This is a genomic window from Phenylobacterium deserti (assembly GCF_003254705.1).
Taxonomy (GTDB): Bacteria; Pseudomonadota; Alphaproteobacteria; order Caulobacterales; family Caulobacteraceae; genus Phenylobacterium; species Phenylobacterium deserti.
This window is the reverse complement of sequence record NZ_QFYR01000002.1, coordinates 554,197-599,835: the sequence shown is the minus strand read 5'-3', so window position 1 is coordinate 599,835 and position 45,639 is coordinate 554,197. Positions and strand designations below refer to the sequence as shown.

Annotated in this window: 44 protein-coding genes (1 of these 44 only partly in view); 17 read left to right on the top strand and 27 right to left on the bottom strand. The window is 68.4% G+C overall.

What is annotated here, in order from left to right; genetic code table 11:
• Positions 1 to 519: 519 nt before the first annotated feature.
• A complete protein-coding gene (locus DJ018_RS12520) occupies positions 520 to 804 on the bottom strand; it encodes a hypothetical protein (protein ID WP_111515278.1) in 285 nt (94 codons plus the stop codon).
• Between the two features lie 110 nt (positions 805 to 914).
• Here DJ018_RS12520 and DJ018_RS12515 point away from each other — a divergent pair, with 110 nt between their 5' ends.
• Positions 915 to 1,790 (top strand): aldo/keto reductase, encoded by an 876-nt coding sequence (locus DJ018_RS12515; protein WP_111515277.1) that lies wholly within the window; start codon positions 915 to 917, stop codon positions 1,788 to 1,790.
• Here DJ018_RS12515 and DJ018_RS12510 read toward each other — a convergent pair.
• Positions 1,787 to 1,981 (bottom strand): hypothetical protein, encoded by a 195-nt coding sequence (locus DJ018_RS12510; protein WP_111515276.1) that lies wholly within the window; start codon positions 1,979 to 1,981, stop codon positions 1,787 to 1,789. The two genes, DJ018_RS12515 and DJ018_RS12510, sit on opposite strands and share 4 nt — an antisense overlap.
• 129 nt (positions 1,982 to 2,110) lie before the next feature.
• On the bottom strand, positions 2,111 to 2,851 hold the full coding sequence (locus DJ018_RS12505) for a DUF2243 domain-containing protein (protein WP_240609534.1): 741 nt from the start codon (positions 2,849 to 2,851) through the stop codon (positions 2,111 to 2,113).
• A gap of 128 nt (positions 2,852 to 2,979) precedes the next feature.
• On the opposite strand from DJ018_RS12505, the gene DJ018_RS12500 reads away from it, so the two are divergent.
• Together DJ018_RS12500 and mazG are read left to right on the top strand one after the other, a co-directional pair.
• Positions 2,980 to 3,468: a hypothetical protein gene (locus DJ018_RS12500; RefSeq protein WP_111515274.1), complete on the top strand. Its 489-nt coding sequence runs from the start codon at positions 2,980 to 2,982 to the stop codon at positions 3,466 to 3,468.
• Between the two features lie 98 nt (positions 3,469 to 3,566).
• Positions 3,567 to 4,391, top strand: coding sequence for a nucleoside triphosphate pyrophosphohydrolase (gene mazG, locus DJ018_RS12495; RefSeq protein ID WP_111515273.1), 825 nt, complete (start codon positions 3,567 to 3,569; stop codon positions 4,389 to 4,391).
• Between the two features lie 48 nt (positions 4,392 to 4,439).
• Here the strand turns inward: mazG and hflX are convergent, their stop codons facing one another.
• The 8 genes from hflX to dusB form a co-directional block, all read right to left on the bottom strand.
• Positions 4,440 to 5,768 (bottom strand): GTPase HflX, encoded by a 1,329-nt coding sequence (gene hflX / locus DJ018_RS12490; protein WP_111515272.1) that lies wholly within the window; start codon positions 5,766 to 5,768, stop codon positions 4,440 to 4,442.
• Positions 5,765 to 6,010 (bottom strand): RNA chaperone Hfq, encoded by a 246-nt coding sequence (gene hfq / locus DJ018_RS12485; RefSeq protein WP_111515271.1) that lies wholly within the window; start codon positions 6,008 to 6,010, stop codon positions 5,765 to 5,767. The genes hflX and hfq overlap by 4 nt, the downstream gene beginning before the upstream one ends.
• Positions 6,011 to 6,111: 101 nt before the next feature.
• Positions 6,112 to 6,975, bottom strand: a complete 864-nt coding sequence (locus DJ018_RS12480) for a D-amino-acid transaminase (RefSeq protein ID WP_111515270.1) — start codon at positions 6,973 to 6,975, stop codon at positions 6,112 to 6,114.
• Complete coding sequence (gene ntrX, locus DJ018_RS12475; protein ID WP_111515269.1) at positions 6,975 to 8,366, bottom strand: nitrogen assimilation response regulator NtrX; 1,392 nt, start codon at positions 8,364 to 8,366, stop codon at positions 6,975 to 6,977. Before ntrX ends, DJ018_RS12480 begins: the two co-directional genes overlap by 1 nt.
• An 8-nt stretch (positions 8,367 to 8,374) precedes the next feature.
• Positions 8,375 to 10,579, bottom strand: a complete 2,205-nt coding sequence (locus tag DJ018_RS12470) for a sensor histidine kinase NtrY-like (protein ID WP_111515268.1) — start codon at positions 10,577 to 10,579, stop codon at positions 8,375 to 8,377.
• Positions 10,580 to 10,681: 102 nt separating this feature from the next.
• Positions 10,682 to 12,103: a nitrogen regulation protein NR(I) gene (ntrC, locus tag DJ018_RS12465; protein WP_111515267.1), complete on the bottom strand. Its 1,422-nt coding sequence runs from the start codon at positions 12,101 to 12,103 to the stop codon at positions 10,682 to 10,684.
• Entirely contained in the window at positions 12,100 to 13,212 is a 1,113-nt protein-coding gene (locus DJ018_RS12460) for a two-component system sensor histidine kinase NtrB (RefSeq protein WP_111515266.1), read from the bottom strand. The genes ntrC and DJ018_RS12460 overlap by 4 nt, the downstream gene beginning before the upstream one ends.
• Complete coding sequence (dusB, locus tag DJ018_RS12455) at positions 13,209 to 14,216, bottom strand: tRNA dihydrouridine synthase DusB (protein WP_111515265.1); 1,008 nt, start codon at positions 14,214 to 14,216, stop codon at positions 13,209 to 13,211. Before dusB ends, DJ018_RS12460 begins: the two co-directional genes overlap by 4 nt.
• A gap of 91 nt (positions 14,217 to 14,307) precedes the next feature.
• On the opposite strand from dusB, the gene DJ018_RS12450 reads away from it, so the two are divergent.
• Positions 14,308 to 15,453 carry a bifunctional 2-C-methyl-D-erythritol 4-phosphate cytidylyltransferase/2-C-methyl-D-erythritol 2,4-cyclodiphosphate synthase gene (locus tag DJ018_RS12450; protein WP_111515264.1) on the top strand — a complete coding sequence of 382 codons (1,146 nt, stop codon included), beginning with the start codon at positions 14,308 to 14,310 and terminating at the stop codon, positions 15,451 to 15,453.
• A 4-nt stretch (positions 15,454 to 15,457) separates the two neighbouring features.
• On the opposite strand, the gene DJ018_RS12445 is transcribed toward DJ018_RS12450, so the two are convergent.
• Positions 15,458 to 17,719: a fused MFS/spermidine synthase gene (locus tag DJ018_RS12445; RefSeq protein WP_111515263.1), complete on the bottom strand. Its 2,262-nt coding sequence runs from the start codon at positions 17,717 to 17,719 to the stop codon at positions 15,458 to 15,460.
• A gap of 82 nt (positions 17,720 to 17,801) precedes the next feature.
• Here DJ018_RS12445 and DJ018_RS12440 point away from each other — a divergent pair, with 82 nt between their 5' ends.
• On the top strand, positions 17,802 to 18,293 hold the full coding sequence (locus DJ018_RS12440) for a CinA family protein (protein ID WP_111515262.1): 492 nt from the start codon (positions 17,802 to 17,804) through the stop codon (positions 18,291 to 18,293).
• Here the strand turns inward: DJ018_RS12440 and DJ018_RS12435 are convergent.
• Together DJ018_RS12435 and lipA are read right to left on the bottom strand one after the other, a co-directional pair.
• Positions 18,290 to 18,787: a type II toxin-antitoxin system RatA family toxin gene (locus tag DJ018_RS12435; protein ID WP_111515261.1), complete on the bottom strand. Its 498-nt coding sequence runs from the start codon at positions 18,785 to 18,787 to the stop codon at positions 18,290 to 18,292. The two genes, DJ018_RS12440 and DJ018_RS12435, sit on opposite strands and share 4 nt — an antisense overlap.
• A gap of 12 nt (positions 18,788 to 18,799) precedes the next feature.
• Entirely contained in the window at positions 18,800 to 19,762 is a 963-nt protein-coding gene (gene lipA, locus DJ018_RS12430; RefSeq protein ID WP_111515260.1) for a lipoyl synthase, read from the bottom strand.
• A 126-nt stretch (positions 19,763 to 19,888) separates the two neighbouring features.
• On the opposite strand from lipA, the gene DJ018_RS12425 reads away from it, so the two are divergent.
• From DJ018_RS12425 to DJ018_RS12410, 4 genes are all read left to right on the top strand, one after another.
• Positions 19,889 to 20,758: an SIMPL domain-containing protein gene (locus DJ018_RS12425; RefSeq protein WP_111515259.1), complete on the top strand. Its 870-nt coding sequence runs from the start codon at positions 19,889 to 19,891 to the stop codon at positions 20,756 to 20,758.
• A gap of 116 nt (positions 20,759 to 20,874) precedes the next feature.
• A complete protein-coding gene (locus tag DJ018_RS12420) occupies positions 20,875 to 22,431 on the top strand; it encodes an AMP-binding protein (RefSeq protein WP_111515258.1) in 1,557 nt (518 codons plus the stop codon).
• 96 nt (positions 22,432 to 22,527) lie between these two features.
• A complete protein-coding gene (locus DJ018_RS12415; RefSeq protein WP_165842906.1) occupies positions 22,528 to 25,017 on the top strand; it encodes a PAS domain-containing protein in 2,490 nt (829 codons plus the stop codon).
• Between the two features lie 73 nt (positions 25,018 to 25,090).
• On the top strand, positions 25,091 to 26,422 hold the full coding sequence (locus DJ018_RS12410) for a TonB family protein (protein WP_111515256.1): 1,332 nt from the start codon (positions 25,091 to 25,093) through the stop codon (positions 26,420 to 26,422).
• Positions 26,423 to 26,485: 63 nt separating this feature from the next.
• On the opposite strand, the gene lpdA is transcribed toward DJ018_RS12410, so the two are convergent.
• From lpdA to secG, 10 genes are all read right to left on the bottom strand, one after another.
• Positions 26,486 to 27,886, bottom strand: coding sequence for a dihydrolipoyl dehydrogenase (lpdA, locus tag DJ018_RS12405; RefSeq protein ID WP_111515255.1), 1,401 nt, complete (start codon positions 27,884 to 27,886; stop codon positions 26,486 to 26,488).
• Positions 27,887 to 27,896: 10 nt separating this feature from the next.
• Entirely contained in the window at positions 27,897 to 29,261 is a 1,365-nt protein-coding gene (locus DJ018_RS12400) for a pyruvate dehydrogenase complex dihydrolipoamide acetyltransferase (protein WP_111515254.1), read from the bottom strand.
• A gap of 185 nt (positions 29,262 to 29,446) precedes the next feature.
• Positions 29,447 to 30,877 carry a pyruvate dehydrogenase complex E1 component subunit beta gene (locus tag DJ018_RS12395; protein WP_111515253.1) on the bottom strand — a complete coding sequence of 477 codons (1,431 nt, stop codon included), beginning with the start codon at positions 30,875 to 30,877 and terminating at the stop codon, positions 29,447 to 29,449.
• Entirely contained in the window at positions 30,874 to 31,890 is a 1,017-nt protein-coding gene (gene pdhA, locus DJ018_RS12390; protein ID WP_111515312.1) for a pyruvate dehydrogenase (acetyl-transferring) E1 component subunit alpha, read from the bottom strand. Before pdhA ends, DJ018_RS12395 begins: the two co-directional genes overlap by 4 nt.
• 75 nt (positions 31,891 to 31,965) lie before the next feature.
• Positions 31,966 to 32,262 (bottom strand): FtsB family cell division protein, encoded by a 297-nt coding sequence (locus DJ018_RS12385; RefSeq protein ID WP_111515252.1) that lies wholly within the window; start codon positions 32,260 to 32,262, stop codon positions 31,966 to 31,968.
• Positions 32,263 to 32,336: 74 nt separating this feature from the next.
• A complete protein-coding gene (gene eno / locus DJ018_RS12380) occupies positions 32,337 to 33,617 on the bottom strand; it encodes a phosphopyruvate hydratase (protein ID WP_111515251.1) in 1,281 nt (426 codons plus the stop codon).
• 202 nt (positions 33,618 to 33,819) lie between these two features.
• Positions 33,820 to 34,002 carry a 50S ribosomal protein L32 gene (gene rpmF / locus DJ018_RS12375; RefSeq protein WP_111515250.1) on the bottom strand — a complete coding sequence of 61 codons (183 nt, stop codon included), beginning with the start codon at positions 34,000 to 34,002 and terminating at the stop codon, positions 33,820 to 33,822.
• A 90-nt stretch (positions 34,003 to 34,092) separates the two neighbouring features.
• The gene (locus tag DJ018_RS12370) at positions 34,093 to 34,431 is read right to left on the bottom strand and encodes an MmcQ/YjbR family DNA-binding protein (RefSeq protein WP_111515249.1); all 339 of its coding nucleotides are present in this window, start codon (positions 34,429 to 34,431) and stop codon (positions 34,093 to 34,095) included.
• A gap of 40 nt (positions 34,432 to 34,471) precedes the next feature.
• Positions 34,472 to 36,109, bottom strand: a complete 1,638-nt coding sequence (locus DJ018_RS12365) for a CTP synthase (protein ID WP_111515248.1) — start codon at positions 36,107 to 36,109, stop codon at positions 34,472 to 34,474.
• Between the two features lie 63 nt (positions 36,110 to 36,172).
• Positions 36,173 to 36,634, bottom strand: a complete 462-nt coding sequence (gene secG, locus DJ018_RS12360) for a preprotein translocase subunit SecG (RefSeq protein WP_111515247.1) — start codon at positions 36,632 to 36,634, stop codon at positions 36,173 to 36,175.
• Between the two features lie 116 nt (positions 36,635 to 36,750).
• Between secG and DJ018_RS12355 the strand changes: the two genes are divergently transcribed.
• Positions 36,751 to 37,290 carry a GNAT family N-acetyltransferase gene (locus DJ018_RS12355; protein ID WP_111515246.1) on the top strand — a complete coding sequence of 180 codons (540 nt, stop codon included), beginning with the start codon at positions 36,751 to 36,753 and terminating at the stop codon, positions 37,288 to 37,290.
• Positions 37,291 to 37,349: 59 nt separating this feature from the next.
• Here DJ018_RS12355 and tpiA read toward each other — a convergent pair whose 3' ends face one another.
• Positions 37,350 to 38,093: a triose-phosphate isomerase gene (tpiA, locus tag DJ018_RS12350; protein WP_111515245.1), complete on the bottom strand. Its 744-nt coding sequence runs from the start codon at positions 38,091 to 38,093 to the stop codon at positions 37,350 to 37,352.
• Positions 38,094 to 38,230: 137 nt separating this feature from the next.
• On the opposite strand from tpiA, the gene DJ018_RS12345 reads away from it, so the two are divergent.
• The gene (locus tag DJ018_RS12345; protein ID WP_111515244.1) at positions 38,231 to 40,153 is read left to right on the top strand and encodes a peptidylprolyl isomerase; all 1,923 of its coding nucleotides are present in this window, start codon (positions 38,231 to 38,233) and stop codon (positions 40,151 to 40,153) included.
• Positions 40,150 to 41,682, top strand: coding sequence for an anthranilate synthase component I (gene trpE / locus DJ018_RS12340; RefSeq protein WP_111515243.1), 1,533 nt, complete (start codon positions 40,150 to 40,152; stop codon positions 41,680 to 41,682). Before DJ018_RS12345 ends, trpE begins: the two co-directional genes overlap by 4 nt.
• On the opposite strand, the gene DJ018_RS12335 is transcribed toward trpE, so the two are convergent.
• Positions 41,683 to 41,886 (bottom strand): hypothetical protein, encoded by a 204-nt coding sequence (locus tag DJ018_RS12335; protein ID WP_133254281.1) that lies wholly within the window; start codon positions 41,884 to 41,886, stop codon positions 41,683 to 41,685. It abuts the gene before it with no gap.
• A gap of 76 nt (positions 41,887 to 41,962) precedes the next feature.
• Between DJ018_RS12335 and DJ018_RS12330 the strand changes: the two genes are divergently transcribed.
• The 5 genes from DJ018_RS12330 (at position 41,963) to DJ018_RS12310 (ending at position 45,586) form a co-directional block, all read left to right on the top strand.
• Positions 41,963 to 42,553: an anthranilate synthase component II gene (locus DJ018_RS12330; RefSeq protein ID WP_111515241.1), complete on the top strand. Its 591-nt coding sequence runs from the start codon at positions 41,963 to 41,965 to the stop codon at positions 42,551 to 42,553.
• A 7-nt stretch (positions 42,554 to 42,560) separates the two neighbouring features.
• The gene (gene trpD, locus DJ018_RS12325) at positions 42,561 to 43,586 is read left to right on the top strand and encodes an anthranilate phosphoribosyltransferase (RefSeq protein ID WP_111515240.1); all 1,026 of its coding nucleotides are present in this window, start codon (positions 42,561 to 42,563) and stop codon (positions 43,584 to 43,586) included.
• Positions 43,583 to 44,374 carry an indole-3-glycerol phosphate synthase TrpC gene (gene trpC, locus DJ018_RS12320; RefSeq protein WP_111515239.1) on the top strand — a complete coding sequence of 264 codons (792 nt, stop codon included), beginning with the start codon at positions 43,583 to 43,585 and terminating at the stop codon, positions 44,372 to 44,374. Before trpD ends, trpC begins: the two co-directional genes overlap by 4 nt.
• Positions 44,375 to 44,523: 149 nt before the next feature.
• Positions 44,524 to 45,213, top strand: coding sequence for a transcriptional repressor LexA (gene lexA, locus DJ018_RS12315; RefSeq protein WP_111515238.1), 690 nt, complete (start codon positions 44,524 to 44,526; stop codon positions 45,211 to 45,213).
• Between the two features lie 67 nt (positions 45,214 to 45,280).
• Positions 45,281 to 45,586: a hypothetical protein gene (locus DJ018_RS12310; RefSeq protein WP_111515237.1), complete on the top strand. Its 306-nt coding sequence runs from the start codon at positions 45,281 to 45,283 to the stop codon at positions 45,584 to 45,586.
• Here DJ018_RS12310 and DJ018_RS12305 read toward each other — a convergent pair.
• On the bottom strand, positions 45,583 to 45,639 hold the 3' end of the coding sequence (locus DJ018_RS12305) for a ComEC/Rec2 family competence protein (protein ID WP_240609533.1). Its footprint extends 2,016 nt past the window's final position; only the last 57 of its 2,073 coding nucleotides appear in the window; the start codon falls outside the window, past its right edge; its stop codon occupies positions 45,583 to 45,585. The two genes, DJ018_RS12310 and DJ018_RS12305, sit on opposite strands and share 4 nt — an antisense overlap.

Below are 45,639 nucleotides of genomic sequence, written 5' to 3'. Positions count from 1 at the left end.
CAGACAGCCATATTCATGGTGTCTTCAAGAGACCGCATTCAGTCAGCGTCGAGATAGACCTTAAAGCCTATCGCCAGAACGCCACCGCCTGCGCTTCTCTTTCCATTCCAACGATGTCAAAGACCCAGGTCGGGGAAAACCGACCCCGCTCAATCAGAGCGCCTTGTTTGGTATGCGCTTGATATAAGGACCGAAATCCGAACTTCAAGCACCGACCGGATCACCGGCCTGCTCTGCGAGAGCCCCGCTGCGAACCCAAAGGGCCGTGTCGCGGGCCGCGGCTTATATGCGATTCTAGATCCGAACCGCAAGACCGCCTGGCCGAAATCTTCGGCCGCTCCGTAGAGCCAGATCGAGGTGGAGGTCGAAACCTCTGCCTCTCTCCGCCGCCGCCGAACCGCGTCTCCGCTGCCCGCCGGCGAGGGAGCGGTGTGTACTCATGGCCCTTTGGCGGGTCAAGCCCGCTGTCGCAAGTTTCTCACATATCTGGGTTCGGAGCGCCGCCGAACGGCGCGGACCTCAGGCGCTTGGGGAGCGGTCCGGCACGACAGCCGATCTCTCCTCGCCGCCGTCGGCGCCGGCGACACGGCCAGGTTCGGCCAGGTCGACCTCGATCAGCTTGCCTGCGGCTGCTTCCAACCGGACTTCAGCGGGTTGGCCGGTGTGGATCAGGTCGTGGGCGAGACGGACGGCGTCATGCACCGCTTCGTCGGCATGACCGTAGGGCCGCACGTCATCGCCGTCGCGCTGCAGGATCCAAGCGCCGTTGCGGACGCGGATCTCGAGCTGAACGGGCTGGGCCATGGGTTACCTCCGGTGAACTGACCCACTGAACCCCCGACAGCGCATCCAGTTGCAGCCAAAGCCTGCCTTCAGTGGTTTCCGCCGGGCTTCCCGTGATCTGGAGAACCACCATGCCACTGCCCCACGCCGCTCCGTCTGGCCGGTTCACCATTGGCGGCGACATGAACGTGACCCGGCTTGGCTTCGGGGCGATGCGCGTGACGGGGCCCGGAGTTTGGGGGCCGCCACCCGATCGTGACGAGGCGCTCCGGGTATTGAGGCGCCTGCCTGAGCTGGGCGTGGACTTCATCGACACGGCGGACAGCTATGGGCCGTACATCTCGGAGGAGCTGATCGCCGAGGCGCTGCATCCCTATGGCGATCTTGTTGTGGCGACCAAGGGCGGGCTGACGCGAAGCGGGCCGAACGTTTGGCCGCCGCTGGGCCGACCCGAATACCTGCGGCAGTGCGTGCTGATGAGCTTGCGGCGGCTGAAACTCGAGCGGTTCGATCTTTGGCAACTGCATCGGATCGACCCGAAGGTTCCGCGGGAGGAGCAGTTCGATGCGATCGCGCAGATGCGGAAGGAGGGGCTGATCCGTCACGTTGGACTGAGTGAGGTTGGTGTCGACGATATACAGACCGCCCAGAGGTACTTCCCTGTGGCGACGGTGCAAAATCGATACAATCTGGTGGACCGGCAGAGCGAGGCGGTGCTGGACTGGTGCGAGGCCAATGGGGTGGGGTTCATCCCCTGGTATCCGCTGGCGGCGGGCGACTTGGCGCGGCCGGGGTCGGTGCTGGACGAGATCGCGCAGCGGACGGGCGCGAGCGCGAGCCAGGTAGCGTTGGCGTGGGTGCTGAAGCGCAGCCCGGTGATGCTGCCGATCCCGGGGACCGGGAAGGTCAAGCACCTGGAAGAGAACGTCGCGGCCGCCAGCCTCGAACTGACGGACGAGGACTTCCGGGCGCTGGACGCCCAGGGTCGGAGGGCCGGCGGCGGCTAGCTGGCGAAGCTGCGCTTCTCAGTGAAGATGCAGCGGCCGTTTTCGTGGAGCTCGATGCCCGTGTGCTCGCGCGCGCTGAGGAGTTCGCGGCGGGCGATCTCGCGCGCCCGCTCCTCATCGGCGGCGAGGATGAAGGACAGCGTCGGGACCCCGTAACGTTGATCCGTGGTGAAGCAGGTGAACGTGCGCATGTACCCTCCCGTGACGGACTGAGGGTCGCCGAACGGAAGGTTACGAGCATTAAGATTCGATTAGGAATCTGGTCTTTCGGAACTTTTTTCTTTTTACGGTTTCGTGACTTAGCTTCACTTTAGGCAAGTTCAGGCGCGCACCTGGCTGAAGCAGCCGGCCGGCAGGCCCGACCCGCTGACCAGGATCGCGCCTTGGCCATAGAGACGCCAGGGCGCCGCGGCGCGGTGAACAACCACCAGCTCGCCCGTGGGATCGGTCCAGACGATGCGGCCGGCGGCGCCCGCACTGGCCATGACCTGGGCGTCCGGCGTTCCGGGCCGGAACAGGACAGCCGTGTAGGGCGTCGACGGCTGCAGAGCCCAGAGGCCGGAAAGGGTCACCAACAAGGCGGCCGCGACCTGGGGCGATGATCCCCTGCCCTCGCCGCCTCGCCCACGCCGACGCAGGGCCAAGGCCGCCAGAAGCGGGAGCAGTCCGAAGACCGTCAGCCAGCCGAGGTCCCACATCAAGGGATCGGGCCGATCAACCCGCACCCTGTGGATGCCGAGCACCCAGTGGAACAGCACCGCGTCTACTGCCTGCCAAAGCGCGAAGCCGAACAGCATGCCGACCAGAAGGCGTCGGCCGCTCAAGGTCCGGCCGCCCGGCCGGAACAGGCCCCAGAGCCCCACGACCGCGAGCACGTACATCAGGATGTGGAAGTATCCGTCGGCCGCCATCTGAACCCGCAGGTCGCCGCCGACCAGACTGAGCAGATGATGCCACTGCAGCACCTGGTGCAGCAGGATGCCGTCGAAAAAGCCGCCGAACGCAAAGCCGACCAACCATCCAGCCCAGCCGCCGCCGCGGCCCGTGCGATCCATAACCATGGGCGCCCTCCTGCGCCGCCACAACAACGCCCCTATGTCATTGTTCCCCCGCCACATTCCGCACTTGTGAAGTGACAACCGCCACCCCACATATTAAGTTATAACTGTACACCCCCGAGGAACCCCAAATGCGTACGTTCGCATTCGCCGCCGCCGCGCTCCTCCTGAGCGGAACGGCGGCCATGGCAGCGCCCGCCGCAGTGACCGTCACCATCGGTCCTGAGCTGCAGAAGAAGGCGGAAAAGACCTATGGCGTGCGGGATGTCGGCGAAGTGGCCGAACGCCTGCGCACCCAAGTGGAGAAGAAGGTGGCGGGCAACCCGTCGTTCGAAGGCGCGCGGGTTGATCTGGTTCTGGTGGACGCGCTCCCGAGCAAGCCCACCATGAAGCAGCTGAACGACCGGCCTGGCCTTTCGTACTTCCACAGCATCAGCGCCGGCGGCGCCACGATCGAAGGCCAGGTCACCCGGGCCGACGGTTCGGTGCAGCCGGTCCGCTACAAGGATTATGAGAACCTGCGCTGGGCGCGCACTTATTCCACCTGGGGCGATGCCGATCGCACGATCGACTATTTCGCCTACCGGCTGGGACAGGGCGCGCAGCTCGCCAGCCGCTAAACGGCGGAGCAGCTAAGCCGCTCGCGGCACTTGCGTCCAAAGACGGCGCGCGGTCTGATCGCCGCGCGCCGTTTCGCTATGCGCTTCCAAGGAAAAACATGACCTCGCCTGCCCCGCCGAGCGATCTGCGGCCAATCGATCGTCTTCTCGCCATCATGGCCCGCCTGCGGGATCCCAACGGCGGCTGCCCATGGGATATCGAGCAGACCTTCGCCACCATCGCCCCTTACACGGTGGAGGAAGCGTACGAGGTGGCCGACGCCATCGAGCGGGGCGACCTGTCGGACCTGAAGGAAGAACTGGGAGACCTGCTGCTGCAGGTCGTGTTCCACGCGCGCATGGCGGAGGAACAGGGCGCCTTCGCCTTCGACGACGTGGCGCGCGCGATCAACGACAAGATGATCCGCCGACACCCGCACGTGTTCAGCGACGAGACTTACGAGAACCTCAACGCGCAAAAGGAAGGCTGGGAAGCGCTGAAAGCCGCCGAGCGCGCCAAGAAGGGCCGGGCCGCCAGCCTGCTGGATGACGTGCCTGTGGGGCTGCCTGCGCTGACGCGGGCCGTGAAGCTGTCCAAGCGCGCGGCGCGCGTCGGCTTCGTATGGCCCACCGTGCAGGACGTGATGAGCAAGGTGCACGAGGAGATCGCCGAACTGGAGGCGGAGATCGCCGCGGGCGACCTGGACAAGGCGCGGCAGGAGATGGGCGACGTGTTGTTCGTGGTCGCGAACCTGGCCCGAACGCTGGACGTCGATCCCGAAGACAGCCTGCGTTTCACCAACGCCAAGTTCGTCCGGCGCTTCCGGTACATCGAACAGAAGCTCGCCGAGCGCGGCAAGACGCCGGAAGATTCGGATCTCGCGGAAATGGACGCGCTTTGGGACGAGGCGCGCGCCGCCGACAAGGCCAGCGACGCAGCGTAAGCGTCCAACGCCCGGCCGCCGACGAAGCCGGCGACCGGGTTGATGGGCTTAGTGGGGCCGGATCTCAGCCGCCGGGAACAGTTGTTCGAACTGTCCCAGGGCCTGGGGCGAGAGGCTGACCGCGACCCGCACGGCGCCGTCCTCGGCGGTTTCCCGCTCGATGACCCGACCGTTGCGGTAGAGCCAGGCCACCGCCGCGCCGTCGCCGGGCGGGGCGAAAACGTCCACGGGGGGCGCTTCGTCCACAAGCGATCCGACGGTCGAAAGCAGACGATCGCAACCGTCGCCGGTCACCGCCGAGAGCGGGATGGCCGACGGATGGGCCCGGCGGGCGTCACCCTCGATCCGGGCACGATCGTCCTCCGACAGGAGGTCGACCTTGTTCCAGACCTCGATGATCCGGCGCTCGTCCATGTCGACGTCGAGCCGTTCGAGAACCTGCCGGACGTCGGCGGCCTGGGCGTCGCTTTCCTCGCTGGCGATGTCGCGAACGTGGAGGACCACATCGGCTTCCCGCACTTCTTCCAGCGTGGCGCGGAACGCCTCGACCAGTTCGTGAGGAAGGTCGGAGATGAAGCCCACCGTGTCCGACAGGATCGCCGGCCGGCCGTCAGGCAGGTTCAGCATCCGCAAGGTCGGATCGAGGGTCGCGAACAGCATGTCCTCGGCCACCACTTCCGCCTGGGTGAGGCGGTTGAAGAGCGTGGACTTGCCGGCGTTCGTGTAGCCGACCAGAGCCACCGTCGGATACGGCACGCGTTTGCGGGCCGACCTCTGGAGGTCGCGGGTGCGGCGCACCTCGGCCAGGTCGCGCTTGAGCTTAGCGATCTTCTCGGCGAGCAGCCGGCGGTCGGTTTCGATCTGGGTTTCACCCGGACCGCCCATGACGCCGAAGCCGCCGCGCTGCCGTTCAAGGTGGGTCCAGGTGCGGACCAGCCGCGACTTCTCGTAGGAGAGACGCGCCAGTTCGACCTGCAGCCGGCCCTCGCGGGTCCGCGCCCGGCGGGCGAAGATCTCGAGGATCAGGCCTGTCCGGTCGATGACCTTGGCTTCCCAGGCCTTCTCGAGGTTCCGCTGCTGAACGGGGCTGAGGGCGTCGTCGACGACGACCACGTCGGCCTCGATGCCTTGAACGAGGTGGCCGATCTCTTCGACCTTGCCCTTGCCGAACAGGGTGGCGGGCGTGAGCTTGCGCAGAGGCGCAATCAGGCTCTCGCGCACCTCGAGGTCGAGGGCGAGCGCCAGGCCGACAGCCTCTTCGAGCCGCGCCTCGGCGTCACGCGCCGTGCCGCGGCCCTCACGATCGGGGTGGATGACGATGGCGCCCTGAATGGGCGCCTGACGATCAACGAACTTGGTGGTTTTGGAAGTACTCAATCGATCTCATCTTCGGCCGGCTCGTACAGCTGGACGGGCTGAGCCGGCATGATGGTGGAAATGGCGTGCTTGTAGACAAGCTGCGACTGTCCGTCCCTGCGGAGCAGAACGCAGAAGTTGTCGAACCAGCTCACGACGCCCTGCAGCTTGACCCCGTTCACCAGGAAGATGGTGAGCGGCGTCTTCGACTTGCGCACGCTGTTGAGAAAGGTGTCTTGAAGGTTCTGTTTCTTGTCGCTCATCGGCTTTCCGCCTCTTTTTATGATCGGACGGCCAAGCGCCGCCCACACACGCAAGTCACGCTAGAACGACAATTGGCAGCGGCGCAATCGCGCTCGCAGTCTTAGATCGCCGTCTCTTTCGCCCGGTCTATATAGAGACGCCGAAGGCGCATCGCCACGGGTCCCGGAACACCGTTTGCAATCGGCTTTCCATCGACGCTGACCACCGGCAGGACGAGGCTGCCCGCGCCGGTGATGAAGGCCTCTCGCGCGGCCAGGGCGTCGTCCGGCGTGAAGGGGCGCTCGTCCACGTCCAGGCCCTCGCCGCGAATCACCTCCAGCAGGGTGTTGCGGGTGACGCCGCGCAGGATGTTGGCGTTGGTGTCGCGGGTGCGCAGCCGCCCGTCGCGATCGACGATCCAGGCGTTGGACGATGCGCCTTCGGTGACGAAGCCCAGGTCGTCCACGAACCACGCTTCGACCGCGCCGGCTTCGCGCGCCTTCTGCTTGGCCAGGGCGTTGGGAAGCAGGTTCACCGTCTTGATGTCACAGCGTCCCCAGCGGTTTTCGGGCGTCGTGACGACCCCGACGCCAGCAGCCGCGCGTGCGTCGGCCGCAGCCCGGTCGGTGCGGTTCACGGTGATCACCACAGACGGAGGCACCGGCGGATTGGGAAAGGCGTGGTCGCGCTTGGCTACGCCGCGGGTGACCTGGAGATAGGCCAAGCCTTCCGTCACCCGGTTGCGCCGCACGGCCTCCCGCAGCACCAGCGTCAGGGCGCGCCGGCTCATGGGCATCGCGATGCGCAGTTCAGACAGGCTGCGCTCCAGCCGGGCGAAATGCCCCTCCGCGTCGGCGAGCTTGCCGCTGAAGATCGCCCAGACTTCGTAGACGCCGTCGCCCAGCTGGTAGCCGCGGTCTTCGATGTGGACGCTCGCCTGGCCGTGCGGAACGAAGCGGCCGTTCACATAGGCGATGCGTCCCATCAGCCGACTTCTTCCTCGACGGTGCGTCCGCCCGACAGGCCGAGGGACTTCAGCTTGCGGTGCAGCGCCGAGCGCTCCATGCCGATGAAGGCGGCCGTGCGGGAGATGTTGCCGGAGAAGCGGAGCATCTGGGCATTCAGGTACTCGCGCTCGAACACTTCCCGCGCCTCGCGCAGCGGCAAGGCGATGATCCGCTCGGCCCCGAGGCTCGACGCGTGCTCGGCGACCGCGGCTTCGGCGGGCAACATTTCGGCGGTGATCGGATCGCCCGGTGCGCCTGAGGCCAGGATCAGCATCCGTTCCACGTTGTTGCGCAGCTGCCGAAGGTTGCCCGGCCAAGCGCGCACCTGCAGGGCCGCCAGGGCGTCGTCGGCCAGCGTCCGACGGGCCATGCCCGTGGCGTCGCAGATCCGCTCGATGAAGTACTCGACCAGCTCCGGGATGTCCTCCCGCCGTTCGGAAAGTCCCGGAACGTTGACCGGCACGACGTTCAGGCGGTGGAACAGGTCCTCCCGAAACCGGCCGCCGGCGATTTCCGCCCGCAGGTCGCGCGAGGTGGAGGAGACCACGCGCACGTCCACCTGGACGTCCTGGTCGCCGCCCACGCGGCGGAAGCGCTGTTCCACCAGCACCCGCAGGATGCGCCCCTGGGTTTCGCGCGGCATGTCGGCCACTTCGTCGAGGTAGAGAGTGCCGGTGTGGGCCCGTTCGAAGACGCCGATCTTGGCGGGGCGGCCGCCCTCGCCTTCCTCGCCGAAGAGTTCGATGTCCATGCGCTCGGGCGTCATGCCGGCGGCGCTGATGGGCACGAACTCGGAGCGGGCGCGGGCGCTGGCGTCGTGAATCAGGCGGGCCACCGTCTCCTTGCCCGAGCCGGCGGGACCGGAGATCAGCACACGGCTGTTGGCGCCCGCCAGCTTGGTGATCATCTGGCGCAGCTGCTGGGCGGCCACCGAGCGGCCGACCAATCCCTCGGGCGTGATGGCCTGGGCGCGCAGGCGGCGATTCTCGCGACGAAGGCTGGCGGCTTCCAGGGCGCGTTCGGCCACCAGCAGAAGGCGGTCGGACTTGAACGGCTTCTCCAGGAAGTCATAGGCGCCGCGCTTGATGGCGCTGACGGCGGTTTCGATGTTGCCGTGACCGGAGATCATGATCACCGGCAGGTCGGGGTCCAGTTGCTTGACGAGATCGAGCAGCTCCAGCCCGTCCATGCCGCCGCCGCTCATCCAGATGTCGAGGATCAGCAGGGCCGGCTTGCGGGCCCGGACCGCGGCCAGAGCCGATTCCGAGTCGTTGGCGGTGCGGACCGCGTAACCCTCGTCCGAGAGGATGCCAGCCACCAGCTCCCGGATATCGGCCTCGTCGTCGACCACCAGAACGTCAGACGCCATCTTCCACCTCAAGCCATCATCTTCTGGGCGGGCCCGGATGGCCGCACCCGCGCGCTGGCGGGAAGTCGCAGGACGGCCAGCGCACCTTGGCCATTCCTCGCGTCGGCGAGTTCGAGCTCGCCGCCATGGTCTTCCATGATCCGTTTGACGATCGCGAGCCCCAGGCCCGTGCCCTTCTCGCGCGTCGTCACATAGGGCTCGGTCAGCCGGTCACGATCCTTGGCCGGCAGGCCCACGCCGTTGTCTTCCACCTCGAACGCCACGCCGGATTCGTCGCTCACCAGACGCGCCACGATGCGGCCGTCAGGGCGCGGCGCGGCGGAGCGGCGGGATTCGATCGCTTCGGCGGCGTTCTTCAGGAGGTTGGTGAGCGCCTGCGCCAGCATCCGTCCGTCAGCGAGCAGGGTCAGATCCTCGGGCTCCTCCAGCACCACCTCAAGCTCGGGGCTGGCCACCCGTTGGGCGAACACCGCGGCGCGCAGGAGCTCGGCGGCGTCCTGCTCGCTGAACTTGGGCGCCGGCATGCGGGCGAAAGCGGAGAACTCGTCAACCATCCGGCCGATGTCGCCCACCTGGCGCACGATGGTGTCGGTGCAGCGGTCGAAGACCTCCAGTTCGGAGGGCGGCACATCCTTGCGGTACTTCTTGCGCAGACGCTCGGCCGACAGCTGGATGGGGGTCAGCGGGTTCTTGATTTCGTGAGCGATGCGGCGGGCGACGTCGCGCCAGGCGGCGTTGCGCTGAGCCGTCACCAGGCGGGTGATGTCGTCGAAGGTGAGGACCATGCCGTCGTCTGCGCCGCTGGCGCGGACGCGGAGGCGCCGGCTTTCGCGGCCGCGGATGACGTCGATTTCGGTTTCGCGTTCGTCGCCGTTCAGCAGGGGCGCGAACTCCGGCGCCACTTCATGCAGGCGGCGGCCGCGGCCGTGGTCGCCGGGCAGCGCCAGCAGGATGGCGGCCTGGCGGTTGGCGGCGGAGATGCGCCCTTCTCCATCGAGCCCGATCACGCCGGCGCTGACGCCCGCCAGCACGGTTTCGATGAACTGGCGGCGGCTTTCCGCTTCCTCCCCGGCTCGTCTCAGGGCTTCCTGCTGAACCTGAAGATCGTGCGTCATGCTGTTGAAAGCACGAGACAAGACGGCGATTTCTTCCGGATCGCTCTCGGCGTCAACGCGGGCCGACAGGTCCCCGCCGGCGACGCGGCCGGCAGCCTGCACCAGTCGGCTCACCGGGCTGGAGATGGCGTTGGCGGCGGCCATGCCCAGCCACACCGCGCCGATCAGCACCAGCAGGGCGGTTTCGGCATAGCTGAGGGCGAAGATGGTCTGGATGCGCTCGCGGCTGCGGGCGGCGTCACGGTAGCCCGCCAGCGCGCTGTCGGCTTCGCGCATGCGGCCGATGATGTCCGGCTCCAGCGGACGGACCACATAGAGGAAGGCGTCGTCGAAGCTGTTCAGCCGGTAGACGGCGCGCATGGTGTCGGAGGTGCAGCACTCGGCGAAGATCTCGCCGCTTTCCGCCGAGTCGAACGCCTTCTGAGGGGGAACGACATAGGGCGGCGCGCCGGAGGCCTCCGCCCGGGCCAGCACCCGGCCTTCCCGGTCGATCACATAGGCGGCGGGAAAGGCGTGGTAGGAGGCCAGGGCCTCCAGGAACTGATTGAAGCGCAGGGGCGTCTCGCGCATCAGCGAGGCGTCGCGGTTGAGATCCGCCGCCATGGGGGTCACGTGCTCGCCCACATAGCGCTGCTGGTCCTGCAGATAGGAGCGGAACACGGTGGCGGAGTTCTCGACCACGGTCTGCACGCGCTTGGAGAACCAGCTCTCCATGCCCTGGTTGACCAGGACGCCCATGAACAGGGCCACCACGACGGCCGGGGCCACGGCGGCCAGGGCGAACATGGTGACGAATCGCAGGTGAAGGCGGGCGCCGGCGTCGCGCGAGCGGGCGTTGACCAGGGCCGCAAAGCGCAGGGCCACGACGGTGGTCAGCGCCAGGATCAGAATCAGGTTGAAGGCGAGCAAGGTGAGGACCAGCTCGCTGGCCGGCTCCACCGGGCCCGTTTCGGGCGGCGAGGCGGCGAGAAGGATGGCGAGGCCCGTGAGGCCGACCGCCACCGCATAGCCGATGGCCAGCACGACCTTCGACTGCAGCGCCCGCCACAGCCGCCGCGCGCCTTCGCCCTCCCAGAGGTGTTCGGCCAGCAACGCCATCGCGCCTGAAACTAAGACCCTGTGCTCCAAACTCAACAGAGATGTTGCGCAGAAGCGTCAGGCGCGAATGTGGCGGCGGACTGGCCGACGCCTTTGGCGCGCTTACCTGCGGCCGCGGCTCATCTCCACGCCCAGGTCCTGGATCTTCTTGCGCAGGGTGTTGCGGTTGAGGCCGAGGATCTCCGCCGCCCGGACCTGGTTGCCGCGGGTGGCCGACAGGGTCAGCTGGATCAGCGGACGCTCCACCTCCTCCAGCACGCGGTCGTAGAGGCCGGCGGGCGGAATGCCGTCGGGCTGGTCGGCGAAGTAGGCCGACAGCTTGCGCTCTACCAGCTGGGACAGGGTGGCGGGGCCCTCCTGCCCTTCCACCACCGGCTGCTGGTCGGCGAGCTCGCGCTCGACGATGCGGGCGGTGATCAGATCCTCGGCGTAGAGGGCGCAGATCCGGCGGACCAGATTCTCCAGCTCGCGGACGTTGCCGGGCCAAGGGTGCAGCTTCAGCCGCTCAAGGGCCGCGGCGTCGATGGTCTTGGACGGCAGGCCCTCGCGGTTGGCGCGCAAAAGGAAGGCGCGGGCGAGATCGGGGATGTCTTCCGACCGGTCGCGCAGCGGCGGCAGGCGCAGGGGCGCGACGTTGAGGCGGAAGAACAGGTCCTCGCGGAACAGGCCCTGCTGGATCAGGCCGCGCAGGTCGCGGTTGGTGGCGGCGATGATCCGCACGTTGGGGCGGCGGCCGGTCTTGGGGTTCAGCGTCGGCTCCGAGCCGTCGATCACCCGCAGCAGGCGCGTCTGGGCGTCCAGCGGCATGTCGCCGATCTCGTCCAGGAACAGGGTGCCGCCGTCGGCCTCGACCAGCTTGCCGAAGTCGCCGTCCTCCTTGCCGAACAGCTCTGTCTCCACGCGCTCGCGAGGGACGGCGGCCAGGTTGATGACCACGAACTTGCCGTCGCGGCGGCGACCCATGTCATGGAGGGCGCGGGCGACCAGCTCCTTGCCGGTGCCGGACTCGCCGGTGATCAGCACGGTGAGGTCGGCGCCCACCAGCCGGGCGATGGTGCGGTAGACGTCCTGCATCGGCCCGGAGCGGCCGATCAGCGGCAGGCGGTCGTCGCGCACGGCGCGGGCCTGGGCCTTGGAGGCCTCGGGGTCGGCGGGACGGGACAGGGCGCGGCGGGCGGCCGAGGTCATCTCGTCCAGGTCGAAGGGCTTGGGCACGTAGTCGAAGGCGCCCACCTCGGCGGCGTTGACCGCGGTGATGAGGTTGTTCTGCGCGCTCATCACGATGACCGGCAGCTTGGGGCGTTCCTTGCGGATGCGCGGCAGGACGTCGAACACGTTCTCGTCCGGCATCATCACGTCGGTGACCACAAGGTCGCCTTCGCCGTCGGAGACCCACTTCAGAAGGGTGGTGGCGTTGCCCGTGGCGCGGACCTGGTAGCCCAGCCGGGTGAACGCCTGGCTGAGCACCAGCCGGATCGAGGAGTCGTCGTCCGCGATCAGGATCTTCTTGGCAGCAGCGTTCATTCCGAAACCCCCTCCACAGACGCGATCGGCAACAGCACCCGGAAAACGGTCCGCCCGGGTTCGGATTCGAAGTCGATCAGGCCGCCGTGACCGGCGACCAGCTTGGCCACCAGCGCCAGGCCCAGGCCCGCGCCGTTGGCCTTGGAGGTGACAAAGGGCTCAAAGAGGTGTTCGCGCAGGTGGGCGGGCACGCCGGGGCCGTTGTCCTGGATGCGGACCTCGAGGGGGGCGCCGCGCAGGGCCTGGCCCTTGGCCGCGCGCACCCGCACGCCGTGACGGTAGGCGGTGTGGATGCACAGCTCGCCGCGCCCGTCGCCCCGCGAATGGGCCGCCTCGGCGGCGTTCTTCACGAGGTTGAGGAAGATCTGGATCAGCTGGTCCTCGTCGCCGAGCACCGGCGGCAAGGAGGGGTCGTAGTTCTCCTTCAGCACCAGCCCGTCCGCGACGCCGTTGGCGGCGAGCGCCCGCACGCGGTCGAGGATCTGGTGGATGTTGATGGGGGAAAGGTCGGGAAGCTGGTCGTCGGAGAAGGCCTCCATCCGCTCCACCAGCCGGCGGACCCGGTCGGTCTCGTCGACGATGAGCTGCGCCAGGGGCGCGTCCTCGGCCTTGGCGCCGGACTTGAGCAGCTGGGCCGCGCCGCGGATCCCGGCCAGGGGGTTCTTGATCTCGTGGGCCAACATGCGGCCGAGGCCGACGATGGAGCGCAGGCCTGCGGCTTCCGCCCCGCCGCGTTCCGGACCGGTCTTCACCGAGAGGGTCAGCAGGACCGAGCCGTCGCCCAGGGGCGCCGCCGAGCCGTCGGCTTCAAAGGGCGGCAGGCCGAAGAGGCTGATGTGCACCCCCCGCTCCCGGACCCGGGCGTCCTCGTCGAGCGCGCGGTTCAGAAGGGAGACGAGCGCCGAGCCCGGCGGCAAGGCCGCCCGGAAACGGCCGCGGGCCAAAAGGCCGAGCCCCTGCCCGAACAAGGCCTCCGCGGCCTCGTTCACAGCGACCAAGGCGCCATGCCGATCGACGACCATCGCCGGATCGGGGAACAGCTCGAAAGCCGTGGCGCGCAGGGCGTCGTTATCTAGTGGTGAGTCTTGCGTCTGGGTGTTCCCATTCATGCCGCCAGCCTGTGATCCGGAGTTCGCCAGAGGGCGGAAAGCCCCTCTTCGACGGCCCGGGCGTCCTCCAAGCGGCACAGGGCCGCGCGCGCTTCTCGCCGGGCCTGCGCGCACGCGGGCCAGGGGGCGCTTTCGATGTACGAGGCCAGGTGCTTGCGGAAGATCCGAAGGCCCAGGCGTTCGCCATAGAATTCCAAGGTGTCGCGGAAGTGGGCGAGCGCGATCGCAAGGCGCGCCTCAACTTCCGGCTCTTCAAACGGGCGGCCGTCCAGGGCCGCCTCAATCTGGGCGGCGATCCACGGCTTGCCGTAGACCCCGCGGCCGATCATCACCGCGTCCGCGCCTGAGGCGTCCAGCGCCCGGCGCGCGCTGTCCCCGTCAACGATGTCGCCGTTGACGATCACCGGGATGGACACAGCCTCCTTCACGGCGCGAACGGCGGCCCAGTCGGCTTGGCCCTTGTAGAACTGGGAGCGGGTGCGACCGTGCACCGTGACCGCCTTGACGCCCACGGCCTGGGCCCGCGCGGCGAGCTCGGCGGCGTTGCGGGAGCTGTCGTCCCAGCCCAGCCGCATCTTCACGGTCACCGGCGCGTCCACCGCCTGAACGGCGGCTTCCATCAGCCGAACCGCCAGATCCGGCTCGCGCATTAGGGCGGAGCCGCACTGGACGCCGGTCACTTCCTTGGCCGGGCAGCCAAAGTTGAGGTCCACGATGTGCGCGCCGGCCTCGACAGCCATGCGGGCGCCCTGGGCGAAGTACTCGGGCTCACGGCCGACGAGCTGGACAACCATGAGCGGAAGCCCCTCGCCGACCGCCGCGCGGCGAACAACGTCGGGACGGCCGCGCGCGAACTCGGCGCAGGCCACCATCTCGGTTGCGACATAGGCGGCGCCGAGCCGGCTCGCGGCCCTGCGGAAGGGCAGATCCGAAATGCCGGTCATGGGCGCGATCCACGCGCGGCCCTGCACCGTCACATTCCCGACTGCGAGCGAACTGCTCATTTTCTAGTCACCGCCATCGCACTATTTTTATGCATATATGGCGGCGCCGTAAAGCTGGAAGAAACGGGCCGGGCCCACTAAACACGCTCCCATGAGTTTTTCGGCGGTTGTGGTCGCGGCTGGATCGGGTCTTCGCGCGGGCCCGGGGGAGCCCAAGGCATGGCGCATGCTGGGGTCTCGCCCCATGGTGCGCTGGTCCGTCGAGGGCCTGCTGGCGGCTGGCGCGCGCGAGGTCGTGGTCGTGGTCGCCCGCGACCGCCTGTCGCAGGTGGACGCCGCCCTTGAAGGGCTCGAGGGCTGGAGCGCCGTCACCGGCGGCCGCACCCGCGCCGAGTCGGTTCAGGCCGGCCTCGCCGCCTTGACGGCTGGACGCACGGAGGCGGTGCTGGTGCACGATGCGGCGCGCCCGTTCGTCACCGGGGCGCACGTGGAGCGACTGCTGGCCGCTCTGGAGCTTGCGGACGGCGCAGTGCCGGCCCTGCCCGTCCCGGACACGCTGAAGCGCGGCGAAGGCATCATCGACGAGACGGTCTCGCGCGATGGGCTGTGGCGGGCCCAGACCCCGCAGGCCTTCCGCTTCGGACGCCTAAAGGCGGCCTACCGCCGCTGGCCCACCCACGAGGAGCCCACGGACGACGCAGCGGTGATGGAACGGGCGGGCGGCAACGTCGCCATGGTCCCCGGAGATCCCATGCTGATGAAGCTGACCTACCCTGAGGACTTCCTCATGGCCGAGCAGCTGGCGGCCTCGCGGCGCATCGTGCGGATGGGTCACGGCATCGACGCGCACCGCTTCGGCCCCGGCGACGTCGTATGGCTGTGCGGCATCCGGATCGAGCACGACCTGGGCCTGGTGGGCCATTCGGACGCCGACTGCGGCCTGCACGCCCTGACGGACGCCGTTCTGGGCGCCATCGCCAGCGCCGACATCGGAGAACACTTCCCGCCGTCCGATCCCCGCTGGAAAGGCGCCTCGTCGGACCAGTTCCTGCAGCACGCGGTGAGCCTTGTGGCGAAACAGGGCGGCCGCATCCTGAACGCGGACGTGACCCTTGTCTGCGAGCGGCCGAAAATCCGGCCCCACCGCGACGCCATGCGCGCGCGGATCTCCGAACTGCTGGGCATCCCGCTGAACCGAGTGAGCGTGAAGGCCACCACCACCGAGGGCATGGGCTACACCGGCCGCGAGGAAGGCCTGATGGCGCAGGCGGTCGTCTCGATCGAAACGCCGCTCTAGCCGCTCAGCGCAGGCCGCCCATTCGCTCCTTCATCTTGCTCCAAAAAGAGCCGGGCACATTGGTGTAGTCGTCGGTCCAGGGGCGCACCGTCCGCCCGGCGGAGTCGATCCACCGCGTGTCGGCAGCATAGCGCGCGATGGCCTGAGGCGTGCGGCCGACCACCAAGGCGTCCTCGTCTGACTCCCAAGTCGACAAGTTGCCGAACACGCGCCGCTGCTGCAGCAGGGCGAAGCCGCCAGCGGCCCGCGCGGAGGCAAAGGCCGGCGCCTTGAGCTCCAGATTGCGGTTCGACAGGTGAAGGATGAGCACGCCGTCCGGCTTCAGCTTGCCGAGGTAGCCGCGGATCGCCTCCACGGTGAGAAGGTGCGCCGGCACCGCGTCGGACGAGAAGGCGTCGATCAGCAGGACGTCGAAGCTCTCGGCCGGTTGGCGGGCCAGGGTCAAGCGGGCGTCTCCGATCACGTAGTCCACTCGGCCGCGAGCACAGCGCGTCGTGTAGCTGAAGTGCGCCGGATCGCTGGCGATGCGAACCACCAGCGGGTCGATTTCGAAGAAGGTCAGGTGGTCGGGCGCCGCGGCGTAGGCGGCCATCGACCCGGTCCCCAGCCCCACCACCCCCATGCGCATGGCGGGGCGGGTCTCGCCCTGGGTAAGCACCACCTGCCCGATCGGAGTTCCGGGCGTGTAGTAGACCAGCGGCCGGCAGGCGAACTGGGGATTGGTCGCCTGGGCGCCGTGCAGGGTGGTGCCATGGGAGAGCATCCGCACCGCCCCGCCCATGGAGGGCGCATTCACCTCCGACTGCGTCAGGACGCCAAAGAAGCTGCGCCAGTTGCGGGTGTTGGTGGAGCGCTCGGCCGCGCCATGCGCCCCGATGGCAAGAACCGCGACGGCGGCGAAGAACATCAGCGCCCAGCGTCGCAGCAGGACTGCGCAGATCACCGAGGCGCTGATCAGCGCGACGATCATGACCTGGGCAAGCTGGGTGTCGCCGTGCTGAGCCCCGAAGTGGTGACGGAACGTGACCACCACCGGCGCCGCCATGGCGCAGAGCACCCCGACCACCAGGAGCACCCAGGCGCGGGCCGGCAGGTTCCAGCCACCCCACGGCCGCGCCAGACAGGCCAGGGCCAGCACCAGCGGGTATTCCCAGACGTTGTTGAAGATCACCGGCGCGACAAAGGCGTTGAACCCGCCGCCGACCACGCCGCCCACCGACATCCAGAGATAGAACTCCGTCAGCCGGGAGGGGTCGGGCCGCCGCGCCACCAGGGCTTGGTGGCAGACCAGGGCCGAGAAGAAGAAGGCGCCCAGGTTCACGAGAAGCTGCAGGGCGATCGGCAGCTCCATGAACGGCATCATGGCCGCGCATTCGGCCGCCAGCAGGGCATGGAGGAACAGCGCCAGCCCTGGAGACATGAGCGGGCGCGTCTGGAAGGCGATGATGAAGGTGACGAGGTAGAGCGCCAGCGGGATGACCCAGAGGAATGGGGCCGAGGCGATGTCGGTGGTGATGTAGGTGGTCACCCCGAGCATCAGACTGGATGGCGCCGCGGCGAGCGCGAGCCAAGTGAGGCGTTCACGCCAAGAAGCGCGGGCGTGAGGCGCTTTGGCCGCCGGAGCTGCAGGCCCAGCCGAGCGCCCCGCCGCCAATGCAAGCACAGCCATCAGGCCGACGAAGGCCACATAGGCGGCGCTCCACCCCAGCCGCTGCCCGCTGACCGGGAAGACCGGCTCGACCACCAGCGGATAGGCCAGCAAGGCCAGGAGGCTGCCGAGATTGCTGGCGGCGTAGAGCGCATAGGGCTCGCGCCCGTCCGTCTGGCCGCGGGTGCGCGCCCACCAGGCCTGCACCAAAGGCGCCGTCGCGGAGAGTATGGCGAAGGGCGCACCCAATGAGACCGCAAGGACGCCCAGGAGCCAGAGTATCGGGTGATCGGACGACGGCGGGCCGAAAAGCGCGTTGACCCGCAGCGGCAGCGCCACGGCCGCGATCAACAGCGCGCCGACGTGGGTCAAGGCCTGGGCGCGAACCGTCTTCAGCCGCTGAAGCAGGTGGGCGTAGCCATAGCCGGCCAGCAGGGCCGCCTGGAAGAAGGCGAGACTGGTGTTCCAGACCTGCGGACTGCCGCCCTGCAGAGGGAGCAGGAGCTTCGCGATCATCGGCTGAACCAGAAACACCAGCGCGGCGCTGGCGAAGACGGTGATCGCGAACAAGGCGGCCGGCGGCGGCGCAGGTCGGCGGTCGGCGGGGATCGTCGTCATGTGGCGATGTGCCTTGAATCACCGGAGGACGCGATGTTGTGCTTTAGCTGAGCGTTCGACCAGCCGCCTTGCGAGGTTCCCGATGTTCCCCACCGAGATCGCCGCCCTTGCGCGGTTGCTCGTCGACGAGGCGCGCGGCCAATCGGTGCGCATCGCGGCGGCCGAAAGCTGCACGGGTGGCCTGGTGGCGGCGGCGATCTGCGCGGTGCCGGGGGCGTCCGACGTCCTTGAACGAGGGTTCGTCACCTATTCCAATCGCGCCAAGACCGAGATGCTGGGCGTGCCGGGTGACATGATCGCGGACTTCGGGGCGGTGTCCGAACCGGTGGCGCGAGCCATGGCGGAAGGCGCCCTCGCCCACTCCAGCACGCACCTGACGGTGGCGATCACCGGGATCGCCGGGCCCGGCGGCGGAACGGCGATGAAGCCGGTCGGCACGGTGCACTTCGCCACCGCGCGCGCGAACGCGGGCATCATCCACCGGCACGAGGTGTTCGACGGGACGACGCGAGAGGCGATCCAGCTGGCGGCCTTGCGAACCGCGCTGGAGATGCTGCGCGAGCGGCTAGCCTAGACCTGCGCCGGGGGCGCGGCCGACTGGGCCTGCGCCTGGTCCTTGCTGTCGCCGTAGAGCGTCTTCGCCCGGGCCTCGAAGCAGGCCATCAGCTTCTGCACGGCCGTGGAGAAGTTGGCCGCCAGCAAGGCGTCCAGGATCCGCGACTTGAAGGTGAAGTCGATGTCGAACTCGACGCGGGTGCAGCCATGGCCGGCGTCGATGAAGCGCCAGCGGTTGTCGAGCTTGCGGAACGGACCGGACAGCAGGCTGACGTCGATCTGCTTGTTGATCGAGTCGCGGCGCACGCGGGTGGAGAACCGCTCCTTCAGGAACGAGAAGCCGACGCCCGCCTCCGCATCGACGGCATCCACGCCCTCGCTGAGGTTGCGCGGGTTCCAAGTGCGCATGGCGCTGATCCACGGCACGAAGTCCGGATAGCGCTCGACGTCGCCGACCAGCCGCCATAGCTGATCGGGCGTGTAGGGCAGAAGTTTCGAAACGTGGTGACGCAAGAGGCTTGCTCGTCAGGCCGCGGTTTCGCGCGCGATACGCGCCGCCTGCAGACGGGCAAAGTCCTCGCCAGCGTGGTGCGACGAGCGGGTCAGGGGCGAGGCCGAGACCATCAGGAACCCCTTCGCCCGGGCGATTTCCTCATAGGCCTTGAACTCGTCGGGGCTGACGAAGCGATCGATCGCGGCATGCTTGCGGGTCGGCTGGAGGTACTGGCCGATGGTGATGAAGTCGACGCCGGCCGACCGCATGTCGTCCATCACCTGCATGACCTCTTCCTTGCTCTCGCCGAGGCCGACCATGAGGCCGGACTTGGTGAACATGGTGGGGTCGCGCTCCTTCACCCGCTCCAGCAGGCGCAGGGAGTTGTAGTAGCGCGCGCCCGGCCGGATCGACAGGTAGAGCCGCGGCACCGTTTCCAGGTTGTGGTTGAAGACGTCCGGCTTGGAGTCGATGACGAGTTCGGCCGCGCTGACCGGCTTGCGCAGGAAGTCGGGCGTCAGGATCTCGATGGTGGTGGCCGGCGAGGTCAGGCGGATGGACTGAACCACCGCCGCGAAATGCGCGGCGCCGCCGTCGGCCAGGTCATCGCGGTCGACCGAGGTGATGACCACGTGCTTCAGCCCCATCTTGGCCACCGCGTCGGCGACGCGCGCCGGTTCGGTGGGATCAAGGGCGTTCGGCTTGCCCGTCGCGACGTTGCAGAAGGAGCAGGCGCGCGTGCAGATCTCGCCCATGATCATCATGGTGGCGTGGGACTTGGTCCAGCACTCGCCGATGTTCGGACAGGCGGCTTCCTCGCACACCGTGACCAGCCCGTTGGACTTCACGATGTCGCGGGTCGCATTGTAGCCGGACGAGCCGGGCGCCTTGACGCGAAGCCACTCGGGTTTTCGCAGCACAGGCGTATCGGGCCTGTTCTGCTTTTCCGGGTGACGGGGGCGGGCTCCGCCCAGGGTGTCGATGACCACGGCCATGGGCCCTAGATCGGCTCTTGGGCCCGCCGGATCAAGCTTTGATCGCCGGCTGTGGCGCCGCGACGTCTCTTCGCTGTCCGTCGGACGCGCTAGCGTGGCTGCGGGACGAAACGCCAAGGACCAAAGATGCGCCTGACCGCCGCCCTGCTTCTCGCCGCCCTCGCCGGCTCCTCCGCCACCGCACAGCCGGCCGCGACAGCGACCAACGCCTACGGCCGCGCGCCATGGTGGATGGACAAGCCGGTGATCGCCTCCACCGGCTATGTCTGGACTGAGGTCACGGCCAACCGTGCGTTCGCCGCGGCCACTTACCAGGCCGTGGAGCGCGAGGTTGCGGACGCCACCCGGGCGGCCAACGACAAGGTCAAGGCGCTGAACCAGGCTTTGGCCGCCTACGGCGCGGACAAGGTGCGGGTGGAGACCAGCTTCGCCATCACCCCGCTCTACGCCCAATACCGCGACCGCGAAGGCCAGGTGAACGACAACACTCGGGCCGACAAGATCGAGCGCTACCAGGTGAACGCCACCGTGCAGGTGGAAATCCGCGACGTTCGGTTGGCCGAGCGGGTCTACGCCACCCTGCTCGCCGCCAAGCCAGCCTCCACCGAGCGGGTCTACTTCCGCCTGGAGCCGGAGAACGAGACCCGTACGCAGATGTTCAAGCTGGCCGTGGAGGACGCCCGCCGGCGAGCGCAGCTCGCGACGGAGGCGGCCGGCGCGCGGCTCGGCGCTGTACGACTGATCGATCCCACGGCCCGGGCCTGCAACACCGACGTGCTGATCACGGGCGCCGATCAAGGCCAGGACGACACCGCGGCCTACCAGGTCCCGCCGCCCGCGCCGCCGCCTCCGCCACCAAGCTTCCAGGCCCGGCTTCCGGCCGCCGAGCGTGCGGCGCAGGCGGCCGGCCTGTCGCCCGAGAACTACATTGTTTCCCTCAATCCGCCGCTCCAGCGGCTGGAGCAGAAGGCCTGCGTAATCTTCAGCCTAAACTGAAGCTGGGACGTGGGGCTGCGGCCTCACGCCCTGTTACAAATCTTTTCATCCGCATTTCACGGCGATAGGCTCCCCGGCCCACAAGAAGCCGGCCTGGCCGGAGGAGTTGTTCGCTCTTGTCGTCTAGGTTTGATCCCAAACAGGCCCGTACGTCGCTGTTCGACGCCCTGGTCGAGGCGCGCCAGACCTTTGGCGCCAAGAAGCTGATCCTGGAGGACCAGGAACGGCGGCCGATCACCTATACCGACCTGATCCGTGCGTCGTTCGCGCTCGGCCGCAAGATTGCGGCCTTTACCCAGCCCGGCGAGCGCGTGGGCGTCATGCTGCCGGCCAGCGCGGGCGCGGTGGTGACCTTCTTCGCCCTGCACGCCTTCGGCCGCACGCCGACCATGCTGAACTTCACTTCCGGCATTCGGAACCTGAAGGCGGCGTGCGAGCTGGCCGGGGTGAAGCATGTGCTGACCGCCCACCGCTTTATCGAACAGGCCAAGCTGCACGACCTGGTGGATGCGCTGGAGACGCTGACCACGGTCACCTACCTCGAGGAGGTGCGCCAGACGATCGGCCTGGCGGACAAGCTGTACGCGGCGGCCGCCGGGGCGCTGCCGAAGAACTTCCGGGCGCCAGCGCGACCGGACGATCCGGGCGTGATCCTGTTCACCTCAGGAAGTTTCGGCGCGCCGCGCGGGGTGGTGCTGACCCAGGCGAACCTGGTGGCCAACGTCCGCCAGATCGCCACGCACATCGACCTCGATCCCGACTGGGTGATGTTCAACCCGCTGCCGACCTTCCACTGCTTCGGCCTGACAGGCGGGGTGCTGCTGCCGATCCTGACCGGCATGAAGGCGTTCCAGTACCCCTCGCCCCTGCACACCAAGCAGATCCCGCCGCTGCTGAAGGACACTAAGGCGTCAATCCTGCTGGCGACGGACACCTTCGTGAACCAGTACGCCCGTGCGGCCGAGCCGGACGAGATGGCCGGGCTGAAGTTCATCGTCTGCGGCGCCGAGAAGGTCCGTGAGGAAACCCACAACCTGATCGCCGAACGCTTCGGGCCGGTGCCGGTGCTGGAAGGCTACGGCGCCACAGAAGCCTCGCCAGTGATCGCGGTGAACAAGCCGACGGACAACCGCCGTGGCACGGTGGGCGGGCTGCTGCCGGGCATGGAGGCGCGGCTGGAGCCGGTGGAAGGGATCCCCGGCGGCGGGCGTCTGCACGTGCGTGGGCCCAACGTCATGGCCGGCTATCTCACCAGCGCGGGCGGCGTGGAGCCGCCGGTCGACGGCTGGCACGACACGGGCGACGTGGTTTCCCTCAGCGACGACAACTGGGTCAAGATCCTGGGCCGGGTGAAGCGCTTCGCCAAAGTCGGCGGCGAGATGGTCTCCCTGACCGCGGCCGAGGACCTCGCGATCGCTGTATGGCCGGAGTGCCGCCACGCGGTGGTGGCCCTGCCCGACCCGAAGAAGGGCGAGCGGCTGGTGCTGGTCACCGACGCGCGGGGGGCGGACGCCGCGCCCTTGATCGCCCACGCCAAGGCGCTGGGCGCCTCGGAGCTGGCGGTGCCGCGCAAGATCATCAAGGTCACCGAGGTGCCGGTGCTGGGCACCGGCAAGACCGACTACGTGGCCGTCCAGCGGATCGTCGACGCCGAGGGCAAGCGGGCCGCCTAAGATCCGGGTTCCCTCCGGCTTTCCGTAGGTTATGAACGGGCGTGCGGCGGGGGCGCGGCGCCTGTTCAGCCCGGGTGAAGGATGTCGGACAGCTTGATGAGCGATCCGGGCGAGCCGCTTTGCGCGCTACCCCTGGCGGTTCTGGACGGACTGCCGGTGCTGCTGTGCGCGCTGGACCGGGATCACCGGTTCGTGCTGCTCAATGCGCCCTACGCGCGCTGGGCTGGCGTTGAGCGGGACGCAGCGCTGGGGCGGACGATACAAGAGGTGCTGCACCGCCCGCCCGCCCTGGGCGCCCAGCCCTTCATGGCGCGCGTGACGGCCGGCGAGACGGTGGAGTTCGAGACGACAGCGCCCTTCGCGGGCGGCGAGCGGCATGTGCGCTGCCGGATGTGGCCGCGGCGGGTCGGCGGCGAGATCGACGGGCTGTGGTGCGCGGTGGAGGACATCACCGCGCAGGTCGGGGCAGACGAGGCGCTGGCGTCCGCCCTGGACGGCGTGGCCGACGCCTACCTCGGGGTGGACCCGGCCTGGCGCGTGACCTCGTTCAACCGGGCCGCGGAAGCCTTCTTCCAGCGCTCGCGGGCCGATGTGGTGGGCCAGGACATCGACGTGATCTGGCCGGGCGCCCGCCAGTCCGCGAGCGGCCGGCTGCTGGCGCAGGTGATGGAGACCCGGGCGGCGGCCCGGCAGGAGTTGCCGTCGCTGAGTCGCCCAGGGGCGGTGTTCAACCTCGATGTGGTGCCGCTGAGCGCTGGCGGCGTGGGCGTGGTGATCGAGGACGTCACCGAGCGTCGGCGCATGGAGCACGAGCTGCATGTGACGGCGGAGCGCTACCGCCTCGCTGCCAAGGCCACCAACGACGCCATCTGGGACTGGGACCTGGCGGCGAGCCGGATCATCTGGAACGACGCGGTAGGCGCGCGCTTCGGCCACTGGGATGCCGTGGAGGGCACGACGGCCCAGTGGTGGCTGGACCAGATTCACCCAGACGACCACGCCGAGGTGGAAGAGACCATCTTCGGGGTGATCCGCGGCCAGGACGACAGCTGGTCGGCGGAATACCGTTTCCGTTGCGCGAACGGCGCCTATGCCGAGGTGTTCGACCGCGGCACGGTGCTGCGGGACGCCGAAGGCCGCGCGGTGCGGATGATCGGGGCCATGCTGGACCTGACCGAACGCAAGCAGGCCGAGGCCGCTCTGCGGGCCAGCGAAGCCTCATTCCGTTCGCGGCTGAACGCCATCCCACAGATGGTTTGGTCCACGCGGGCTGACGGCTACCACGACTTCTTCAACGACCGCTGGTACGAGTTCACCGGCGTGCCCGCGGGCTCCACCGACGGCGACGGATGGGCGGACGTCTTCCACCCCGAGGATCAGGAACGGATCTGGGCTGTCTGGCGCGAAAGCCTGGAGACCGGCAAGCTCTACGACATCGAGTACCGCCTGCGGCATCGCTCGGGCGAGTACCGCTGGGTGCTGGGCCGGGCCCTGCCGACCCGCAACGAGGCAGGCGAGATCATCCGCTGGATGGGCACCTGCACGGACATCCACGAGTTCAAGCGCGCCACGGACGAGTTGCGCCGAGCCAGCGCCCTGCTCCGACTGATCGGCGACAGCACGCCGGACATGATCTACGCCAAGGACCGCCGGAGCCGCGTGATCTACGCCAACGCCGCGGTGACCAAGGTGGTGGGCCGGCCGCTTGAGGAGATCCTCGGCCACTCCGACGCGGACTGGGCGCCGGATCCGGCGGACGCCGAGGCGATCCTGGCCAACGATCAGCAGGTCATGACGTCCGGCCAGGTGCTGGACGTCGACGAGGTCTTCACCGGACCTGACGGCCAGGTCCGCTACTACCGCTCGGTGAAGGCGCCGCTGATCGACGGCGCGGGCGAGACGATCGGGCTGGTGGGCACCACCAGCGACATGACGGACCGCCGGCGTGCGGCCGAGCGCGAGCGGCTGCTGGCGCGGGAGGTCGATCACCGGGCCAAGAACCTGCTGGCCGTGGTCCAGTCGGTGGTGCGCCTCACCCGCGAGACGGAGGTGACGGCCTTCGCCGAAGCGGTGACCGGACGCATCCACTCGCTGGCGCGCGCTCACAGCCTGCTGGCCGCCTCCCGGTGGGAAGGCGCGGACCTGCGGACCATGATTCGCGAGGAGTTGGAGCCGTTCGTAGACAAGGTGCGCGAGGTCTCCAGCGAAGGCCCTGCACTACGACTGACCCCGGAGGCGGCGCAGATCCTGGCGCTGGTGATCCACGAACTGGCCACCAACGCGGCGAAGTACGGCGCGTTGTCCACGCCGGAAGGGCGGCTGCAGGTGCGCTGGACCACCGACCTGGGCGCTGGCGAGGCGGCCATGCTGAAGCTGGACTGGTGCGAGCGCGGCGGCCCGGCGACCTCCCCGCCCCGACGCCGGGGCTTCGGCTCCACGGTCCTGCGGATGAGTATCGAGCGGCAGCTGCGCGGGAGAGTGCGGCTGGACTGGGGGCAAGCGGGCCTGACCTGCGAGCTGACCATCCCGCTGGCCAACCTCACCTCGGAAGGCCCCGCCACCCTGCCCGATATCGCGCCAGGTTGAGCCCCGTGCGAGTGGCGTGGCGCTTTTCCACTGAAGGTAGATCTGCCAAGCTGGAGCCGAAGAGGTGGCGTGCATGCGCTTGTGGTTGGCATCCCTGATTTTGGCGACGTTTGCGACGGGGGCTGCGGCGGCGCCGGCCCTGCCTGAGCCCGAGTGGGTTCGCAAGCCCACGCCCGCCGAGCTGAAGGCGGTGCTGCCCGCGGAGGCGCTGGCGCAGCGGCAAGGCGGACTTATCGAGCTCGGCTGCAAGGCCACGCCCAACGGCGAGCTGAGCGAGTGCGAAGCCAGAGCGGTCGGCGGCGCGGACGCTCGGCTCGCGCCCGTTGCGGTGTCGCTGGCGCCCCATATCCGCAAGGCCCCGCAGAAGCTCGCCAAGGGCTACGCCGAAGCCTCGGGCGTGATGCTGCGGTTCACCTTCGCCGCGGACGGGCAGCCGGATGTGGCGTTCGCCAAGGTCGTCGAGAACGATTGGATTAAGCGCCCCACCGCCAACGACATCGCGGTGGTCTGGCCCAAGGAGGCGTGGGCGGAAGGCCTGGGCGGGTATGCTGTGGTCGCCTGCAAGGTGACGACCTTTGGACGCATGACCAACTGCCAGGCCGACTCCGAAGAGCCGGCGGGCAAGGGCTTCGGCCAGGCTGCGATCCTGCTCACGCCCCAGATGCTGATGAAGCCGCGCCTGGTGGACGGCGTGCCGGTGGAGGGCGAGGTTCGGATCCCCATCCGATTCAAGTGGGCCGGCGGTGCGACAGGCGGATCGGGCGGTCGTTCCATGGCCCAGGCGGTGATGGTCTGGACGCGAGCGCCGACGGTCGACGAAGTCGCCGCCGCTTACCCTGCAAAGGCGAAGGCGGCGGGTGTCGGCGGAGCGGCGACCCTGGAATGCACGCTGAACCGCAAGGGCGAGCTGCACTCGTGCTCAACGATCAAGGACACACCCGGCTACGACTTCGCCGCGGCCGCGCGCTCCCTGAGCCGGCTGTTCCAGGCGCCGACGGTCGATACGGAGGGCAAGTCGGTCAACGGGGTCGTGGTCCACCTGCCCTTCAGCTTCACGCCGGCCATGCTGAGCGCCGAGAAGCCGGTGGTGGGCAAACCGGAGTGGATGGGCCTGCCAAGCGCGGAAGCCACCAAAGCGGCGTTCGGCGACCTGGGCGGCAAGGCCGGAGTGACCCGCGTGACGCTGGAGTGCACCGTCCAGCAGCGAGGCTTCCTCGACGGCTGCGTGACGCTGCGCGAAGAGCCTGCGGGCGTCGGGGTCGGCCAGCGGGCCCTGGGCGTCGCATCGGAGTTTCGGATGTCCACGTGGACGTCCGAAGGTCTGCCTACCGTTGGCGGCAAGATCCGCATTCCTCTTCGCTATGAGCCGGGGCCGGCGGTCACGCCGGCGGCGCCTGCGAAGTAGCGGGCATGAAAAAGGGGAGCGGCGCAAGCCGCTCCCCTGTTCAGTCGGTCAGTCGCCGATGGATCAGGTGTTGAGCACCATCCCGTAGGCGTCCAGCGAGGCTTCGTGCATGGACTCGCTCATGGTCGGGTGGGCGAAGACCGTGGCGTGGAGCTCGGCTTCGGTGGCCTCCAACGTCATGGCCAGGACGAAGCCCTGGACCATCTCGGTCACTTCCGCGCCGATCATGTGCGCGCCGATCAGAGCGCCGGTCTGGGCGTCAAAGATGGTCTTCACGAAGCCCTCGGTCTCGCCGGACGCGATCGCCTTGCCGTTCACGCGGAACGGGAAGCGGCCGACCTTGATGGCGAGGCCCTTTTCCTTGGCCTGCGCCTCCGTCACGCCGACCGAGGCGATCTGCGGGTTGGAGTAGGTGCAGCCGGGGATCGGGCTAGTGAGATTGGTGGGCTTGAGGCCCGCGATGTGCTCGATGCAGTGGACGCCCTCGTGCGCCGCCTTGTGGGCGAGCCAGGGGGGGCCTGCGATGTCGCCGATGGCGTAGAGGCCGGCAACGCCCGTGGCCCCGTGGCTGTCGGTGACCACGTGGGTGCGGTCGATCTTCACGCCCAGGGCCTCGAGGCCGAGGTTCTCGACATTGCCGACGATGCCAATGGCGACGATGGCGACGTCGGCCTGCAGGCTTTCGCCCTTGCCGTCCTTCTCGATGTCGACGGTGACGCCCTGCCCGGTCTTGGACAGCTTCTTCACCGAGGCGCCGACGCGGAATTTAATCCCGCGCTTCTCGAAAGCCTTCTGGGCCGTCTTGGAGACCTCCTCGTCCTCCACCGGCACGATGCGCGGCAGGGCTTCGATGACGGTCACCTCCGCGCCCAGGGCGCGGTAGAAGCTGGCGAACTCGATGCCGATGGCGCCCGAGCCGATCACGATCAGGCTCTTGGGGGCGGCCTTGGGCACCAGGGCCTCACGGTAGGTCCACACGCGCTCGCCGTCGGGCTCCAGGCCGATGGCGGGGATGGTGCGGGCCCGGGCGCCGGTGGCCAGGATCACGTGCTTGGCGGTGATGGTGCGCGAGCCGCCGGCGTTCAGGGCGACGACGACCTTGGGCGCCGGAGAGCCCTTCTCGAGCTTGGCGACGCCCTCGATCACCTCGATCTTGTGCTTCTTCATCAGGAAGCCGACGCCCGAGTTGAGCTGGGCGGCAACCTTGCGCGAGCGATCGACGACCTTGCTGAAGTCGAAGCCGCGCTTGTCCACCGACAGGCCGTAGTCGGCCAGATGGTCGAGGGTCTCGTAGACCTCGCCCGACTTCAGCAGGGCCTTGGTCGGGATGCAGCCCCAGTTCAGGCAGATGCCGCCGAGCTTCTCGCGCTCGATGATGGCGGCCTTCATGCCGAGCTGAGAGGCCCGGATCGCAGTCGTGTAGCCGCCCGGCCCGGAGCCGATGACGATGACGTCGAAATCCATCTCACTCACCTCAGACGATCATCGTGATCGGGTCTTCGATCAGGGCCTTGAAGGCCTGCAGCCAGCGCGCGCCGACCGCCCCGTCCACGACGCGGTGGTCGCAGGTCAGGGTGACGGTCATCACGGTGGCGATGGCGAGCTGGTCGCCCTTGACCACCGGGCGCTTCTCGCCGGCGCCGACCGACAGGATGCAGCCCTGGGGCTCGTTGATGATCGAAGAGAAGGTCTTGATGCCGAACATGCCGAGGTTGGACACCGAGAAGGTGCCGCCCTGGAACTCGTCCGGCTTCAGCTTGCGGGCCCGGGCGCGAGCGGCCAGGTCCTTGGCTTCCGTGGCGATCTGCGCCACGCCCTTGGTCTCGGCCTTGCGGATGATGGGGGTGATCAGGCCACCCTCCAGCGCCACCGCCATGGCGATGTCGGCGTGGTGGTGCATGGCGATGCCTTCTGGGGTGTAGGAGGCGTTGGCCTCCGGCACCTGCTTCAGGGCCGCCGCGACCGCCTTCATGACCAGGTCGTTCACGCTGACCTTCACGCCCTGCTTCTCGAGCATGGCGTTGATCTTGACGCGGGTGGCCAGCAGCTCGTCGATCTCCAGATCGACGGTGAGCGGGAAGTGCGGGATGTCGCGGAAGCTTTCCGTCAGGCGGCGCGCAACCGTCTTGCGCATGCCGTCCAGCGGGATGAGGTCGTAGGTGCCGGGCGCGATGCCGAGCTGCTCCAGGCTTTTGACCTGAGCGGGCGCAGCGGCCGGTGCGGGCGCGGCCTGCGGCGCGGCGGCCGGCGTCGGCGCGGCGGCCGGAGCCTTGGCCTGACCAGGCTGGGCCTTGTCCACATCGACCTTCACGATGCGGCCGTGCGGGCCGGTGCCGGTGATGGCGGAAAGCTCGACCCCCTTCTGCTCGGCCAGCCGGCGAGCCAGCGGCGAGGCGAAGATGCGTTGACCACCCTGAGCCTTGGCCGCCGCGGGGGCCGGCGTGGCGGCTTCCGTCTTGGCGGCCGGAGCGCCCTTGGCGACCGGATCGGTGGTCTGCTCGCGCTGGGCGCGGGCATTGTCGGTGTCGGGCGTCGGCTTGGCCGGCGCGGTGGAGGCCGGCGCCGGGGCCGCGGCAGGCGCGGCGCCGGTGGACGCGTCGTCGCCGCTCAGACGCGCGATGGGGCTGTTGACCTTTACCCCTTCCGTGCCTTCGGCCACGAGGATCTCTTCGACCGTGCCCTCGTCCACGGCTTCCACTTCCATGGTCGCCTTGTCGGTCTCGATTTCAGCGATCACATCGCCGGAGCGGACCTGGTCGCCGGGCTTCACGTGCCACTTGGCGAGGGTGCCCTCCTCCATGGTGGGCGACAGGGCGGGCATGAGTACGTCGATAGGCATGCGTCAGCTGCTCGGTTGGGCTGCGGTCCGGCCCGCAAGGCGTCCGGTTCCGGTGTCCACACGGATCAGGATCGGACGGCGCGCCGCCTGCGATCCGGACCCTTGATGGTGGAGAGACGACGTCCCCCTGCGGGCGGCGCACGCGTCGAAGCGGCGGGCCCTCAGGGAGAAGCCGTCTCCCAGGCTCATTTGTAGGAGACCGCCTTGGCCGCCTTCACGATCTTCTCGACCGAAGGCAGCGAGAGGGCTTCCAGGTTGGCCGCGTAGGGAAGCGGCACGTCTTCCTGACAGACCCGCGCGGGCGGGGCGTCCAGGTAGTCGAAGGCTTCTTCCGTGACCTTGGCCGCGATCTCGGCGCCGACGCCCATCGGGCCCCAGCCTTCCTCGACGGTGACCAGCCGGTTGGTCTTCTTCACGCTCTCGATGACCGTGGCGTAGTCCATCGGGCGGATGGTGCGCAGGTCCACGACCTCCGCCTCGATCCCCTCCTGGGCCAGCTCTTCAGCCGCCTTGAGCGCCAGCCCGACCATGCGCGAGTAGGCGACGATGGTGACGCCCGTTCCCTCGCGGCGGACCTTGGCCTTGCCGATCGGCAGCACCCAGTCGACGCCTTCCGGCACGTCGAACTCCTGGCCGTAGAGCATCTCGTGCTCCAGGAAGACCACGGGGTTCGGGTCGCGGATGGCCGCCTTGAGCAGGCCCTTGGCGTCGGCCGCGTCGTACGGCGCAATCACCTTGAGGCCCGGCACATGGCCGTACCACGCGGCGTAGTCCTGGCTGTGCTGGGCGGCCACGCGGGCGGCGGCGCCGTTGGGACCGCGGAACACGACCGACGTCCTCAGCTGACCGCCAGACATGTAGAGCGTCTTGGCGGCCGAGTTGATGATGTGGTCGATCGCCTGCATGGCGAAGTTGAAGGTCATGAACTCGACGATGGGCTTGAGGCCCGTCATCGCCGCGCCCACGCCTAGGCCCGCGAAGCCGTACTCAGTGATCGGGGTGTCGATCACCCGCTGTTCGCCGAACTCCTGCAGGAGGTCGCGGCTGACCTTGTAGGCGCCCTGGTACTGGGCGACTTCCTCGCCCATCAGGAAGACGTCCGGGTCGCGGCGCATCTCTTCCGCCATGGCGTCGCGCAGGGCGTCGCGCACGGTGGTCTTCACCAGGTTCACGCCTTCCGGAAGTTCCGGATCCTTGAGCGCCTCGGCCGCGGGACGCACGGCCGCGGGGCCCTCGCCTTCCGGACGTTCGGCTTGCGCCTCGGACGGGCCCTTCTTTTCCTCGTCGCCCGAAGGCTCCTTCTGGAAGGGCTGGCCGGACACGGTGTCGGTTTCCGTCGCGCCCGGGCCGCCGGAAGCCGTGGCCTTGGCCGCGCCGTCCTCACCCGCGAGACGGGCGATGGGGGTGTTGACCTTCACGCCCTCGGAGCCTTCCGGCACCAGGATGGCCTCGACCGTGCCTTCGTCCACGGCTTCGACTTCCATGGTGGCCTTGTCGGTCTCGATCTCGGCGATCACATCGCCGGAGCGGACCTGGTCGCCGGCCTTGATGTGCCACTTGGCGAGGGTGCCCTCTTCCATCGTCGGAGAGAGCGCGGGCATCAATACGTCAGTCACGCGCGCGCCTCCGTGTAGACGTCGGTGTAGAGCTCGGAAGGATCGGGTTCGGGGCTGGTGCGGGCGAATTCGGCCGAGTCGGCGACGATCCGCTTCACTTCGGCGTCGATCGCCTTCAGGGCGCCTTCGTCGGCGTAGCCGTGCTGTTCCAGCATCTCTTCCACAAGGTCGATGGGGTCGCGGGTCTTGCGCACCTCGTCGACTTCCTCACGCGTGCGGTACTTGGCCGGGTCCGACATGGAGTGGCCCCGGTAGCGGTAGGTCTTCATCTCGAGGATGTACGGACCGTTGCCCGAACGGGCGTGCTCGGCGGCCTTGGCGGCCGCGGCCTTCACCGCCAGCACGTCCATGCCGTCGACTTCCTCGCCCGGAATGCGGAACGAGGCGCCGCGCATGTGCAGGCGCGTTTCGGCCGAGGAGCGCTCGATCGAGGTGCCCATGGCGTACTGGTTGTTCTCGATGATGTAGACCACCGGAAGCTGCCAGAGCTCGGCCATGTTGAAGCTCTCGTAGACCTGGCCCTGGTTGGCCGCGCCGTCGCCGAAGTAGGTGAAGGAGACCTTCCCGTTCTTCCGGTACTTGTTGGCGAGAGCCAGGCCGGTGCCGAGGCTGACCTGCGCGCCCACGATCCCGTGACCGCCGTAGAAGTCGGCTTCCATCGAGAACATGTGCATGGAGCCGCCCTTGCCCTTGGACGAGCCGCCAATGCGGCCCGTGAGCTCGGCCATGACCTCGCGCGGGTCCATGCCGCAGGCCAGCATGTGGCCGTGGTCACGGTAGCCGGTGATCACCTGATCGCCCTGCTCCTTCACCGCCTGCACGCCCACCGCGACAGCTTCCTGCCCGATGTACAGGTGGCAGAAGCCGCCGATGAGGCCCATGCCGTAGAGCTGCCCGGCCCGCTCCTCGAAGCGGCGGATCAGCAGCATGTCCCGGTAATATTTGAGCAGCTCGTCCTTGCCGACGCCCGGCGTGGGCTGATCGGCGCTCGCGGCTTTCCGCTGACCGAACATGCCGGTCTGCTTACGCGCCATACGTCCTCCGTGGTGCCTTCCTGGGGCCCTTTGCGGGCCGCCACGAAGGCAGCCTCAGGGCTTCAATCTGATCACATAGTCCCTTGGGTCGGCGAAGCCTAGCAGGGACCGCGCCCTCTCCTCCAACAAGTCGGCGGAGAGAGAGGTGTCCCGCAACAACTTCGCGCGAGCCTCGAGATCGTTTCGCTGCGCCTGGAGCGCAGCCAACTCCTTGGTCTTCTGAACCAGCGTCTCGTCGCGCTTGCTCGAGCTCAGGAGCCCCTGATCCCCGGTGAAGGCGTGGAACGCGAAGTAGAAGATGAGGAACGCGAGGGCCGCGGTCGGCAGATAAGGACGAAGACGGGCGAGCAAGACGAATCCCTCGGAAGGATGCGCCGGACTTTTGCCCGATCGTGCTTAACGACGCGCTAACCCTCTGCATCCCTTCAGGATACCTTGAGAGCCTTGCGGCCGAGGTAGATGGCCTGGTCGCCCAGCTCCTCCTCGATGCGCAGCAGCTGGTTGTACTTGGCGGTGCGGTCCGAGCGGGCCAGCGAGCCGGTCTTGATCTGACCGCAGTTGGTGGCGACCGCCAGGTCCGCGATGGTGGAGTCCTCGGTCTCCCCCGAGCGGTGGCTCATCACGGCCGTGTAGCCGGCGCGGTGGGCCATATCGACCGCGTCGAGGGTCTCGGACAGGGTGCCGATCTGGTTGACCTTCACCAGGATCGAGTTGCCCACGCCGCGCTGGATGCCGTCGGACAGGCGGGCCGGGTTGGTGACGAACAGGTCGTCGCCGACCAGCTGAACCTTGGCGCCCAGGCGATCGGTCAGCAGCTTCCAGCCTTCGAAGTCGTCCTCGGCGCAGCCGTCCTCGATGGTGACGATCGGGAACTTGGAGACCAGGCCGGCCAGGTAGTCGACCATGCCGCCGGCGTCGACCGTCTTGCCCTCGCCTTCCATGACGTACTTGCCGCCCTTGAAGAACTCGGTGGAGGCCACGTCGAGGCCCAGGACGAAGTCGTCGCCGACCTTGTAGCCGACCGCTTCACCGGCCTTCACGATGAAGGCCAGGGCGTCTTCGGCGCTGGACAGGTTCGGGGCGAAGCCGCCCTCGTCGCCGACGTTGGTGTTCAGACCGGCGTCGTGCAGCGCCTTTTTCAGGCCGTGGAAGATCTCCGCGCCCATGCGCAGGCCTTCGGCGAAGGTGACCGCGCCGGTCGGCAGGATCATGAATTCCTGGATGTCGATCGGATTGTCGGCGTGGGCGCCGCCGTTGATGATGTTCATCATCGGCACCGGCAGGACGCGGGCGGAGACGCCGCCGACGTACTTGTAGAGCGGCAGGGCGGCCGAGCTGGCCGCGGCTTTGGCGGTGGCCAGGCTGACGCCCAGGATGGCGTTGGCACCGAGGCGGCTCTTGTTGGGCGTGCCGTCCAGTTCAATGAGCACCGAGTCGACGCGGCGCTGGTCTTCGGCGTCAACGCCGGCCAGGGCGTCGTAGATCTCGCCGTTCACCGCTTCGACGGCCTGGCGCACGCCCTTGCCGTTGTAGCGATTCTTCTCGCCGTCGCGCTTCTCGACCGCCTCATGGGCGCCGGTGGACGCGCCGGACGGAACCGCCGCGCGGCCCATGGAGCCGTCCTCGAGAATGACGTCGACCTCGACCGTCGGATTGCCGCGGCTGTCCAGGATCTCGCGGGCGTTGATATCGACGATCTCGGTCATGCGGTGCGTCCTTGTCTGTCGGGGGCCGCGGAGGCTTACCCGACGACAGCCGCAGGGAACAACCCTGACTGACCGCTTATACCGCTAACAGAGCAAGATTTTTGCCCAAGCAATGCTTCGTTACAAACGAAACGGCCCCGCCTGTCGCCAGGCGGGGCCGCTTGAAATCAGTGCTGCGGCGCGAGAAGCGCCGCCGAAGACCTTAGTCTTCCTTCGGCGTCAGGACCTGGCGGCCCTTGTACATGCCGGTCTTCAGATCGACATGGTGCGGACGCTTCAGTTCACCGGTCTCCTTGTCCTCGACAAAGGAGTTGGCGCCGAGCGCGTGGTGCGAGCGCCGCATGTTGCGCCGGGACGGCGAGGTTTTTCGCTTAGGAACGGCCATGGACGTATCTCGCAGGCGTGGAAATGGTCACGGCGGCCAACCGGGGCCGCCGCTGTGAGCGCGCGCTTATGCATGAAACCGGCTGCGGGATCAAGCGCGGCCGAGCGACTTGTGTAGACGTTTGGGCGCGGTGGCCGCCCAGGCGAGACGAACCAGCGTCTCCAGCCGCTCCGGCTCCAGTGATTCGAGCTGGATGAAGGTGCAGCCACGACGGCCCCAGACGCCGGGGACCGGAGCGATTCGGGCTGGATCGTCGGCCACGAGGTTGGCCTGGTCCTCGGGCTCGAGCTTCAACATCAGCGGCTGGCCGTCAGCCCAAGTGGCGAATATCCTGGCGCTGACGCGGAAGGACGTCTTGGCGAAGTGCGGCGCCTCGGCCGTCTCGGGCAGAGACAGCGCAAGGCGCCGGACGTCGTCGATCGTGGCCATGGCCTCAGCCTAGCACCCCTGCCCCACCTGGGGAGAGGCGTCAGACGAGGCGGCTGCGTTCTTTAGCGGCGCCGATGAAGCTGGCGAACAGCGGGTGCGGATCGAAGGGACGGCTCTTGAGCTCCGGGTGGAACTGGACGCCGACGAACCACGGGTGATCCGGGCGCTCGCAGATTTCCGGCAGGACGCCATCGGGCGACAGGCCGGAGAACTTCAGGCCGGTGTTCTCGATCGTCTCGCGGTACTTGATGTTCACTTCATACCGGTGCCGGTGACGCTCGGAGATGGCGGGAGAGCCGTAGATCCGCTCGACGTGCGATCCGGGGGTCAGCACCGCCTCGTAAGAGCCGCAGCGCATGGTGCCGCCCAGGTCGTCGCCGGCGCGGCGGACTTCCTTTTCGTTGCCGCGCACCCATTCGGTCATGAGGCCAACGATCGGCTCCGAAGTCGGGCCGAACTCGGTGGAGGAGGCGTGCTTCAGGCCGGCCAGGTTCCGGGCGGCCTCGATCATCGCCATCTGCATGCCGAAGCAGATGCCGAAATAGGGGATCTCGTGCTCGCGGGCGAACTGGACGGCGCGGATCATGCCTTCCGAGCCGCGCTCGCCGAAGGCGCCGGGCACCAGAACGCCGTGCACGCCGGTGAGTCGCTCGCCGATGAGCTCCTCGTCCTTCTCGAAGGCCTCGCCCTCGATCCAGTCGAACCGGACCCGCACGTTGTTGGCGACGCCGCCGTGGATCAGCGCCTCGACCAGCGACTTATAGGCGTCGGTCAGGCCGGTGTACTTGCCGACGATGGCGATATTCACTTCGCCGTCGGGATTGCGCAGGGTGTGGGAGATCTGCTCCCAGCGCGTCAGGTCGGGGGCCGGCGCATCGTGCAGGCCGAAGACGTCCAGCACTTCCCGGTCCAGTCCCTGCAGGTGGTAGTCCAGGGGGACGTGGTAGAGGTTCGGGCTGTCCATCGCCTCGATCACGGCGCTGGGCCGGACGTTGCAGAACTGCGCGATCTTGCGCCGCTCACCCTCGGGAATCGGCTGCTCGCACCGGCACAGCAGGATGTCCGGCTGAATGCCGATGGAGCGCAGCTCCTTGACCGAGTGCTGGGTCGGCTTGGTTTTCATCTCGCCGGCCGTCTTGATGTACGGCAGCAGCGTCAGATGGATGTAGCAGGCGTGGCCGCGGGGCAGCTCCTGCCCCAACTGGCGGATCGCCTCGAAGAACGGCAGGCCTTCGATGTCGCCGACAGTGCCGCCGACCTCGATCAGCACGAAGTCCACGCCCTCGCCCGGATCGGACAGGACGAAATCTTTGATCTCGCCGGTCACGTGCGGAATCACCTGGACGGTGGCGCCGAGGTAGTCCCCGCGACGCTCCTTCTCGATGATCGTCTTGTAGATCTGACCGGTGGTGATGTTGTCCGCGCGCGTCGCGTTGACGCCCGTGAACCGCTCGTAGTGCCCGAGATCGAGGTCGGTCTCAGCGCCGTCGTCGGTCACGAAGACCTCGCCGTGCTGATACGGGGACATCGTCCCCGGATCGACGTTCAGATACGGGTCGAGCTTGCGGAGGCGGACCTTGTAGCCACGTGCTTGGAGGAGCGCGCCGAGAGCGGCGGACGCGAGACCTTTACCAAGGGAAGAGACCACGCCGCCGGTGATGAAAATGTACCGGGCCATGGGCGTTCAGATTAGCCGCGATTCGAGGCTGAGGCCCCTGCGACTTATCAATCCATCCACCGCTTACTGCTGGGCCGGGGCGGCCGGAGCCGGAGACGGCGCGATGGCCGGCGCGGCGCCCGTCGCCGGCTGATCGCCGAGGAAGGGGTTGCGAACGGTGGGGGTCGGCGCTTGCAGCGGAGCCTGGCCGGCCGGAGCCGCGGCGCCGCCGGGCGCGGGGGCCGGAGCCACCGGCTGGTTCAGGGTGTTGGTGTCCAGAGGATCGATCTTCAGGCGATCCACCACCGAGGAGGCGCCGCTCTGACGGCCGGCGACGATGGTCAGCAGCAGGGCCAGGACAAAGAAGCTCGCGCCTAGGATCCAGGTGATGCGGGTCAGCAGGTCGCCCGCGCCGCGCGCCGTCATGAAGCCCGACGGACCGCCGCCCATGCCCAGCGCGCCGCCTTCAGAGCGCTGCAGGAGCACCACGCCCACCAGGGCGAGGCTGACCAGGATCTCGAGGACAAGCAGAAGGTTCAGCAGCATGGAACTTGGGCATCCGGTGCGTTCGGGCGGCCACACCGACCCGAAATGAAGCGCGCGCTCTATCACCGAGCGTGGGCCGACGCCATACCTAGGTCGTCGCACACCCTTCGCAAGCCATGATTCTCGAACCGCAGCGCTTACCCATCCTCGAGACCGAACGGCTCCGCCTCTCGCCCCTCACGCCTGAAGACGCTTCCGACATCTTCCCTCTAATGGATGACCCGGAAGTCATGGCGTATTGGGACAGCCCCGAGGTGGATGATCCAGACCTGGTCGCCGAAATCGTGGCCAGTCAGGTCGCCCAGATGCGCCAGGGCCTGGCCCTGCACTGGTCCATGCGCGCGTTGGATGCAGAGGGCTTCATCGGCTGCTGCGGGCTGACGGAGATCGACCGCCGGCACAAACGCGCCGAGGTGGGCTTCATGCTGAGCCGCGAGGCGTGGGGCCAGGGGTTCGCTCTGGAGAGCATGCGCACGGTGATCGCCTATGCGGCGTCCAACGGCCTGAGGAAGCTGACGGCGCGAACGCACCTGGGCAACCGGCGCTCGGAGAACCTGCTGGCCAAGCTGGGCTTCCAGAAGGAAGGCCTGCTGCGGGGGCACGTTCTAAAGGACGGCGACCGGCGCGACTGCCGCCTGTTCGGGGTGCTTCTCTAAAGCGACGCATCAGGAGAGCGGCCCCTCGCTTGTCAGAAGCGAAAGGCCGCTCGGCAGCTCTAGAGCGCCCGTACGATCTCCAGGAACTCGTCGGCCTTCAGCGAAGCGCCGCCCACCAGGGCGCCGCCGACTTCAGCCGTGTGAAGGATCTCGGCCGCGTTGGAGGGCTTCACCGAGCCGCCGTAGAGAATCGGAACCGACGCGCCGTCTTCCCCGAAAATATCCACCAGGGTGTCCCGGATAGCGCGGTGGATCTGCTCGATCTGGCCGCAGGTGGGCGTGCGGCCCGTGCCGATCGCCCAAACCGGCTCGTAGCCGATGGCGAAGGGCGTCCCCTTCAGCTCCGGGGGCAGAGAGCCCCTCACCTGTCGGGTGACGACCGCGTGCGCTTGACCCGCGTCATGCTCTTCCAGCGTCTCGCCCACGCAGACCAGCGGCTCGAGCCCGGCGCGCAGGGCGGCGAGCACCTTGCGGCGCACCACCTCGTCGGTTTCCCGGTAGCCCTGGCGGCGCTCGGAGTGGCCGAGGATCACGAGCTTTGCGCCGGCGTCGGCGAGCATCTCGGCGGAGATGTCGCCAGTGAAGGCGCCGGCGTCGTCCCAGTGGGCGTCCTGGCCGCCGACGATCACGGGCGAGTCGGCCAGCGCCTCGCTGATCCGGTGCGTGAGGATGGCAGGGGGACAAACCGCGACCCTTGCCCGCGTGCCGCCGATACCCTCGGCGATCGCCTTGGCCTCCGCAGCGGAGCTGGCGAGGCCATTCATTTTCCAATTCCCCGCGATCAGCGGGACAGGCTCCCTCATTACTATTCCCCTAGTTAGATTATTTTTTCTTTGGTTCGCTGCGGTTAAGGCAGCGACGCAGCTCTGTCACGCGCTTGCGGTCGCAGAGCGGCCTCCACTATACCGGCGCCCACTCTTGCGCCCCGGAAAGGGATTTCATGCTCGCCGCTATCCGCGCCTTTGCGAAGTCCTGGGTCGCAGCCGTGCTCATCGGCTTGCTGATCGTCAGCTTCGCGATCTTCGGCATCACGGACGTGTTCCGCGCCGGCAACGCCAACACGGTGGTGAAGGCCGGCTCGCGCGAAGTGAACACAGCCGAGTTCAAGCGCGCTTTCGACCAGATGCGCACGCAGCTGGAGCAGCGAGCAGGCCAGCCGATCACGGCCGAAATGGCGGCGGAGAACGGCTTCGACAAGCGTCTGGCCGACGACCTGGCCCTGAGCGCCTCCTTCGCCGAACTGATGCGCAAGATCGGTCTCCACCCCTCGGACAAGCTGATCGCGGGCGAGATCCAGAAGATCCAGGCCTTCTTCGACCCAGTGTCGGGCCGGTTTGATCGCAAGCAGTATCAGCAACGCTTGGGTGAGAACGGTCTGACGCCGGAAGAGTTCGAGCGCGAAGTGCGTGACCAGCTGGCCGAGCAGCACGTGGCCGCCGCCCTGGTGAACGGCGTGCGCGCGCCGCGGGCCTATTCGGCGATGGCTGCGGTCTATGTCCTGGAAGATCGCGACTTCAGCTACTTCATGCTGCCGCAGTCCAGCGTCCCCGCGCCGGCCGCGCCCACCGACGCCCAGCTGACCGCGTTCATGAACGAGAACCGCGAGCAGCTGACTCGGCCCGAGTTCCGGGTGCTGACCGTGGTGCGCTTCAGCCCGGCGCTGAACGCCAACGCCCCCGTCAACATCACGGAAGACGCGCTGCGCAAGCGCTACGACTACCGCAAGGACACCTTCTCGACGCCCGAGCGCCGGACCATTGTGCAGATCCCTGCGCGCGACCAGGCGACGGCCCAGCAGATCGTCGCCCGGCTTGGCCGCGGTGAGGATCCAGCTGCCGTCGCCCGCTCGCTGAAGGTCGACGCGATCAACTATGCCGACAAGCCGCAGACGGCGATCGCCGATCGCCGCATCGGCCAGGCCGCTTTCCAGATGCCGGCCGGCCAGGCGGCGCCCGTGCAGGGTGAAATCGGCCTTGCCGTGGTCAAGGTGCTGGCGGTGACGCCCGGCCGGTCGGTCAGCTTCGAGGAAGCGCGCCCCGCTCTGGAAGCAGAGCTGCGCCGCGACGCCGCCGCCGAGCACGCCTATGCGCTCAGCCAGGCTTATGACGAAGCCCACCAGGCCGGCGCCAACCTGTCGGAAGCGGCCCAAAAGGCCGGCGCCCCGACGGTGACCATCGGCCCGGTTTCGCGCGACGGCCGCGATCCGCAAGGCCAGCCGGTGGCGGGTCTGAACCAGAAGCTGGTGGATACCGCATTCGGCCTGCCGTCTGGGGGTGAAAGCGAAGTCACGGACGCTGGCGAGAACGAGTACTTTGCGGTTCGGGTGGAGCGTGTGATCGCGCCGTCCATGCCGCCGCTGGCCGAGATCCGGCCGCAACTGGCGCAGGCCTGGACGGGCCGTGAGCTCGCGCAGCGCCTGGAGACCCGCGCCAACGAGCTGGCGGCCCGTGCCCGCAAGGGTGAGAGCCTGGACGCCCTCGCCGCCTCCGCCGGCGGCCGCGTGGTGCGCGTGACCAACGTGTCGCGCCAGAACGCCGGCCAGCAGCAGGGCACGCCTCAGCCTGTGCTGGGCCAAGCCCTGTCGGTGAAGCCGGGCGAGGTGTTCAGCGTTCGCGCCGCCGCCACCGGCTTTGCGATCGGCAAGGTGGATGCGGTGCGCCCCGGCGGCGGTCCGATGCTGGTGCAGGGCGTCGAACTGGCTCGCCAGCAGATGACCCAGACCCTGATCCAGGAAATGATCCAGAGCGCCCGCACCGGCGGCCGCGACAAGATCAAGCCGAAGGTGAACTACGACCTGGCGCGCAGCGCCATCGGCCTGGCGCCCGCCAGCACGCCGGAAGGTCAGAAGGGGTCGTCGAAGTGACGATCGAGCCCGCGTTCGCGGACTTCCAGGCCGCCTATCAGGCGGGCGCTCCGCAGGTCGTCTGGACCCGGCTGATCGACGACCTCGAGACGCCGGTCTCCGCCTACCTGAAGATCGGACACGGGCGGCCCTACGCCTTTCTGTTCGAGTCGGTGGAAGGCGGCGCCTGGCGCGGGCGCTATTCGATCATCACATTGAACCCGGATCTGGTGTGGCGCTGCCGCGGCGACGAAGCCGAGATCGCCGAAGGCGCGGACATCGAATCTGGGCGTTTCACCCCGCAGCCGGGCGGTGCGCTGGACTCCTTGCGCGACCTCGTCGCCCGCTCGCGCATCGAGCTGCCCGCAAGCCTGCCGCCGCCCTCGGCCGGGGTCTACGGAGCGGTCGGTTACGACATGATCCGGCTGGTCGAGCACCTGCCGAACGTCAACCCGGACACGCTGGGCCTCCCGGACGGGGTGATGACCCGCCCCTCCATCGTGGCGATCTTCGACGCGATCGCCCAGGAGATCATCCTGGTGACGCCGGTCCGGCCGGACGGCCGTTCGGCCGAGGACGCCTATGCGGCCGCGCAAGCGCGCATCGAGGCGGTGCTGCTGGATCTGCGCAAGCCGGCGCCGCCGCTCAGCCGCAGCGGGCAGCCCGAACCCGACCAGTTCACGACGCCCGTCTCGCGCGAGCGCTATCGGGAGATGGTCGCCCAGGCCAAGGAGTACATCCGGGCCGGCGATATCTTCCAGGTGGTGCCCAGCCACCGCTTCCGCTCGCCGTTCAGCCGCGATCCGTTCGCCCTGTACCGCAGCCTGCGGCGGATGAATCCCTCGCCGTTCCTGTTCTTCCTGAACTTCGGCGACTTCCAGCTGGCCGGCTCCTCGCCCGAGATCCTAGTGCGGATGCGGGACGGCAAGATCACCATCCGGCCGATCGCCGGCACCCGTCCGCGTGGCAAGACGCCGGAGGAGGACGCCGCGCTCGAGGCCGAGCTGCGGGCGGACCCGAAGGAGCGAGCCGAACACCTGATGCTGCTGGACCTCGGCCGCAACGACGTGGGCCGTGTCGCCATGCTGAAGCAGGCAGGCACCAACGAGGCGCCGCAGGTGTCCCGGGGTCCGCGGGTGCGCGTCACCGACAGCTTCTTCGTCGAGCGCTACAGCCACGTCATGCACCTGGTCTCCAACGTCGAGGGCGACGCGCCTGACGGGCTCGACCCGGTGGACGTGGTCATGGCCGCCCTGCCCGCCGGCACCCTTTCCGGCGCGCCCAAGGTGCGGGCCATGGAGATCATCGACGAGCTCGAGATCGAGAAGCGCGGCATCGGCTATGCCGGCGGCGTCGGCTATTTCGGGGCGGACGGTTCGGTCGACACCTGCATCGTGCTGCGGACGGCGCTGTTCAAGGACGGGACCATGTACGTCCAGTCGGGCGGCGGCGTGGTGGCCGACAGCGATGCCGACGCCGAGTACGACGAGACCCTGCACAAGGCCCGGGCGCTGCGCCGGGCGGCAGAGGAAAGCTGGCGCTTCGAATAGCTACTTCGGAGCGCTTTCCACCACGTGTTCGGTGATCACCGGCGGGGCCATGATCATCGCCGTGGCGAAGGCCAGGGCGCAAAAGGCGGCGAACCCGGCCGCGGCCACGACAGGCCACATGCGCTCCACCTTCGGCTTCGACCTGAGCAGCTTGCGGGCGCGGGCCATCTCCTCGGGGTTGAGGGCCGAATCGTTCGTCTCCATTTGCGGAAGATCGGTCCAATCCGCGCCGCACGCCATGCCGCTTGGCGACGCCGACGCCAGGGCCTAGAGAGGGCGCATGATCCTGGTGATCGATAACTACGACAGCTTCACCTACAACCTCGTTCACTATCTGAACGAGCTTGGGGCCGAGACGCGCGTCGTCCGCAACGATGCGATCAGCATCGACGAAGCGCTCCAGCTGAAGCCTGAAGGCGTCCTGCTGTCGCCGGGCCCCTGCACGCCCAATGAGGCCGGTATCTGCCTGCCCCTGCTGCAGAACGCCCCCGAGGCCCTGCCGATCATGGGCGTCTGCCTCGGCCATCAGGCCATCGGCCAGGCGTTCGGCGGCGAGGTGATCCGCGCCCGCGCCGTGATGCATGGCAAGACCAGCCAGATCCATCACAACAACAAGGGCGTCTTCAAGGACCTGAAGAACCCCTTCACGGCGACGCGCTACCACAGCCTGGTGGTGGAGAACGAGCAGCTGCCCGAGCACCTGGAGATCACCGCCTGGACCGAGGACGGGATCATCATGGGCGTGCAGCACAAGACCCGCCCTATCCAGGGCGTGCAGTTCCACCCCGAGTCGATCGCCACTGAATGCGGCCATGAGCTGCTGGCCAACTTCCTCGACATGGCCGGCGTGAGGCGCCCGGTTCACGTCTGAGCCCGCCGTGTCCGACGCTTTCAAGCCCCTGCTGAGCCGCCTGGCCGACGGTGCGACCCTGTCCGAAGAGGATGCGGGCGACTTCTTCGCCGCCTGCCTGCGCGGTGAGCCCACACCCGCCCAGGTCGCCGCCGCCCTGACCGCCATGCGGATGCGCGGCGAGACCATCGGCGAGATCACCGCCTGCGCCCGGGCCATGCGCCGCGCGGCCGTGATGCTGGATCACCCGTTCGACACGATCGACGTGTGCGGGACGGGCGGCGACGGGCTGCACACGCTGAACGTCTCCACGGCGGTGAGCTTCGTGGCGGCCGGCGGCGGGTTGAAGGTGGCCAAGCACGGCAACCGGGCTCTGTCCTCAAAATCCGGCACCGCCGACGTGCTGGCCGAGCTGGGCGTCAACATCTCCGCCCCGCGCGAGCTGCAGCTCAAGGCGCTGGAGGAAGCCAACATCTGCTTCCTGTTCGCCCAGGCGCACCACGGGGCCATGCGCCATGTGAGCCCGATCCGGGCGGAGCTCGGCTTCCGCACCGTGTTCAACCTGCTGGGGCCACTGACCAATCCGGCGGGCGCGCGGCGGCAGCTGCTGGGCGTCTATGACACCCGGTGGGTGGAGCCGCTGGCCCGGGTGCTGGGCGCGCTGGGGGCCGAGCGGGCCTGGACCGTGCATGGCCAGGGAATGGACGAGCTGACCACCACAGGCGAGACCCAGGTGGCCGAATGGCGCAATGGCCAGGTCCGGCTGTTCCGCATCACGCCTGAGGCCGTCGGCCTGCCCCGCGCGGCGCTGGCGGACATCACCGGCGGACCGCCGGCGCACAACGCGCAGGCCCTCCGCGAGCTGCTGGCCGGCGCGAAAGGCGCGTATCGCGACATCGTCATGCTGAACGCCGCCGCCGCATTCCTGATCGCCGACAAGGTCGAGACCGTGCGCGAAGGCGTCGAGCTGGCCGGACAGGTGCTCGACGACGGGCGCGCCGCCCAGGCGCTGGAGCGCCTCGTCCAGATCACCCACGAGCCGCAGCCCGCATGACCGACATTCTCGCCAAGATCGCCGCCTACAAGCGCGAGGACGTCGCCGGCCGCAAGGCTGAGCGTCCGCTGGCCGAATTGGAGCGCGCAGCGGCGGAGGCGTCGGCGCCTCGCGGGTTCCGTGCGGCCCTGGCGCGCGACCATGCGCCTGGCCGTTTGGCGTTGATCGCAGAGATCAAGAAGGCCTCGCCGTCCAAGGGGCTGATCCGGGAGGACTTCGATCCGCCCGCCCTGGCCCAGGCTTATGAGACGGGCGGCGCATCCTGCCTTTCCGTTCTGACCGACGGGCCGAGCTTCCAGGGGGCGGACGACTTTCTGGTGGGCGCGCGGGCCGCCGTCGCCCTGCCCTGCATCCGCAAGGATTTCCTGGTCGATCCGTGGCAGGTCGCCGAGAGCCGCGCCCTGGGCGCCGACGCCATTCTGGTGATCCTGGCGATGATCGACGACGGGCTGGCGGCCGAACTGATGGCGGAGGCCCGCCGATTCGGCATGGACGCGCTGGTGGAAGTGCACGACAGCGCGGAGATGGCTCGCGCCGGCCGGCTCGGCGCTGACCTGGTGGGCGTGAATAACCGCGACCTGCGCAGCTTCCATGTCGATCTGGCGGTGACGGAGCAGCTGGCCGCGGAAACCCCTCAAGGCGCCCTGCTGGTCACCGAGAGCGGGATCTTCACGTCGCAGGATGTGCAGCGGCTCGAACGCTGCGGCGCCAGCGCCATGCTTGTCGGCGAAAGCCTGATGCGTCAGGCCGACGTGGCCGTCGCCACCCGGACCCTGCTGGCAGCCTGAGTCGCCCGGTCGAGCTCTGCCGGAACAAAAATAGCCCTGAAGATTCAGCGGCTCTGTGGGTAACTTGACATTAATGAAGAACACCTAGAGAACATCGATAACGTTTGCGCTTTGTTCCTCGAAGCGCCTTGTTCCGAGGTGTCGCCGCCATGCTCACGCGTAAGCAGCACGAACTGCTCATGTTCATCCATGAGCGCATCAAGGAAACCGGCGTCTCGCCGTCCTTTGACGAGATGAAGGAAGCGCTAGACCTGGCGTCCAAGTCCGGCATCCATCGGCTGATCACGGCGCTGGAAGAGCGTGGCTTCCTTCGCCGTTTGCCGCATCGCGCCCGCGCGCTGGAGGTGGTCAAGCTGCCGCAGCAGGCGACCACGGCCGCGCCGCCAAAGGGGCGAGCGCCATTCAAGCCGCAGCTCGTTGAAGCAAGCGCCGCCATGCCGGTCGCGGCGAACGACACCCGAGACCTGCCGATCCTTGGCCGCATCGCCGCCGGCACGCCGATCGAGGCGATCCAGCAGGAGCGTGACCGCTTGCCGGTGCCGGAAGCCATCCTGGGGGCCGGCGAGCACTTCGTTCTGGAGATCGCTGGGGACTCGATGATCAACGCCGGCATCCTGGACGGTGACTTCGTGGTGATCCGCAAGACGGACAACGCCAACTCCGGCGACATCGTCGTGGCGCTGGTGAATGGCGAGGAAGCCACGCTGAAGCGCCTGCGCAAGAAGGGCGCGTCGATCGCCCTCGAGGCCGCCAACCCGGCCTATGAGACCCGCATCTTCGGGCCGGACCAAGTGTCCGTGCAGGGGCGCCTGGTGGGCCTGATCCGCCGCTACCACTAAGGTCGGCAACCTCGGCCATACCCGGCGCGTTCAGCGCGCGTCGGGGCCGGAACCGGGAGCAGACCTCATGCGCATCACCACCTTCGCGGCCCTGGCCGCTTTGAGCCTTGCGGCCGCCGCTTGCAGCAAGCCGGCCGAAGAGACCACCGCGGCTACCCCAACCACCGCCACATCCGACACCCTGTCGGCAGCCGATGCCGCGAGCCAGGCCGCCGCCACCGACTCGGCAACCGCGCCCGTGCCGAACAGCGCACCGACGCCCACGCCCGGCCCCGCCAGTCCTGCGGCCACCGCCACCCCTGAGACGCCCGCCACGGCGGATCCCACAGCAAGCCCGACGCCGAGCACCCCGGGAGCCGAACAGCAGCACTAAGGCTGCGGGTCAGAGCCCCAGGTCCAGGGCCGGCGTCCGCGCAGGTCCTGGGC

Bases quoted from the DNA above. Each gene is read 5' to 3' on its own strand.
- DJ018_RS12400 (WP_111515254.1), bottom strand. From the start codon at position 29,261: ATGCCTATCGACGTACTCATGCCCGCCCTGTCGCCCACCATGGAGGAG.
- secG (WP_111515247.1), bottom strand. From the start codon at position 36,634: ATGCTGCTGAACCTTCTGCTTGTCCTCGAGATCCTGGTCAGCCTCGCC.
- DJ018_RS12520 (WP_111515278.1), bottom strand. From the start codon at position 804: ATGGCCCAGCCCGTTCAGCTCGAGATCCGCGTCCGCAACGGCGCTTGG.
- lipA (WP_111515260.1), bottom strand. From the start codon at position 19,762: ATGGCCGTGGTCATCGACACCCTGGGCGGAGCCCGCCCCCGTCACCCG.
- DJ018_RS12310 (WP_111515237.1), top strand. From the start codon at position 45,281: ATGCGCATCACCACCTTCGCGGCCCTGGCCGCTTTGAGCCTTGCGGCC.
- mazG (WP_111515273.1), top strand. From the start codon at position 3,567: ATGACCTCGCCTGCCCCGCCGAGCGATCTGCGGCCAATCGATCGTCTT.
- DJ018_RS12415 (WP_165842906.1), top strand. From the start codon at position 22,528: ATGAGCGATCCGGGCGAGCCGCTTTGCGCGCTACCCCTGGCGGTTCTG.
- DJ018_RS12450 (WP_111515264.1), top strand. From the start codon at position 14,308: ATGAGTTTTTCGGCGGTTGTGGTCGCGGCTGGATCGGGTCTTCGCGCG.
- DJ018_RS12410 (WP_111515256.1), top strand. From the start codon at position 25,091: ATGCGCTTGTGGTTGGCATCCCTGATTTTGGCGACGTTTGCGACGGGG.
- DJ018_RS12505 (WP_240609534.1), bottom strand. From the start codon at position 2,851: ATGGTTATGGATCGCACGGGCCGCGGCGGCGGCTGGGCTGGATGGTTG.
- hfq (WP_111515271.1), bottom strand. From the start codon at position 6,010: ATGAGCGACAAGAAACAGAACCTTCAAGACACCTTTCTCAACAGCGTG.
- DJ018_RS12355 (WP_111515246.1), top strand. From the start codon at position 36,751: ATGATTCTCGAACCGCAGCGCTTACCCATCCTCGAGACCGAACGGCTC.
- eno (WP_111515251.1), bottom strand. From the start codon at position 33,617: ATGACCGAGATCGTCGATATCAACGCCCGCGAGATCCTGGACAGCCGC.
- DJ018_RS12425 (WP_111515259.1), top strand. From the start codon at position 19,889: ATGCGCCTGACCGCCGCCCTGCTTCTCGCCGCCCTCGCCGGCTCCTCC.
- ntrX (WP_111515269.1), bottom strand. From the start codon at position 8,366: ATGGCGTCTGACGTTCTGGTGGTCGACGACGAGGCCGATATCCGGGAG.
- ntrC (WP_111515267.1), bottom strand. From the start codon at position 12,103: ATGAACGCTGCTGCCAAGAAGATCCTGATCGCGGACGACGACTCCTCG.
- trpC (WP_111515239.1), top strand. From the start codon at position 43,583: ATGACCGACATTCTCGCCAAGATCGCCGCCTACAAGCGCGAGGACGTC.
- dusB (WP_111515265.1), bottom strand. From the start codon at position 14,216: ATGAGCAGTTCGCTCGCAGTCGGGAATGTGACGGTGCAGGGCCGCGCG.
- DJ018_RS12440 (WP_111515262.1), top strand. From the start codon at position 17,802: ATGTTCCCCACCGAGATCGCCGCCCTTGCGCGGTTGCTCGTCGACGAG.
- DJ018_RS12330 (WP_111515241.1), top strand. From the start codon at position 41,963: ATGATCCTGGTGATCGATAACTACGACAGCTTCACCTACAACCTCGTT.
- DJ018_RS12460 (WP_111515266.1), bottom strand. From the start codon at position 13,212: ATGAATGGGAACACCCAGACGCAAGACTCACCACTAGATAACGACGCC.
- pdhA (WP_111515312.1), bottom strand. From the start codon at position 31,890: ATGTTCGGTCAGCGGAAAGCCGCGAGCGCCGATCAGCCCACGCCGGGC.
- DJ018_RS12515 (WP_111515277.1), top strand. From the start codon at position 915: ATGCCACTGCCCCACGCCGCTCCGTCTGGCCGGTTCACCATTGGCGGC.
- DJ018_RS12365 (WP_111515248.1), bottom strand. From the start codon at position 36,109: ATGGCCCGGTACATTTTCATCACCGGCGGCGTGGTCTCTTCCCTTGGT.
- DJ018_RS12480 (WP_111515270.1), bottom strand. From the start codon at position 6,975: ATGGGACGCATCGCCTATGTGAACGGCCGCTTCGTTCCGCACGGCCAG.
- lexA (WP_111515238.1), top strand. From the start codon at position 44,524: ATGCTCACGCGTAAGCAGCACGAACTGCTCATGTTCATCCATGAGCGC.
- lpdA (WP_111515255.1), bottom strand. From the start codon at position 27,886: ATGGATTTCGACGTCATCGTCATCGGCTCCGGGCCGGGCGGCTACACG.
- DJ018_RS12335 (WP_133254281.1), bottom strand. From the start codon at position 41,886: ATGGAGACGAACGATTCGGCCCTCAACCCCGAGGAGATGGCCCGCGCC.
- DJ018_RS12345 (WP_111515244.1), top strand. From the start codon at position 38,231: ATGCTCGCCGCTATCCGCGCCTTTGCGAAGTCCTGGGTCGCAGCCGTG.
- DJ018_RS12445 (WP_111515263.1), bottom strand. From the start codon at position 17,719: ATGACGACGATCCCCGCCGACCGCCGACCTGCGCCGCCGCCGGCCGCC.
- DJ018_RS12510 (WP_111515276.1), bottom strand. From the start codon at position 1,981: ATGCGCACGTTCACCTGCTTCACCACGGATCAACGTTACGGGGTCCCG.
- DJ018_RS12470 (WP_111515268.1), bottom strand. From the start codon at position 10,579: ATGGCGTTGCTGGCCGAACACCTCTGGGAGGGCGAAGGCGCGCGGCGG.
- rpmF (WP_111515250.1), bottom strand. From the start codon at position 34,002: ATGGCCGTTCCTAAGCGAAAAACCTCGCCGTCCCGGCGCAACATGCGG.
- DJ018_RS12500 (WP_111515274.1), top strand. From the start codon at position 2,980: ATGCGTACGTTCGCATTCGCCGCCGCCGCGCTCCTCCTGAGCGGAACG.
- DJ018_RS12370 (WP_111515249.1), bottom strand. From the start codon at position 34,431: ATGGCCACGATCGACGACGTCCGGCGCCTTGCGCTGTCTCTGCCCGAG.
- tpiA (WP_111515245.1), bottom strand. From the start codon at position 38,093: ATGAGGGAGCCTGTCCCGCTGATCGCGGGGAATTGGAAAATGAATGGC.